The sequence below is a fragment of the Pseudomonas sp. NFACC45 genome (assembly GCF_900113505.1).
Classification (GTDB): domain Bacteria; phylum Pseudomonadota; class Gammaproteobacteria; order Pseudomonadales; family Pseudomonadaceae; genus Aquipseudomonas; species Aquipseudomonas tehranensis.
Genome location: NZ_FOPO01000015.1, coordinates 142,651 through 187,280 on the forward strand (window position 1 = coordinate 142,651; position 44,630 = coordinate 187,280).

Annotated in this window: 53 protein-coding genes, 3 tRNA genes and 1 rRNA gene; 12 read left to right on the forward strand and 45 right to left on the reverse strand. The window is 58.9% G+C overall.

The window, feature by feature from the left end:
* Positions 1–59: 59 nt before the first annotated feature.
* The 5 genes from BM132_RS25275 (at position 60) to BM132_RS25295 (ending at position 4,246) form a co-directional block, all read left to right on the forward strand.
* On the forward strand, positions 60–650 hold the full coding sequence (locus BM132_RS25275) for a DUF2796 domain-containing protein (RefSeq protein WP_092459535.1): 591 nt from the start codon (positions 60–62) through the stop codon (positions 648–650).
* A gap of 133 nt (positions 651–783) precedes the next feature.
* Positions 784–1,494, forward strand: a complete 711-nt coding sequence (locus BM132_RS25280) for an ABC transporter ATP-binding protein (RefSeq protein WP_092394807.1) — start codon at positions 784–786, stop codon at positions 1,492–1,494.
* A 1-nt stretch (position 1,495) separates the two neighbouring features.
* A complete protein-coding gene (locus BM132_RS25285) occupies positions 1,496–2,761 on the forward strand; it encodes an ABC transporter permease (protein ID WP_092394810.1) in 1,266 nt (421 codons plus the stop codon).
* Between the two features lie 11 nt (positions 2,762–2,772).
* Positions 2,773–3,291: a DUF3299 domain-containing protein gene (locus BM132_RS25290; protein WP_092394813.1), complete on the forward strand. Its 519-nt coding sequence runs from the start codon at positions 2,773–2,775 to the stop codon at positions 3,289–3,291.
* A gap of 256 nt (positions 3,292–3,547) precedes the next feature.
* Entirely contained in the window at positions 3,548–4,246 is a 699-nt protein-coding gene (locus BM132_RS25295) for an OmpW/AlkL family protein (protein WP_092394816.1), read from the forward strand.
* A gap of 215 nt (positions 4,247–4,461) precedes the next feature.
* On the opposite strand, the gene BM132_RS25300 is transcribed toward BM132_RS25295, so the two are convergent.
* The gene (locus tag BM132_RS25300; protein ID WP_092459537.1) at positions 4,462–5,391 is read right to left on the reverse strand and encodes an NAD-dependent epimerase/dehydratase family protein; all 930 of its coding nucleotides are present in this window, start codon (positions 5,389–5,391) and stop codon (positions 4,462–4,464) included.
* Positions 5,384–6,268 carry a sugar nucleotide-binding protein gene (locus BM132_RS25305; protein WP_076386543.1) on the reverse strand — a complete coding sequence of 295 codons (885 nt, stop codon included), beginning with the start codon at positions 6,266–6,268 and terminating at the stop codon, positions 5,384–5,386. The genes BM132_RS25300 and BM132_RS25305 overlap by 8 nt, the downstream gene beginning before the upstream one ends.
* A gap of 300 nt (positions 6,269–6,568) precedes the next feature.
* On the opposite strand from BM132_RS25305, the gene BM132_RS25310 reads away from it, so the two are divergent.
* The 5 genes from BM132_RS25310 (at position 6,569) to BM132_RS25330 (ending at position 15,179) form a co-directional block, all read left to right on the forward strand.
* Complete coding sequence (locus tag BM132_RS25310) at positions 6,569–10,882, forward strand: DEAD/DEAH box helicase (protein WP_092459539.1); 4,314 nt, start codon at positions 6,569–6,571, stop codon at positions 10,880–10,882.
* Between the two features lie 278 nt (positions 10,883–11,160).
* Positions 11,161–12,087 carry a DUF72 domain-containing protein gene (locus tag BM132_RS25315; protein ID WP_092459541.1) on the forward strand — a complete coding sequence of 309 codons (927 nt, stop codon included), beginning with the start codon at positions 11,161–11,163 and terminating at the stop codon, positions 12,085–12,087.
* Entirely contained in the window at positions 12,084–12,896 is an 813-nt protein-coding gene (locus tag BM132_RS25320; protein WP_092459543.1) for an endonuclease/exonuclease/phosphatase family protein, read from the forward strand. The genes BM132_RS25315 and BM132_RS25320 overlap by 4 nt, the downstream gene beginning before the upstream one ends.
* On the forward strand, positions 12,893–14,191 hold the full coding sequence (gene clsB / locus BM132_RS25325; RefSeq protein WP_092459545.1) for a cardiolipin synthase ClsB: 1,299 nt from the start codon (positions 12,893–12,895) through the stop codon (positions 14,189–14,191). Before BM132_RS25320 ends, clsB begins: the two co-directional genes overlap by 4 nt.
* Complete coding sequence (locus tag BM132_RS25330) at positions 14,178–15,179, forward strand: lysylphosphatidylglycerol synthase domain-containing protein (RefSeq protein WP_092459547.1); 1,002 nt, start codon at positions 14,178–14,180, stop codon at positions 15,177–15,179. Before clsB ends, BM132_RS25330 begins: the two co-directional genes overlap by 14 nt.
* A gap of 153 nt (positions 15,180–15,332) precedes the next feature.
* Here the strand turns inward: BM132_RS25330 and BM132_RS25335 are convergent, their stop codons facing one another.
* The 3 genes from BM132_RS25335 to BM132_RS25345 form a co-directional block, all read right to left on the reverse strand.
* The gene (locus BM132_RS25335) at positions 15,333–16,091 is read right to left on the reverse strand and encodes an alpha/beta hydrolase family protein (protein WP_092394837.1); all 759 of its coding nucleotides are present in this window, start codon (positions 16,089–16,091) and stop codon (positions 15,333–15,335) included.
* Positions 16,081–17,190 (reverse strand): DUF3182 family protein, encoded by a 1,110-nt coding sequence (locus tag BM132_RS25340; RefSeq protein WP_092459549.1) that lies wholly within the window; start codon positions 17,188–17,190, stop codon positions 16,081–16,083. Before BM132_RS25340 ends, BM132_RS25335 begins: the two co-directional genes overlap by 11 nt.
* A gap of 199 nt (positions 17,191–17,389) precedes the next feature.
* A complete protein-coding gene (locus tag BM132_RS25345) occupies positions 17,390–18,382 on the reverse strand; it encodes a GlxA family transcriptional regulator (RefSeq protein WP_092459551.1) in 993 nt (330 codons plus the stop codon).
* A gap of 96 nt (positions 18,383–18,478) precedes the next feature.
* Here BM132_RS25345 and BM132_RS25350 point away from each other — a divergent pair, with 96 nt between their 5' ends.
* Entirely contained in the window at positions 18,479–19,033 is a 555-nt protein-coding gene (locus tag BM132_RS25350) for a cysteine hydrolase family protein (protein ID WP_092459553.1), read from the forward strand.
* 107 nt (positions 19,034–19,140) lie between these two features.
* Here the strand turns inward: BM132_RS25350 and BM132_RS25355 are convergent, their stop codons facing one another.
* Positions 19,141–19,659, reverse strand: coding sequence for a single-stranded DNA-binding protein (locus BM132_RS25355; protein WP_047229766.1), 519 nt, complete (start codon positions 19,657–19,659; stop codon positions 19,141–19,143).
* A gap of 9 nt (positions 19,660–19,668) precedes the next feature.
* Positions 19,669–21,066 carry an MFS transporter gene (locus BM132_RS25360; RefSeq protein WP_092394849.1) on the reverse strand — a complete coding sequence of 466 codons (1,398 nt, stop codon included), beginning with the start codon at positions 21,064–21,066 and terminating at the stop codon, positions 19,669–19,671.
* A gap of 179 nt (positions 21,067–21,245) precedes the next feature.
* Between BM132_RS25360 and uvrA the strand changes: the two genes are divergently transcribed.
* Positions 21,246–24,080 (forward strand): excinuclease ABC subunit UvrA, encoded by a 2,835-nt coding sequence (gene uvrA / locus BM132_RS25365; RefSeq protein ID WP_092394852.1) that lies wholly within the window; start codon positions 21,246–21,248, stop codon positions 24,078–24,080.
* 102 nt (positions 24,081–24,182) lie between these two features.
* Here uvrA and bfr read toward each other — a convergent pair whose 3' ends face one another.
* The 38 genes from bfr to rrf form a co-directional block, all read right to left on the reverse strand.
* On the reverse strand, positions 24,183–24,647 hold the full coding sequence (bfr, locus tag BM132_RS25370) for a bacterioferritin (RefSeq protein ID WP_025215751.1): 465 nt from the start codon (positions 24,645–24,647) through the stop codon (positions 24,183–24,185).
* Positions 24,648–24,804: 157 nt separating this feature from the next.
* Positions 24,805–26,253, reverse strand: coding sequence for a catalase (locus tag BM132_RS25375; protein ID WP_092459555.1), 1,449 nt, complete (start codon positions 26,251–26,253; stop codon positions 24,805–24,807).
* Between the two features lie 223 nt (positions 26,254–26,476).
* Positions 26,477–26,863, reverse strand: coding sequence for a 50S ribosomal protein L17 (gene rplQ / locus BM132_RS25380; protein ID WP_003186009.1), 387 nt, complete (start codon positions 26,861–26,863; stop codon positions 26,477–26,479).
* A gap of 42 nt (positions 26,864–26,905) precedes the next feature.
* A complete protein-coding gene (gene rpoA, locus BM132_RS25385) occupies positions 26,906–27,907 on the reverse strand; it encodes a DNA-directed RNA polymerase subunit alpha (RefSeq protein WP_003186012.1) in 1,002 nt (333 codons plus the stop codon).
* A gap of 22 nt (positions 27,908–27,929) precedes the next feature.
* Entirely contained in the window at positions 27,930–28,550 is a 621-nt protein-coding gene (gene rpsD / locus BM132_RS25390) for a 30S ribosomal protein S4 (protein ID WP_003176404.1), read from the reverse strand.
* 18 nt (positions 28,551–28,568) lie between these two features.
* A complete protein-coding gene (rpsK, locus tag BM132_RS25395) occupies positions 28,569–28,958 on the reverse strand; it encodes a 30S ribosomal protein S11 (RefSeq protein ID WP_002555466.1) in 390 nt (129 codons plus the stop codon).
* Between the two features lie 30 nt (positions 28,959–28,988).
* Positions 28,989–29,345, reverse strand: coding sequence for a 30S ribosomal protein S13 (gene rpsM, locus BM132_RS25400; RefSeq protein ID WP_047229770.1), 357 nt, complete (start codon positions 29,343–29,345; stop codon positions 28,989–28,991).
* 130 nt (positions 29,346–29,475) lie between these two features.
* The gene (gene rpmJ / locus BM132_RS25405) at positions 29,476–29,592 is read right to left on the reverse strand and encodes a 50S ribosomal protein L36 (protein ID WP_002555468.1); all 117 of its coding nucleotides are present in this window, start codon (positions 29,590–29,592) and stop codon (positions 29,476–29,478) included.
* Between the two features lie 30 nt (positions 29,593–29,622).
* Entirely contained in the window at positions 29,623–30,951 is a 1,329-nt protein-coding gene (gene secY, locus BM132_RS25410; RefSeq protein WP_047229771.1) for a preprotein translocase subunit SecY, read from the reverse strand.
* Entirely contained in the window at positions 30,952–31,389 is a 438-nt protein-coding gene (gene rplO / locus BM132_RS25415) for a 50S ribosomal protein L15 (RefSeq protein WP_003186032.1), read from the reverse strand.
* A gap of 3 nt (positions 31,390–31,392) precedes the next feature.
* The gene (gene rpmD / locus BM132_RS25420) at positions 31,393–31,569 is read right to left on the reverse strand and encodes a 50S ribosomal protein L30 (RefSeq protein WP_003186033.1); all 177 of its coding nucleotides are present in this window, start codon (positions 31,567–31,569) and stop codon (positions 31,393–31,395) included.
* A 2-nt stretch (positions 31,570–31,571) separates the two neighbouring features.
* Positions 31,572–32,072: a 30S ribosomal protein S5 gene (gene rpsE, locus BM132_RS25425; protein WP_003186035.1), complete on the reverse strand. Its 501-nt coding sequence runs from the start codon at positions 32,070–32,072 to the stop codon at positions 31,572–31,574.
* 3 nt (positions 32,073–32,075) lie between these two features.
* A complete protein-coding gene (rplR, locus tag BM132_RS25430; protein ID WP_003186037.1) occupies positions 32,076–32,426 on the reverse strand; it encodes a 50S ribosomal protein L18 in 351 nt (116 codons plus the stop codon).
* A 10-nt stretch (positions 32,427–32,436) separates the two neighbouring features.
* Entirely contained in the window at positions 32,437–32,970 is a 534-nt protein-coding gene (gene rplF / locus BM132_RS25435; protein ID WP_003186039.1) for a 50S ribosomal protein L6, read from the reverse strand.
* 12 nt (positions 32,971–32,982) lie between these two features.
* Positions 32,983–33,375, reverse strand: a complete 393-nt coding sequence (rpsH, locus tag BM132_RS25440; protein WP_017848802.1) for a 30S ribosomal protein S8 — start codon at positions 33,373–33,375, stop codon at positions 32,983–32,985.
* A 210-nt stretch (positions 33,376–33,585) separates the two neighbouring features.
* Positions 33,586–33,891: a 30S ribosomal protein S14 gene (rpsN, locus tag BM132_RS25445; protein ID WP_003186042.1), complete on the reverse strand. Its 306-nt coding sequence runs from the start codon at positions 33,889–33,891 to the stop codon at positions 33,586–33,588.
* Positions 33,892–33,904: 13 nt separating this feature from the next.
* Positions 33,905–34,444: a 50S ribosomal protein L5 gene (gene rplE, locus BM132_RS25450; RefSeq protein WP_003186044.1), complete on the reverse strand. Its 540-nt coding sequence runs from the start codon at positions 34,442–34,444 to the stop codon at positions 33,905–33,907.
* A gap of 20 nt (positions 34,445–34,464) precedes the next feature.
* Positions 34,465–34,779 (reverse strand): 50S ribosomal protein L24, encoded by a 315-nt coding sequence (gene rplX / locus BM132_RS25455; protein ID WP_003186046.1) that lies wholly within the window; start codon positions 34,777–34,779, stop codon positions 34,465–34,467.
* Positions 34,780–34,790: 11 nt separating this feature from the next.
* Positions 34,791–35,159, reverse strand: coding sequence for a 50S ribosomal protein L14 (rplN, locus tag BM132_RS25460; RefSeq protein WP_002555479.1), 369 nt, complete (start codon positions 35,157–35,159; stop codon positions 34,791–34,793).
* Positions 35,160–35,182: 23 nt separating this feature from the next.
* The gene (gene rpsQ / locus BM132_RS25465; RefSeq protein WP_003194644.1) at positions 35,183–35,449 is read right to left on the reverse strand and encodes a 30S ribosomal protein S17; all 267 of its coding nucleotides are present in this window, start codon (positions 35,447–35,449) and stop codon (positions 35,183–35,185) included.
* Positions 35,450–35,451: 2 nt separating this feature from the next.
* A complete protein-coding gene (gene rpmC, locus BM132_RS25470; RefSeq protein WP_002555481.1) occupies positions 35,452–35,643 on the reverse strand; it encodes a 50S ribosomal protein L29 in 192 nt (63 codons plus the stop codon).
* On the reverse strand, positions 35,643–36,056 hold the full coding sequence (gene rplP, locus BM132_RS25475) for a 50S ribosomal protein L16 (protein ID WP_003186052.1): 414 nt from the start codon (positions 36,054–36,056) through the stop codon (positions 35,643–35,645). Before rplP ends, rpmC begins: the two co-directional genes overlap by 1 nt.
* 12 nt (positions 36,057–36,068) lie before the next feature.
* Positions 36,069–36,755, reverse strand: coding sequence for a 30S ribosomal protein S3 (gene rpsC, locus BM132_RS25480; protein WP_003176422.1), 687 nt, complete (start codon positions 36,753–36,755; stop codon positions 36,069–36,071).
* A 13-nt stretch (positions 36,756–36,768) separates the two neighbouring features.
* Positions 36,769–37,101: a 50S ribosomal protein L22 gene (gene rplV, locus BM132_RS25485; RefSeq protein WP_003103908.1), complete on the reverse strand. Its 333-nt coding sequence runs from the start codon at positions 37,099–37,101 to the stop codon at positions 36,769–36,771.
* An 11-nt stretch (positions 37,102–37,112) separates the two neighbouring features.
* On the reverse strand, positions 37,113–37,388 hold the full coding sequence (gene rpsS, locus BM132_RS25490) for a 30S ribosomal protein S19 (protein WP_002555486.1): 276 nt from the start codon (positions 37,386–37,388) through the stop codon (positions 37,113–37,115).
* Between the two features lie 16 nt (positions 37,389–37,404).
* Complete coding sequence (gene rplB / locus BM132_RS25495) at positions 37,405–38,229, reverse strand: 50S ribosomal protein L2 (protein WP_003186055.1); 825 nt, start codon at positions 38,227–38,229, stop codon at positions 37,405–37,407.
* Positions 38,230–38,243: 14 nt separating this feature from the next.
* Positions 38,244–38,543 (reverse strand): 50S ribosomal protein L23, encoded by a 300-nt coding sequence (gene rplW, locus BM132_RS25500; RefSeq protein ID WP_002555488.1) that lies wholly within the window; start codon positions 38,541–38,543, stop codon positions 38,244–38,246.
* A complete protein-coding gene (rplD, locus tag BM132_RS25505) occupies positions 38,540–39,142 on the reverse strand; it encodes a 50S ribosomal protein L4 (RefSeq protein ID WP_003186057.1) in 603 nt (200 codons plus the stop codon). The genes rplW and rplD overlap by 4 nt, the downstream gene beginning before the upstream one ends.
* A 12-nt stretch (positions 39,143–39,154) precedes the next feature.
* On the reverse strand, positions 39,155–39,790 hold the full coding sequence (gene rplC / locus BM132_RS25510; protein ID WP_003186059.1) for a 50S ribosomal protein L3: 636 nt from the start codon (positions 39,788–39,790) through the stop codon (positions 39,155–39,157).
* An 80-nt stretch (positions 39,791–39,870) separates the two neighbouring features.
* Positions 39,871–40,182: a 30S ribosomal protein S10 gene (gene rpsJ, locus BM132_RS25515; RefSeq protein WP_003186070.1), complete on the reverse strand. Its 312-nt coding sequence runs from the start codon at positions 40,180–40,182 to the stop codon at positions 39,871–39,873.
* Positions 40,183–40,337: 155 nt separating this feature from the next.
* Positions 40,338–41,531 (reverse strand): elongation factor Tu, encoded by a 1,194-nt coding sequence (tuf, locus tag BM132_RS25520; RefSeq protein WP_092459557.1) that lies wholly within the window; start codon positions 41,529–41,531, stop codon positions 40,338–40,340.
* Positions 41,532–41,615: 84 nt separating this feature from the next.
* A tRNA-Thr gene (locus tag BM132_RS25525) sits at positions 41,616–41,691 on the reverse strand.
* Positions 41,692–41,717: 26 nt separating this feature from the next.
* Positions 41,718–41,791: transfer RNA gene (locus tag BM132_RS25530), tRNA-Gly, on the reverse strand.
* Between the two features lie 24 nt (positions 41,792–41,815).
* Positions 41,816–41,900: transfer RNA gene (locus BM132_RS25535), tRNA-Tyr, on the reverse strand.
* Between the two features lie 142 nt (positions 41,901–42,042).
* On the reverse strand, positions 42,043–42,495 hold the full coding sequence (locus BM132_RS25540) for a hypothetical protein (RefSeq protein ID WP_092403491.1): 453 nt from the start codon (positions 42,493–42,495) through the stop codon (positions 42,043–42,045).
* A 7-nt stretch (positions 42,496–42,502) separates the two neighbouring features.
* Positions 42,503–43,252 (reverse strand): pantothenate kinase, encoded by a 750-nt coding sequence (locus BM132_RS25545; protein ID WP_092403489.1) that lies wholly within the window; start codon positions 43,250–43,252, stop codon positions 42,503–42,505.
* A complete protein-coding gene (birA, locus tag BM132_RS25550) occupies positions 43,242–44,198 on the reverse strand; it encodes a bifunctional biotin--[acetyl-CoA-carboxylase] ligase/biotin operon repressor BirA (protein ID WP_092459559.1) in 957 nt (318 codons plus the stop codon). The genes BM132_RS25545 and birA overlap by 11 nt, the downstream gene beginning before the upstream one ends.
* Before the next feature lie 132 nt (positions 44,199–44,330).
* A 5S ribosomal RNA gene (gene rrf, locus BM132_RS25555) occupies positions 44,331–44,446 on the reverse strand.
* Positions 44,447–44,630 lie beyond the last annotated feature (184 nt).

Below are 44,630 nucleotides of genomic sequence, written 5' to 3' on the forward strand. Positions count from 1 at the left end.
CTGCGCACTTTCGTTATAAGATTACATAACAGAACACTCATTTTATCTGGAGACTCGTCATGCGCCGTCTGCTTCTCGCCCTGCCGTTCGCCCTGCTGCCCTTGGCTGTCGCCCATGCGGCGGTCGAGCATGACCACGATCATGATCACGAGCACGGCAGCCTCGGCGCCCATGAACACGGTGTCGGCCGGCTGAATGCCGCACTGGATGGCCAAACCCTGGAACTGGAGCTGGAAAGCCCGGCGATGAACCTGGTGGGCTTCGAGCACGCCGCCACCAGCGATGCCGACAAGGCCAAGGTCGCCGCCGTGCGTGCGCAACTGGACAAGCCGCTGGCGCTGTTCAGCCTGCCCGCCGCCGCCAAATGCACCGTGGCCCAGCAGGAGCTGGAAAGCCCGTTGTTTGGCGATGAACCGGACCACGATGACCACGACGAAGATGACCATGGCGACGAACACCACGGCGAACACAGTGAAATCCATGCCCATTACCAGTTCACCTGCGCCACACCAGGGGCACTGAAGAACCTGGACCTGGCGACACTGTTCAAAACCTTCCCGGCCACCCAGAAAATTCAGGTACAACTGATCAGCCCGAGCGGCCAGCAAGGCGTGGAAGTGACGGCCAAGGCACCTGCCCTGAAGTTCTGAATACACTGAATCCCTCATGTGGGAGCGGGCTTGCTCGCGAAGGCGACGGCACATTCAACTTTGAAGTCGACTGACACACCGCTTTCGCGAGCAAGCCCGCTCCCACAGGTATTCATATTTTGAAGCGGTAAACATGACCCAAGCACTCATCGAACTGTCCGACCTGGGCTTCAGCTGGCCCGGGCATCCGCCGTTGCTGGATATTCCGGCCTTTCGCCTGGAAGCGGGTGAAACCTTGTTCCTCAAGGGGCCGAGCGGCAGCGGCAAGACCACGCTGCTGGGGCTTCTGGGCGGCGTCCAGACACCGGACCGTGGCAGCATTCGCCTGCTTGGCCAGGAACTCACTGAACTGGGCGCCGGGGCCCGCGACCGTTTTCGCGTGGACCACACCGGCTACATCTTCCAGCAATTCAACCTGCTGCCGTTTCTCTCGGTGCGCGAGAACGTTGAACTGCCCTGTCACTTCTCGAAACTGCGTGCACAACGGGCGATCCAGCGTCACGGCAGCGTCGATCAAGCCGCTGCCACACTGCTGGCGCACCTGGGTCTGACCGACACAAATCTGCTTGGGCGCCGCGCCGACTCGCTGTCCATCGGCCAACAGCAACGGGTCGCGGCCGCCCGGGCGTTGATCGGCCAACCGGAACTGGTGATCGCCGACGAACCCACCTCGGCCCTGGACTACGATGCCCGGGAAAACTTCCTGCGGCTGTTGTTCGCCGAATGCCGCGCGGCCGGATCGAGCCTGCTGTTCGTCAGCCACGACCAGAGCCTGGCGCCGCTGTTCGACCGCCACCTCTCGCTGGCCGATCTCAATCGCGCCGCCACGCCACTCGAGGTCTGAGATGTATTTGTTCCGTCTTGCCATGGCCAGCCTGGCGAACCGCCGTTTCACCGCGATCCTCACCGCTTTCGCCATCGCCCTTTCGGTGTGCCTGCTGCTGGCGGTAGAGCGGGTACGCACCGAGGCGCGGGCCAGTTTCGCCAGCACCATCAGTGGCACCGACCTGATCGTCGGTGCTCGCTCGGGTTCGGTGAACCTGCTGCTGTATTCGGTGTTTCGCATCGGCAACGCCACCAACAACATTCGCTGGGACAGCTTCGAGCAGTTCGCCAGCAACCCGAAAGTGAAATGGGCGATCCCCATGTCCCTGGGCGATTCCCATCGCGGTTACCGGGTGATGGGCACGACCGAGGCCTACTTCGAGCATTACCAATACGGTCGCCGGCAACACCTGGCGCTGGCCGAGGGTCGGGCCTTCGCCACCGATCCGTTCGAGGTGGTGCTGGGGGCCGAAGTGGCCGAAGCACTGCATTACAAGCTCGGTGACAAACTGGTGCTGGCCCACGGCGTGGCGGTGGTCAGCCTGGTCAAGCACGATGACAAGCCCTTCACCGTGGTCGGCATTCTCAAGCGCACCGGCACCCCGGTGGACCGCACGTTGCACATCAGCCTCGGCGGCATGGAAGCGATCCACATCGACTGGAAAAACGGTGTGCCGGCCCAGGGCAAGGGCCGCATCAGCGCCGACCAGGCCCGCAACATGGACCTGACGCCCAAGGCGATCACCGCGTTCATGCTCGGCCTCAACAGCAAGATTTCCACCTTCGCCTTGCAGCGCGAGATCAACGAGTTCCGCGGCGAGCCGTTGCTGGCGATCCTGCCCGGCGTGGCGCTGCAAGAGTTATGGAGCCTGATGGGCACCGCGGAAAAAGCCCTGTTCGTGATTTCGCTGTTCGTGGTGCTGACCGGCCTGATCGGCATGCTCACAGCGATTCTCACCAGCCTCAACGAGCGGCGTCGGGAGATGGCGATTCTGCGTTCGGTGGGCGCGCGGCCGTGGCACATCGCGACCCTGCTGGTGCTCGAAGCCTTCGCCCTGGCGCTGGCCGGGGTCGCCGCCGGGCTGGCCCTGCTGTACATCGGCATCGCCGCCGCGCAGGGTTACGTGCAGTCGGCCTATGGGTTGTATCTGCCCTTGGCCTGGCCAAGCGAATATGAATGGACGCTGATGGCTGGCATTCTGGTCGCCGCTTTACTGATGGGCAGCGTGCCGGCCTGGCGCGCCTATCGCCAATCGTTGGCCGATGGCCTGTCGATCCGTTTATGAGGACGTTGAAGATGCCCCGCGCTTTACTTGCGCTGTTGATGACGGTCGCCCTGCCGCTGTGGGCGGCCGAACCGAGGGACTTGTCGTGGCAGGAAATGATCCCGCCGGACGCCCCGGCGGAAGTGCCGAACATGACCCCGCTGCACGACCTGTCGCAGATGAGCGATGCCCTGGCCGCCGAAGCGGCCCCGGCGGCCAAGCAGGATTTGCCCAACGCGCCGGTGGTCAAGGAACTCGACGGCCAGCAGATTCGTTTGCCGGGTTATATCGTGCCGCTGGAAGTCAGCGAGGAAGGCCGCACCACGGACTTTTTGCTGGTGCCGTATTTCGGCGCGTGCATCCATGTACCGCCACCGCCGTCGAATCAGATCGTGCATGTGAAAAGTGAAATCGGGGTCAAGCTCGACGAGTTGTACCAGCCGTACTGGGTCGAAGGGCCGATGCAGGTCAAGCCGTCCACCAGTGAACTGGCCGATGCCGGGTATCAGATGGCGGCTGAGAAGATTTATGTGTATGAGCTGCCGGAGTGAGCCTGGTAGCAATGTGTTGTTGATCAGATAGCTATCGCGAGCAGGCTCGCTCCCACATTGGACCGGATTCCTTCTGAAGAAACTCGGTCAACTGTGGGAGCGAGCCTGCTCGCGATGGGGCCCTCAAGATTTCCTCATCATCATTTTATTGAGCTGAGTCAATTAATAGCCCCTGACTCATTGAGCTGAGTCAAAAGACCGGATTAGAGCGCTGCATACCATGGGACATCAATTTTAGATGCCCTCTGGAGCCCCCATGCAAAAGTCTCTGCTCAGCGCTTCCCTCGTCGCCCTCGCGCTCGCGGCCCCGCTCGCCCAGGCGCACACCGCCGGCGATATCATCGTTCGCGCCGGCGCTATCACCGTCAATCCGGAAGCCGACAGTTCCAGCGTCAAGGTCGACCGTGGCCCGCTGGCCGGCGCCGACCTGGGCGGCAAGGCGACCATGAGCAGCGACACTCAGCTGGGTCTGAACTTCGCCTACATGATCACTAACAATCTGGGGATCGAACTGCTGGCCGCATCGCCGTTCGAGCACGATGTGAAGATCAAAGGCACCGCCCTGGGTGCGGCCAACAATAAGCTCGGTACCCTCAAGCACCTGCCGCCGACCCTGAGCCTGGTCTACTACCCGCTCGACGCCAAGTCGGCCTTCCAGCCTTACGTCGGCGCCGGCATCAACTACACCTGGATCTACGATGAACACGTCGGCAGCGAAGCCAGCGCCAACGGCTTCAGCAACTTCCGGGCGAGCAACAGTTGGGGCATGGCGTGGCAAGTGGGCGCCGACTACATGCTGACCGACAACATCATGGTCAACGGCCAGATTCGCTACATCGACATCGACACCACCGCCTATGTGGACAACAACGCCGTGGCCAGTGGCACCCGGGCCAAGGTGAATGTCGATGTGGACCCTTGGATCTACATGGTGGGGTTGGGTTACAAGTTCTAAATGGCAACGCAATGAAAAGCTGACAACACATCCTGTGGCGAGGGGATTTATCCCCGTTGGGCTGCGCAGCAGCCCCAAATAAACACATGAGGTGAACCTGACGCACTGCGGTGGCGATTACAGGGACTGCTGCGCAGTCCAGCGGGGATAAATCCCCTCGCCACAACAGTGTATGCCGTGACAAAAAAGGCGCCTTGCAAGGCGCCTTTTCTCATTCAGCGGCCCAGCAACCGCGCCAACCCCACGCTCATGGGCGTTTGTTGTGGAAAGCTGAAGCGCTCCAACAGCCGGCGATTATCAGCCCGGGAATGGCGGATGTCGCCGGAGCGCGCCGGGGCGTAGCTGATCGGCGGCAGATCGCCCACTACCGTGGCCAGGGCCTGGAGCAATTGCTTGAGGGTCGTGGCCTGGTTCCAGCCGACGTTCACTGCACCCACTTGCACTTCAGGTGTTTCGATGGCCTGCACCAACAGGTCCACCAGGTCTTCGACGTAGACAAAATCCCGGGTCTGCTCGCCATCGCCGAACACCGTGATCGGCAGGCCTTTCTGTGCCCGTTCGCTGAAGATGCTGATGACCCCGGAATAGGGCGACGACGGGTCCTGGCGCGGGCCGTAGATGTTGAAGAAGCGGAACACCACCGGCTCCAGCGCGTGCTGGCGACGGTAGAAGTCCAGGTAGAACTCGCTGGCCAGCTTGTCCGACGCATACGGCGTGAGCGGGGCCTTGGGTGTTTCCTCATCGATGGACTGGCCTTCGCCGTTGTTGCCATAAACCGCTGCGCTGGAGGCGAACAGCACCCGTTTCACCCCGGCCTGACGCATGGCTTCGCAGACATTGAGGGTGCCGATGAAATTGCTCTGGTGCGTACGCACCGGGTCGTCCACCGAGGCCTGCACCGAAGCCACTGCTGCCAGATGCGCCACGGCGCTGCAACCGGCCACGGCCCGGGCTACCAGCGCCGCATTGGCCACGTCGCCTTCGATCAATTCAACCAGAGGGTTGTCCAGCGGCAGGTTGCTGCGCTTGCCGGTGGACAAGTCATCGAGGATGCGTACCGAATGGCCCTTGGCGAGCAAGGCGTCGGTCAGGTGCGAACCAATGAAACCAGCGCCGCCGGTGATTAAAACAGGACCTTCAGCCATGACGATAAAACCTATCCAGTAAGCCCGGGAGTGCGGCGCGCCAGGCGCGGGGCTTGATCCCGAACGTGTGCAGAATTTTCTTGCAGGCCAGCACCGCATGCTGCGGTTCTTCCGCGGCGTCCGGCCGTGCGGCGTGTGCCTGGGGGGTGGGCGATTCGATTGCCAGGGGATGCAGGGCCCGGGCTTCGGTGAGGATCGCCTGCCCCAACGCCAGCGGCGTCGTCGCCTCATGCCCGGCATAGTGGTAGGTGCCCCACAACGGCGCGGCGCAATCGAGTTGCTTGAGCACCGAAATGATCACCCGCGCCGCGTCGTCCACCGGCGTCGGATTGCCCCGACGGTCGTCGGCCAACAGCAGGTCTTCGGGTTGTTCGGCTCGGGCCAGGAAACGTCCCAGGATACCGTCGGCACTGTCGTCCAGCAGCCAGCCGAAACGCAGCAGCACATGTTGCGGACAGGTGGCGCGCACGCTCTGCTCGATTCGCCACAACGCCTGGCCGCGCAGGCCCAAGGGTACCGGTTCGTCCTTTTCGCTGTATGCCGTGGCGCGGGAACCGTCAAACACGCGATAGCTCGACGGTTGCAGCAAAATGATGTTGTGATGCTGGCACAACTCGGCCAGGCGCTCGACGGCGCGCTCCTGGCTGGCCAGGCGCTGCTCGCTGACGGTTTCGGCCTGGAACCAGTCGAAGTAGTACGCCAGGTTGATCAAGGCGTCCGGTCGAGTGTCGTCCAGCAGCTGCGTCAGGCTCGCGGCATCCCAGCCGTCTTCGGGGGGGCGGGGGGCAAGAAAACCGATGTCTTCTTCCGCACCGAGGCGAATCAGCGCCTGCCCAAGGGCATTTCCGCCGCCCAGTAACATAAGGCGCATTCGCATAAAGTCAGCAGGCCCGGTCTGTTGGCAAAAGAATTGGGGTCGACAACGCCCGCAGGCGTTGTCGGAATCGTTGCATTTTGCGGGTTTAGTGCGCAACCGTCATCCGTAAAGTGCAGATCCGGTATTTTGTACTGTTCTTTAGGGCCCCTTCGCGAGCAAGCCCGCTCCCACATGGGAATGCATTCCAAATGTGGGAGCGGCGGTGCGGCGATCCGACTTGCTTGCGAAGGACCCCTACCTGGCGATAGAGATCCCGGACGGTACTTGCATCTTCCCCAACCCACCCGCATAACTGCCCACATGAATCTGCCCTTCCCAGCCGACCACGCCATGGCAGGCTTTCACCCCGCCGTTCGCGCCTGGTTCAGCCAGACCTTCCCGGCGGTCACGGCCGCCCAGGCCCGGGCGTGGCCGTTGATCGGGCAGCGCCGTTCGACCCTGGTGGCCGCGCCCACGGGATCGGGCAAGACCCTCACAGCATTTCTTGCCGTACTGGATGACCTGGTACACCGAGGCCTGGAACAGGGCGGGCTGCCGGACCAGACCCTGGTGGTCTACGTCTCGCCGCTCAAGGCACTGAGCAACGACATCCAGATCAACCTGCAAAACCCACTGGCCGGCATTACCGAACAATTGCGGCAGATGGGCTTGCCGCCCTTGCACATCACCACCGCCGTGCGCACCGGCGACACGCCACAAAAAGACCGCACTGCGATGCGCAAGAGCGCGCCGCATGTTCTGGTGACCACGCCCGAATCGCTTTACGTGCTGCTTGGCTCCGATTCCGGCCGGCGAATGCTCGCCAGCACCCGCACCGTCATTGTCGACGAGATCCACGCCATTGCTGCCAGCAAGCGCGGCAGTCACCTGGCCTTGAGCCTGGAGCGTCTGCAAGCGCTGTGCGCCGAACCGCTGATGCGCATCGGTCTGTCCGCCACGCAAAAACCCATCGAAGCGGTGTCGCGCTTTCTCGTCGGCCAGGGGCGCAGCTGTGAAATCGTCGATATCGGCCACGCCCGCCCCCGGGACCTCGATATCGAGGTGCCTGCAGTGCCGCTCTCGGCGGTGATGGCCAATGACGTCTGGGAACTGGTCTACAACCGCCTCGCCGACCTGGCCCGCGAACACCGCACCACGCTGGTGTTCGTCAACACTCGGCGACTGGCCGAACGCCTGAGTCGTCATTTGAGCGAACGCCTGGGCAAGCACGCCGTGGCCGCCCATCACGGCAGCCTCGCCAAGGAGTTTCGCCTCGACGCCGAACAACGGCTCAAACGCGGCGAGTTGCAGGTGCTGATCGCCACCGCGTCCCTGGAGCTGGGCATCGATATCGGCGACGTCGATCTGGTGTGTCAGATCGCCTCGCCGCGGTCGATTTCGGCGTTTTTGCAACGGGTCGGCCGCTCGGCCCATCAGGTTGGCGGCACGCCCAAGGGGCGCCTGTTCGCCACCACCCGCGACGACTTGATCGAATGCGTCGCCCTGCTCGATTGCGTGCGCCGTGGCGAGCTGGACATTCTGCATATTCCCAAGGCGCCACTGGATGTGCTGGCCCAGCAGATCGTCGCCGAGGTCAGTTGCCAGGAATGGCAGGAACAGGCGCTGCTGGAAACCTTTCGCCGCGCCGCGCCCTATGCCGAGCTGGATGACGAACACTATCAGGCATTGCTGCAAATGCTCGCCGAGGGCCTCAATGGTCGTCAGGGCGTGCGCAGTGCGTACCTGCATCGCGACGCCGTCACCCGCACCCTGCGCGGGCGTCGGGGCAGCAAGCTGACCGCCGTGACCAGCGGCGGCACCATCCCGGACAACGCCGACTACAGCGTGCTGCTCGAACCCCAGGGATTGAACATCGGCAGCGTCAACGAAGACTTCGCCGTAGAGAGCATCGCCGGCGACGTGTTCCAGTTGGGCAATACCTCTTACCGCATCATTCGCGTGGAAACCGGTCGGGTGCGGGTCGAGGATGCCCAGGGCCAGCCGCCGACCATTCCGTTCTGGCTTGGCGAAGCCCCCGGGCGCAGCGCCGAGTTGTCCCTGGCGGTAGCCCGTCTGCAAGCCCAACTGGACCACCTGCTCGGTGCCACGCCGGGCAACTTGCAACCGGCCCTCGACTGGCTGACCGGCACCTTGCAACTGAACCTGGCCAGTGCCGAACAACTGGTGGACTACCTGGCCCCGGCACGTCTGGCCTTCGGCGCCCTGCCCTCCCAGGACACGCTGGTGATGGAGCGGTTTTTCGACGAATCCGGCGGAACGCAACTGATCATCCACACGCCCTTCGGCAGCCGCATCAACCGCGCCTGGGGCCTGGCCTTGCGCAAGCGCTTCTGCCGCACCTTCAATTTCGAGTTGCAGGCCGCCGCCAGCGAAGACGCTATCGTGCTGTCGCTGTCCACCAGCCACAGCTTCGAGCTGGACGAGGTCTGGCGCTATCTCAATAGCCAGAGTGCCGAACAGATACTGATCCAAGCGGTGTTGGATGCGCCGCTGTTCGGCGTGCGCTGGCGCTGGAATGCCAGTGTCGCCCTGGCCTTGCCGCGCTACACGGGCGGACGCAAAGTCGCTCCGCAGATCCAGCGCATGAAAAGCGAAGACCTGATCGCCAGCGTATTCCCGGACCAGATCGCCTGCCTGGAAAACCTCGCCGGCGAGCGGGAAATCCCCAATCACCCACTGGTGGAACAGACCCTCGACGACTGCCTGCACGAAGCCATGGACAGCGAAGGCTGGCTGACGCTGTTGCGGCGCATGGAAGCGGGGGAAGTTCGCCTGATCAGCCGCGATCTGCCGGCGCCCTCGCCCCTGGCGGCGGAGATTCTCAGTGCCCGGCCCTACACCTTTCTCGACGACGCACCGCTGGAAGAACGCCGCACTCAAGCGGTGATCAACCGGCGCTGGAGCGACCCGCAGTCTACCGACGACCTCGGCGCACTGGACGCCGACGCCATCCAGGCGGTACGGGACGAAGCCTGGCCAGCCCCCACCCACCTCGATGAAATGCACGAAGCCCTGATGAGCCTGGCCTGCATCGCCGATAGCGAGGCAAGTGCTCAGCCGTCGTGGCTGGACTGGCTGCAGGCCCTGGCCGAGCGCGGCCGCGCCAGTCATGTACAGATCAGCGCCGAACACGGCCTGTGGGTGGCGCTGGAACGGCTGACGTGTCTGCAAGCCATTTATCCACAGGCTCAATGGCGACCGCCGCTGACGCCGCTGGCGGGTTTCGATGAACCCTGGGACCGCGATGAAGCCATGGTGGAGGTACTGCGCGCGCGGCTCAGCGCCTTTGGTCCACTGCCGTTGGAGGCCATCGCCTATCCCCTCGGTTTATCGTCCCCGTCAATCAGTCAGGCCCTGGCGCAGCTGGAACAGCAAGGCTATGTGTTGCGCGGCCGGTTCACCCCGGGCACCGGCCAGGAGGAGTGGTGCGAGCGGCATTTGCTGGCGCGCATCCACCGCTACACCGTCAAGCGCCTGCGCCGGGAAATCGAGCCGGTGATGTTGCAGGACTTCATGCGGTTCCTGTTCGACTGGCAGCATCTGTCGCCGGCCACTCAGGGCCGGGGCAGCGCGGTGCTGCCGTCGATCATCAGTCAGTTCGAAGGCTACCCGGCTGCCGCTTCGGCGTGGGACAGCGACCTGTTGCCGGCACGGATCAAGGACTATTCCCCGAGCTGGCTCGATGAACTGTGCCGCAGTGGCAAGCTGGTGTGGACTCGCCTGAGTGCACGTCAGAAGCAATCTTCCAGCGCCTTGCGCAGCACGCCGATTGTGTTACTGGCGCGCAATCAGGTCACCCTCTGGAGCAGCCTGACTGAACAGACCCCACCCAGCGAGCTGTCACCCAAGACGCAAAAAGTCCATAAGGCCCTCAGCGAACACGGCGCGCTGTTTTTCGATGAGTTGTTGCACGAGGCGCACTTGCTGCGCAGCGAACTGGAGATCGCGCTACAGGAACTGGTCGGCGCCGGGCTGGTGAATGCCGACAGCTTCGCCGGGTTACGCGCGCTGATCACCCCTGCCAGTAAGCGCCAGGCGCGCAGCAGTCGGCGTGGGCGCGGAGCGTTCGTGGGCGGCATGGACGATGCCGGGCGCTGGGCCTTGTTACGCCGTAGCGCCCCAGTGCCCGAGGTAGGAAACCGGCCAGCGACCCTGCCGCCCGACACCCTGGAACACATCGCCATGACCTTGCTGCGCCGTTATGGCGTGGTGTTCTGGCGCCTGTTGGAGCGGGAGGCGGATTGGTTGCCGAGCTGGCGTGAGTTGCTGCGCACATTTCATCGCCTGGAGGCGCGGGGCGAGATTCGCGGCGGACGTTTTGTCAGCGGCCTGGCGGGCGAGCAATTCGCCCTGCCCGAAGCCATCCCGCTGCTGCGTGAAGTGCGTCGCCGCCCCACGGATGGCAGCCTGGTGGCGGTGTGCGGCGTCGACCCGCTGAACCTCGCCGGGACCTTGTTGCCGGGCGCAAAAGTGCCGGCCCTGGCGAACAATCGGTTGGTGTATCGCGATGGTTTGCCGGCGGCGGCGCAGATCGCCGGCAAGCAACATCTGTGGCTGGATCTGGATGCGCAGGAGATGGCTGATGTGAGGAATAAGCTGATCCAGCGAGGTTGAACGTGTCTGGACCTCATCGCGAGCAGGCTCGCTCCCACAGTGGATCTTCAGTGCATAGAAGACCAGTGCTCACCGCGGCTCACATGTGGGAGCGAGCCTGCTCGCGATGAGGCCATCAGCACCACAGCACACTTTATCGACCATAAAGGCTGGCAGGCAACGCCACAAGGAACCGCCCCCCGCCACCCACCGCCGGTAACCCCATCGAAACTTTCTACCCCGCGCGACAGTCATCAAAAGACACAGGCGGTACGAGGTCATTGGCACGGGAGGGACACATGACGGCGATCCACATTGGCATTTCCGGCTGGCGTTACACGCCTTGGCGGGGGGATTTCTACCCCAAAGGGTTGACCCAGAAACGGGAACTGCAATTCGCCTCGCGAGCGGTCAATAGCATCGAAATCAATGGATCGTTCTACGCCCTGCAACGCCCCGAACGGTATGCCCAGTGGTACGCCGAGACACCGCCCGGCTTCGTCTTCAGCGTCAAGGCGCCGCGTTTCATCACCCACATCAGACGTCTTCGGGACATTCACAAGCCGTTGGCCAATTTCTTCGCCTCCGGCGTGCTGGAGCTCAAGGAAAAACTCGGCGCAATCCTCTGGCAGTTTCCTCCCAGTTTCAAATTCGAGCCCGAGCTGTTCGAAGACTTTCTCAAGCAACTGCCCCACAACACCGAAGATGCCGCCGCCCTGGCCCGGGAGCACGAACCGCGCCTTAACGGTCACGCCAGCACCCACACCGATAAAAAACGGCCGCTGCGCCACGCCGTGGAGATCCGTCATGAAAGTTTTATCGACCCACACTTCATCACCTTGCTCAAACGCTATGACGTGGCACTGGTGATCGCTGACACTGCGGGTAAATGGCCTTATCGCGAAGACGTGACCAGCGACTTCGTGTACTTGCGCCTGCACGGAGCCGAGGAGTTGTACGCCAGCGGCTACACCGACGCGGCCTTGAAACGCTGGGGCGAGCGGATCGAGGCCTGGAGCCACGGCACACAACCGCGCGATGCCCATTTGATCGACCCGAAAAAGAAACCCCGCGCCCGCAAGAGCCGGGAGGTGTTCTGCTATTTCGACAATGACATCAAAGTCCGTGCGCCCTATGACGCGCGTCATTTGCTGGAGCACTTCGACCTGGACAAGGACCTGGCCACCACGCCCGGCGAGCGCCCGGCCGAGGGGGTATTGCCATGAGCATCCCGGAGTTCACCGAAACGACCCGTGATCCAACCCAGGAACGGACGCAAGACCTCGACCGGATCAATCGCTTCACCGTCCTGACGGTCAACACCCATAAAGGTTTCACCGCCCTGAATCGGCGCTTCATCCTGCCGGAACTGCGCGAGGCGGTGCGCAGTGTGTCCGCCGACGTGGTGTTCTTGCAGGAAGTGCACGGCACCCACGAGCACCACCCGCAGCGCTATTCCAACTGGCCAAGCATGCCGCAGTACGAATTCCTCGCCGATAGTCTCTGGCCACAGTTCGCCTACGGACGCAACGCGGTGTACCCGGCGGGCGACCATGGCAACGCATTGCTGTCCAAATTCCAGATCATTCGCCACGACAACCTGGACGTTTCCATCAGCGGCCATGAAAGCCGCGGCATGCTCCACAGCGTGCTGCGTCTGCCAGGCGGCGATGAGCGGGAAATCCACGCCATCTGCGTGCACCTGGGGTTGCGCGAGGGGCATCGTGTCGAGCAATTGAAACTGCTTTGCCAGCGTTTGAGCGAACTGCCGCCCGAGGCGCCGGTCATCGTCGCCGGCGACTTCAATGACTGGCGCGGCAAAGCCAGCGAGCTGCTCGAACCCAGCGGGCTGCGGGAGGTGTTCGCCGAACAATGGGGCAAGCCGGCCCGCAGTTTTCCGGCGCGCCTGCCGGTCCTGCGTCTGGACCGCATCTACGTGCGCAACCTCAAGGCCCGTCATCCCAAGGTATTGCACGTACGCCCCTGGTCGCACCTTTCCGACCATGCACCGCTTTCGGTGGAGATCGAACTATGAGCGCGACTATGAACAAGGCGACGGTGGAACAGGTGGAGGCTCCGCCGACCGAGCGCAATCCGGCGCTGGTGGACATCGAATACGGCTGGCACGGCAATAACCGGGTCACGCTTTTGGAGAACGGCGAGGAATACTTCCCCAGGGTCTTCGAGGCGATACGCCGGGCCGAAAAGGAAATACTCCTTGAGACCTTCATTCTGTTCGAGGACAAAGTCGGTATCGAGCTACGGGACCTGTTGGTGGACGCGGCCGGACGCGGCGTACGCATCACCGTGAGCCTGGACGGTTTTGGTTGCGGCGAGCTGACCCCGGAATTTCTCGCGACATTGAGCGATGCCGGGGTGCGTTTGCAGATGTTCGACCCCGCCCCACGGCACCTGGGGATCCGCACCAACTGGTTCCGACGCCTGCATCGCAAAATCGTCGTGGTGGACGGTGTGATCGCGTTTATCGGCGGGATCAATTTTTCCGCCGACCATCTCGGCGACTTCGGCCCCGAGGCCAAGCAGGATTATTCCGTGGAGGTCAAAGGACCGGCGGTGGTGGATATCCACCACTTCGCGCTGTTGCAGAGCGGTCGGCCCAGCCGGGCAAAATATTGGTGGCAACGCCGCCGAAGCCGGCGCAACGAGTTGGCCTTCAACGATCACGACGGTCAGGTGCGACTGGTCTATCGCGACAACCATGAGCATCAGACCGACATCGAAGAGGTGTACCTGCAAGTGTTACGCAGTGCCCAGCGACGCGTGGTCATTGCCAATGCCTATTTCTTCCCCGGTTACCGGCTGCTGCGCGAGATCCGCAATGCCGCGCGGCGTGGCGTGCAAGTACGCCTGATCCTGCAGGGCCAGCCGGACATGATGATCGCCAAGCTCGCCGCGCGGATGTTGTACAACTATCTGCTCAAGGCTGGTGTGGTGATCTACGAGTATTGCGAACGGCCGTTGCACGGCAAAGTCGCACTGGTGGATGAGGACTGGAGCACCGTGGGCTCAAGCAACCTCGACCCCCTGAGCCTGTCCCTGAACCTGGAAGCCAATGTGCTGATCCGCGACCGGGCCTTCAACCGTGAATTGTTCGAGCGCCTCGATCACCTGAGCCGCAACCATTGCACCGCCATGCCGGCCAACCCTGCCCCACGGGGCCTGCTGTGGCGCATGACCATCGGCTTCATGGTGTTTCACTTCCTGCGTCACTTTCCGGCCTGGGCCGGCTGGCTGCCGGCCCATAAGCCGCGTCTGAAACCTTTTTCGCCGCCCACCGCGGTTCGGAGCGAACCCCATGAACCACTCTGACGCGCACACGGCGCCAAGTGATGCCCACGCGGGCGAACAAAGCAAAGCCAAATCACGCTGGAGCCGCTGGAAACGCCCACTGACCCTGGCCTTCTTCCTGCTGCTGATCGTGTTGTTCACGGCCCTGGCCCGGCGCATCGACTGGGCGGAAGTGTTCGCCACTCTGGCGGACTTCAAACTGCGCACATTGCTCATTGCCGGTGCGCTGACCGTGACCAGTTTCATCACTTACGCTTGCTTCGACCTGATCGGCCGCACCTACATACGGCAGAAACTGGGCTGGCGGCAGATCCTCCCGGTGGGCGTGATCAGCTACGCCTTCAATCTGAACCTCAGCGCCTGGGTCGGCGGCATCGCCATGCGCTACCGGCTGTATTCGCGGCTGGGGGTGAGCAACGGGAACATCGCCAAGATCCTCGGCCTGAGCCTGGCCACGAACTGGTTCGGCTACATGACGTTGGCCGGGGTGGTGTTCAGCAGCGGCTTGGTCACGATGCCGCCGGGCTGGAAACTGAGCAGCACTGCGCTGCAAGGTGTGGGCGTGCTGTTGCTGTGTATCAGTGCCGGTTACCTGGTGGCCTGCCGGTTTTCCAAACGCCGGGCCTGGACGATCCGCGGCATGGAAATCAACCTGCCGTCGCTGCGCATGGCAGGGCTGCAACTGGCGCTGGGGGCGTTGAACTGGTCGCTGATGGCGGCGGTGATCTTTACCCTGCTGCCGGGCAAACTGGATTATCCGGTGGTACTCGGGGTGCTGATGATCAGCAGCATCGCCGGGGTCATCACGCACATTCCGGCGGGATTGGGGGTGTTGGAGGCGGTGTTCATTGCCCTGCTGCAGCATGAGGTTTCTCGCGGCAGCCTGCTGGCGGGGTTGATTGCCTATCGGGCGATCTATTTCATCTTGCCGTTGTTGATCACGGTGGTGATGTACCTGGTGATCGAGGCGAAGGCCAAGGCGTTGCGGGTCAAGCCGGGGCCTAAGTGACGGGGTTCTGAGTTATGGGTTGTCTGAGCGGGCCTCATCGCGAGCAGGCTCGCTCCCACAGGAGATTTTTGGTGGGCCGCAATTCTGTGTTCGCCGCAGATCAATTGTGGGAGCGAGCCTGCTCGCGATAAGGGCCGCATGAACACAGCACAATCAGCGCGACTGAATGATGCTCAACCGCTCGCCCACCACCATCTCGGTGATCCAATCCACCAGGATTGAGGTGTAGGCCTGTTGTGACACCGGGTCGCTCAAGGCATGGTCGGCGCCGTCGATGATCCGGTGCGTCAGCGAATGGGTCTGCTGGCACGCTGCTCGGTAGCTCATGATCGTCGCGTGGGGCACATGGTCGTCGGTCTCCGACTCCACCAGCAACACATCACCTGTGAACTGCGAGCACGCGTGCAAGGCGCGGTTGGTGTCGGCGTGCACCAGGGTACTGCGGTAATCCAGCAGGTCAGTCTTGTCCAGGTCACGCTTGGGCGTGTGCCATTGCTCGTCGCGGTACAACGCCGGCACCCGCAATGCCAGCCAGCGCACCGGCCGCAGCAACGTCAGGATCGCCGCCAGGTAACCGCCGTAGCTAGTACCGACCACGGCGATCGCCGAAGTGTCCAGGGCTGGATGAGCGAGCAGCCGGTCGTAGGCGGTGAGCAAATCCCGCAGGTTGTCTTCCCGGGTCACCCGGGACAACGGAATGCCCGCCCCGCCGGTATGCCCGCGCAAGTCGAAGGTCAGGCAGACGCAGCCCAGGCCGGCGATGCCTTTGGCGCGCTCCAGGTCACGCTCCTGGCTACCGCCCCAACCGTGGACGAACAACACGCCCGGAACCTTCGATTTAGGGCTCAGAAAGGTGCCGTTCATGTATTCGTCGTCGATCTCGATCTGAATGGTTTCGCTTCTAGCCGTCATAGGAATGAACCGTTACGTATTTAAGAAGAAAGTCACCATTGTGCGCCGGGCCGCGATACACCTCCCTGGCCCCAGGGGGCAGAGGCTGGTCAGTGTAGGTCTCCACCGAGGACACACGAACCGCGCTGGACGAAGGGTCCTCAATGAACGCCTGCAACGCCGCGAGCTCAGCACTGCTGGCGCCACCCATGCGCCATGACTGTTCCAGCACACCACCGCGAGGCTGACCGCTGACATCAATACCTTGGGCGATGTCGTAATTGCGCCGCGAGGCAAAGAAACTTGGAAAGGCCTGATTGGCAGCATCGTCAAACACCTGCGCCAACCGCACCGCCTCACGCACATCGTCGGGCAGCTCAAGTTTGAGCAACTCAATATAGCCGCCCCGCACCGCCAACAGGTCCGAGCCGCCGTAAACCTCCAGCCCTTCACTGTCGCGCGTCAGATGTTGCACACCGCAGTAGCTCAAGACCTGGCCGTTGATGAAGCTCTGGCCGACGCTCTGGGTCTTGACCTGTTCGAGGTTCTGCTCAAGCACCACACCGTCGCGAAACAGCGTCTGGGCCTCGGGGTCGGCGGCGATTTCATCGAATTGCGCCAGACTCTTGATCACCCGCTGATCGCGGCCGGCACAGGCATGGATAGGCTTGAAGCGGATCGCTCCGGTGTACAGCAGATGCTCGGCCGCCTGGCGCGCATCCTTGAGCGCAAACACCGTCACACCATCGAGCACCGCCCCCCGGGTCAACTTGGCAAACAACGGCGACCAGCCCAAAGGCGCGACCGCATGCCGGTTCAGCAGACCGTGGGTAATGGCCTTGGTGCAGATAAAATCATGCTCGACGTAACCGCCCCAGAGATCCTCTGGCCCTTTGACGCCCAGGCGCAACGCCGCCTCGGGACCTATTACGGTTTGCGTGGGCAGTAAGTAGAGATCATGGCCGGCATGCTGCTGCGCGTTGTAACTGCCGCCGTATTCAAGCCCAAGAATCTGCGCCAACCAGCGGGCCAGCGCCCGATTGGTTTCGACTTCATGAAGCGGCGCGTGGGGGTTGATCGAATGGTCCACGACCCGTTTGTTGCGATTGACCGTCGTCATGCGGTGCCCTTTTAACTGCGCTCGATGGCTTTAGGTAAAGGGGTGCAGAGATCAGGCCAACGGTGTTACGAGCCAGGACGAGCAACGAAACGGGCGCCTGAGGGGGAATTGATAGCACCGGGCCTGTTTCATTCTGCACGACACCCTGAGGACATCCGGCAAATTGCACGACGGCTGCGACGGTGGCGAGGATCAATGACTACTTTTGAGCGTTCATCGGACTCACCCCAAACCTCGCCCGATAATCACTGGGCGCCAACCCGGTAATTTTCTTGAACGTCGCGCGAAAAGCCCCCGGGTCCTGATAACCCACCGTCCAGGCAATGTGGTCGATGGTGCCATTGGTGAACTCCAGCATTTCCCGGGCCTTGCCGACGCGCAAGTGCTGGCAGTATTCGGTGGGCTTTAGCCCGCTGGCGGCGCGAAACCTGCGCAGGAAGGTGCGTTCCTCCAGCCCGGCCTGTTCGGCCATAGCACCGAGGGAAACGTCCACTGCGCCGCTGCCTTGCAACCAGTGCTGGACCTTGAGAATGGCCGCGTCACCGTGTCCGAGGATGGGCGCAAAGTTACTGCCGCATTGGCTAGCGCTGTCGCTGTGTTCGATCACCAGAAACTGCGCCGTGCGCGTGGCGATGCTGGGTCCGAGCAGGCGGTCCACCAGTCGTAGCCCCAGCTCTGACCAGGCCATCAGCCCGGCCGTGGTAATCAGGTCGCCATCGTCGACGATGGGCTTGTCAGCGTCGAGTTTGATCTTTGGATAACGTGCGGCAAAGGTCTTGGCCGAGGTCCAGTGGGTCGTGGCACTGCGTCCATCGAGCAGACCGCTTTCGGCCAACAGAATCGAACCGACACACACACCACCCAGCACGGTGCCGTCGGCATGCCGCGCTCGCAACCAGGTCATCAGCGCCGGCGACACCAGCCCGTCATCGAAACCGGCGATGGACGGTGGAATCAGCAGCGCAACCAGTCTGCCCTGGGGAGCGGCGAAACTGTCGAACACCCGGGTCGGCACTTCACCCTCCTGCGCTCGCCAATGACTGACCCGCAGGCGCGGCAACTGAGCGCTGGCTTGCTCGTCGGCAATACGCTCCGCCACGGCGAACAGATCGGTCAAGCCATGCACCGCCGCCAGTTGCGCGCCGGGGTAGATGAGCACCCCGAGTTCAGCGACTGCCCTTTGCTGCGCCATTGTCAGTTTTCCCTCGCTTATTGTCGTTACGGCCAATTCTGAAACCGCTGGCATGAGCCAATACTGGCTCCAGACCCCACTGATCGAGGAAGCCTTATGTCCAAGCAAGCGCTCATCGTAGTCGATATCCAGAACGACTACTTCCCCCAGGGAAAATGGCCATTAGTCGATGCCGAAGCGGCCGCCGATAACGCCGCCAGACTGATCGAAGCCTTTCGCCAAGCCGCGGATCAGGTGGTGCACATTCGTCACGAATTCACCTCCGATTCCGCGCCGTTCTTCACCCCAGGCTCTGAAGGTGCTCAGTTGCATCCCAAAGTGCTCAACCGCGCCGACGAACCGGTGGTGCTCAAGCACTTCGTCAACTCGTTTCGCGAAACCCAATTGCAAGCCATCCTTGACCGCCACGACATTAAGCATCTGGTGATCGTCGGCAGCATGAGCCACATGTGCATCGACGGAGTCGCCCGGGCGGCGGCGGACATGGGCTATGAGGTCACGGTGATTCACGATGCCTGTGCCAGCCGCGATCTGGAATTCAATGGGCTCGTCGTCCCGGCGGCTCAAGTGCACGCGGCCTTCATGTCGGCCCTGGGGTTTGCCTATGCGGAGGTGGTGAGCACCGAACAGTTTTTGGCTGCCCGCCACTGAGTCATGCCTCAAGCGGCAAATTCAAGGCTAAAAAAAACCGCGCCTCGTAAACCGAAGCGCGGTTTTGTCTTTAGCTTGAAGCTCGCGGCTTGAAGCTTCCGGCTGCTTTAGAACGGAATATCGTCATCAAAGCTGTCGAAATCCGGAGCCGGTTGCGGCGCGGCCTGTTGTGGGGCCGCTGGGCGCTCACGCTGTGGCTGAGGCGCCGACTGCGGGCGAGGCGCCTGCTGGCGCGGAGCAGCCTGCTGGTAGTTGTTGCCACCTTGCTGCTGGTCACCCTGTGGACGACCGCCCAGCAGTTGCATGGTGCCTTGCATGTCGACCACGATTTCGGTGGTGTAGCGCTTGATGCCGTCTTTTTCCCACTCGCGGGTCTGTAGCTTGCCTTCGATGTACACCTGCGAACCCTTGCGCAGGTATTCGCCGGCGATTTCGGCCACCTTGCCGAACATCGACACGCGGTGCCATTCGGTCTTCTCGACCTTCTGGCCAGTCTGCTTGTCGGTCCACTGTTCGCTGGTCGCCAGACTCAGGTTGGTCACAGCGTTGCCATTGGGCAGGTAGCGAACTTCGGGATCCTGGCCGCAAGTACCGACCAATATGACTTTGTTAACCCCACGGGCCATAACGTTCTCCTAGGCTTCGCACGTGGTCGGGGCCGGGTTGTTCACCAGGCGCTCGAGCGTCGCGCGATCCAATAATTCGGTGTCCAGTTTGATATAAACGGCCGCTTCGTCGGCGACCACCACTGCATCGGTTACTCCAACGACGGCCTTAAGGCGCTCGGTCAGGCCTGCTTCGCGGATGGCTTCGGGCGACAACGGCAAGCGCAGGCTCGTCACATACGGAGGTTCGCGCATGGTAACAGCAAAGGCCAGCCAAAGTGCAGCCAGCGCGGCGCATCCCAGGAACACAACCGACAAACCGCCATGCTGGAACAGCCAGCCGCCGAGGATCCCGCCCAACGCCGAACCGAGGAACTGGCTGGTGGAGTACACCCCCATCGCCGTGCCTTTGCCGCCCGCCGGTGAAACCTTGCTGATCAGCGACGGCAGCGACGCCTCCAGCAGATTGAACGCGGTGAAGAACACCACTGTTCCGATCACCAGGGCCCGCAGGCTGTCGCCGAACTGCCAGAAGAATAGCTCAGTGAGCATCAGCGTCACGACGGCGCCGAGCAAAACTCGTTTCATTTTGCGTCGTTTCTCGCCGTAGATGATGAACGGGATCATGGCGAAAAACGAAATCAGCAGCGCAGTCAGGTAAACCCACCAATGCTGCTCCTTGGGCAAGCCGGCCTTCTCCACCAGCGCCAGCGGCAAGGCCACGAAGCTGGACATCAACATGGCGTGAAGCACGAAGATGCCCAGGTCCAGGCGCAGCAGATCCGGGTGCTTGAGCGTCGGAATCAGCGCTTGGCGAGCCACCCCGGATTCGCGGTGCTGCAACGGCCCGGTCGAGCGCGGCACCATGAACGCCACGATCAGGATGCCCACCAGCGCCATGCCTCCCGTGACCAGGAACAGGCCCGACAAGCCAAAGGCGCGGGTCAGCAACGGCCCAACGACCATCGCGACGGCGAACGACAGCCCGATCGTCATGCCGATCATGGCCATGGCCTTGGTCCGATGCTGTTCGCGGGTCAGGTCCGAGAGCAAAGCCATGACGGCCGCGGAAATTGCCCCGGCACCTTGCAGGATGCGTCCGGCGATCACGCCCCAGATCGAATCGGCATTGGCCGCCAGCACACTGCCCAGGGCAAAGATAATCAAGCCCAGGTAGATGACCGGACGCCGGCCGATGCGGTCGGAAATGACCCCGAACGGGATCTGGAAAATCGCCTGGGTCAGGCCGTACGCGCCAATCGCCAACCCGATGAGGGCCGGGGTCGCGCCAGCCAGATCCATGCCATAGGTCGCCAGCACCGGCAACACCATGAACATGCCCAGCATACGGAAGGCGAACACAAGGGCCAGACCGCTTGCCGCGCGGGTCTCGCCGCTGCTCATGCGTTCGCTGTGGGGATCGTGCATGGAAAAACCTCGTGTGAACCGGCGGCGATTCTACCAGTCCCATCGATTGAGGGGGTATATGGCGACCGTTTGCCGCGCAGTCTTCATGTATGACTGCAAACGCACTTTCAATAGTGTGCATCCATCCAGTATTTGCCCGTATACTCCTACGTTTTCGACGCCCGCCGAGCGAGGCCACTTTGGACAAGATCCTGATTCGTGGGGCCCGTACCCACAACCTGAAGAACATCGACCTGACCCTGCCACGGGACAAGCTGATCGTCATCACCGGCCTGTCCGGATCCGGCAAATCATCCCTGGCCTTCGACACCCTGTACGCTGAAGGCCAGCGCCGCTATGTCGAATCGCTGTCGGCCTACGCCCGGCAGTTCCTGTCGATGATGGAAAAACCCGACGTCGACACCATCGAAGGCCTGTCGCCGGCGATTTCCATCGAACAGAAGTCGACTTCCCACAACCCGCGATCCACCGTCGGCACCATCACCGAGATCTACGACTACCTGCGTCTGCTGTATGCGCGGGTCGGTATTCCCCGGTGTCCCGACCACGACATCCCGCTGGAAGCCCAGACCGTCAGCCAGATGGTCGACCTGGTGCTGGCGCAGCCCGAAGGCAGCAAGTTGATGCTGCTGGCGCCGGTCATCCGCGAGCGCAAGGGCGAGCACCTGATGGTCTTCGAAGAACTGCGCGCCCAAGGCTTCGTTCGGGCACGGGTCAACGGCAAGCTGTGTGAGCTGGACGAACTGCCGAAGCTGGATAAACAGAAAAAGCATTCGATCGATGTGGTGGTTGACCGCTTCAAGGTCCGGGCCGACCTGCAGCAGCGCCTGGCCGAATCCTTCGAGACGGCGCTGAAACTGGCCGACGGCATCGCCCTGGTAGCGCCGATGGACGACGAGCCCGGCGAGGAAATCATCTTCTCGGCGCGCTTCGCCTGCCCGATCTGCGGCCACGCCATCAGCGAGCTGGAACCCAAGCTGTTCTCCTTCAACAACCCGGCCGGCGCGTGCCCGACCTGCGATGGCCTGGGGGTCAAGCAGTTCTTCGACACCAAGCGCCTGGTCAATGGCGAACTGACCCTGGCCGAGGGTGCAATTCGCGGCTGGGACCGGCGTAACGTCTACTACTTCCAGATGCTCGGGTCGCTGGCGGCCCATTACAAGTTCAGCCTGGACAAACCCTTCAACGAACTGCCCGCCGACCAGCAGAAATTCATCCTGCACGGCAGCGGTTCACAAAGTGTCGACTTCAAATACCTGAACGACCGTGGCGATATCGTCAAACGCTCCCACCCGTTCGAAGGCATCGTGCCGAACCTGGAGCGGCGTTATCGTGAGACCGAATCGGCCAGCGTGCGCGAAGAACTGGCCAAGTTCCTCAGCACCCAGCCTTGCCCCGATTGCCGCGGTACCCGTTTGCGTCGGGAGGCGCGGCATGTGTGGGTCGGTGAGAAAACCCTGCCAGCAGTCACCAATCTGCCGATTGGCGACGCCACCGACTACTTCGGCGGCTTGAAGCTCACTGGCCGCCGGGGCGAAATTGCCGACAAGATCCTCAAGGAAATTCGCGAGCGCTTGCAATTTCTGGTGAACGTCGGCCTGGACTACCTGACCCTCGATCGCAGCGCAGATACCCTGTCTGGCGGCGAAGCCCAGCGTATCCGCCTGGCCAGCCAGATCGGTGCCGGCCTGGTGGGGGTGATGTACATCCTCGACGAACCGTCCATTGGCCTGCACCAGCGGGACAATGATCGGTTGCTGGGAACCTTGAAGCACCTGCGGGACATCGGCAACACGGTGATCGTGGTCGAGCATGACGAAGACGCGATCCGCCTGGCCGATTACGTGGTGGACATCGGCCCGGGTGCGGGCGTGCATGGCGGGCATATCGTCGCCCAAGGCACGGCCGCCGAAGTCATGGCGCATCCTGACTCCCTGACCGGCAAATACCTGTCGGGCCGGGTAAAGATCAAGGTGCCGGCCAAGCGTACGCCGCGCAACAAGAAGCTGTCGCTGAGTCTCAAGGGCGCCCGTGGCAACAACTTGCGCAACGTCGACCTGGACATCCCGATTGGCCTGCTGACCTGCGTGACCGGCGTGTCCGGTTCCGGCAAATCGACGCTGATCAACAACACCCTGTTCCCCCTCAGCGCCACCGCCCTGAACGGCGCTACGACCCTGGAAGCCGCCGCCCACGACAGCATCAAGGGCCTGGAGCATCTGGACAAGGTTGTCGATATCGACCAGAGCCCTATCGGCCGCACACCGCGCTCCAACCCGGCGACTTATACCGGGCTGTTCACGCCTATCCGCGAACTGTTCGCCGGCGTGCCGGAGTCCCGTTCGCGCGGCTATGGCCCGGGGCGTTTCTCGTTCAACGTCAAGGGCGGGCGCTGCGAAGCCTGCCAGGGCGACGGCCTGATCAAGGTCGAAATGCACTTCTTGCCGGACATCTATGTGCCGTGCGATGTGTGCAAGAGCAAGCGCTACAACCGCGAAACCCTGGAGATCAAGTACAAGGGCAAGAATATCCACGAAACCCTCGAGATGACCATCGAAGAGGCCCGGGTGTTCTTCGACGCGGTGCCGGCACTGGCGCGCAAGCTCCAGACGCTGATGGATGTGGGGCTGTCGTACATCAAGCTTGGCCAATCGGCGACGACGTTGTCCGGCGGCGAGGCCCAGCGGGTCAAGCTGTCTCGCGAGCTGTCCAAGCGTGATACCGGCAAGACCCTGTACATCCTCGACGAGCCGACCACGGGTTTGCATTTCGCGGATATCCAGCAATTGCTCGACGTCCTGCATCGCCTTCGCGACCATGGCAACACCGTGGTGGTGATCGAGCACAACCTGGATGTGATCAAGACGGCGGACTGGCTGGTGGACCTGGGCCCGGAAGGCGGCTCCAAGGGTGGTCAGATCATCGCGGTGGGTACGCCCGAGGAAGTGGCCGAGATGAAGCAATCGCACACTGGCTACTACCTCAAGCCGTTGCTGGAGCGTGACCGGGACTGATTCCTGCCCGGACACGAAAAAGCCCCTGTCATCTCATCGATGGCAGGGGCTTTTGCTTTTCTTCTGTGGGAGCGAGCAAGCTCGCTCCCACAATTATCGCGATTAGAACTGCGACTGCAGGTAATTCTCCAACCCGATCAACTTGATCAAACCCAGCTGCTTCTCGAGCCAGTAGGTATGGTCTTCTTCGGTGTCGTTGAGCTGGATGCGCAGGATCTCACGGGTCACGTAATCGTTGTGCTGTTCGCAGAGCTCAATGCCCTTGCACAGCGCGGCACGGACTTTGTATTCCAGGCGCAGGTCGGCAGCGAGCATGTCTGGCACCGTGGTGCCGATGTCCAGATCATCCGGGCGCATGCGTGGCGTACCTTCGAGCATCAGGATCCGGCGCATCAACGCATCGGCGTGCTGTGCCTCTTCTTCCATCTCATGATTGATACGTTCGTAGAGCTCGGTAAAACCCCAGTCCTCGTACATCCGCGAGTGGATGAAATATTGATCACGGGCTGCCAGTTCGCCTGTCAGCAGCGTGTTGAGGTAATCGATTACGTCTGGGTGACCTTGCATCGCCCTACATCTCCACAAGCTTTGAAGGCTCTAGTTTGAACCAAGCTGACCGCAAGGTCACTCGCCTATCGCAATAAAAGCGAAGAAAATCTGAGAAAAGCCGGTTAAATAACGCAAAAACCGCCCAATTGAGGGCGGTTCTGCTTCTCGTTTAGACTTAGTTAAGCTGTACGCCCAACGCTTTGGCGATGCCTTCACCATAAGCGACATCCGCTTTGAAGAAGTGCTGCAGCTGACGATCGACAACATCCGCCGATACACCGGCCATCGCACCCGCGATGTTGCTGATCAGCAGCGCTTTCTGGGCATCATTCATCAAGCGGAACAGCGCACCGGCGTGACTGTAGTAGTCGGTATCTTCGCGGTGATCGTAACGGTCTGCCGAACCACCGAGCGCCAGGGCCGGTTCAGCATAACGCGGAGCCTGCTTGGGCGCCTCGACGTAGCTGTTGGGCTCGTAGTTCGGTGCCGCACCGCCATTGCTGCCGAACGCCATGGCTCCGTCGCGCTGGTAAGTGTTGACCGGGCTGCGCGGGGCGTTGACTGGCAATTGCTGGTGATTGGTGCCCACACGGTAGCGGTGCGCATCAGCGTAGGCGAATACACGACCTTGCAGCATGCGATCTGGTGAAAGGCCAACCCCTGGAACCATATTGCTCGGGCCGAACGTAGCCTGCTCAACCTCAGCGAAGTAGTTCAGCGGGTTACGGTTGAGCTCCAGTTCGCCAACCTCGATCAACGGAAACTCTTTCTGCGACCAGGTTTTGGTCACATCGAACGGGTTCTCGTAGTGGGCCGCGGCTTGAGCCTCGGTCATGATCTGGATGCAGACGCTCCACTTCGGGAAATCACCACGCTCGATCGCATTGAACAGATCACGCTGAGCGTAATCCGGGTCGGTGCCCGCCAGGCGCGCAGCTTCAGCCGGCGTCAGGTTCTTGACCCCTTGCTTGGTCTTGTAGTGCCATTTCACCCAGTGACGCTCACCCTGGGCGCTGATCAGACTATAGGTGTGACTGCCAAAGCCGTGCATGTGACGGTAGCCATCGGGAATGCCACGATCAGAGAACAGAATGGTGACCTGGTGCAAAGCCTCCGGCGAATGCGACCAGAAATCCCACATCATTTGGGCACTTTTCAGATTGCTTTGGGGCAGGCGCTTCTGGGTATGGATGAAGTCGGGGAATTTCAGCGGATCGCGAATGAAAAACACAGGGGTGTTATTACCCACGATGTCCCAGTTCCCTTCCTCGGTGTAGAACTTCAGGGCGAAACCACGTGGGTCGCGCTCAGTATCCGCAGAGCCACGCTCGCCACCCACGGTGGAAAAACGCAGGAACGTTGGGGTCTGCTTGCCGACCGACTCAAACAGCTTGGCGCTGGTGTACTGGGTGATATCCCGGGTTACGGTAAATGTGCCGTAAGCGCCTGATCCCTTGGCGTGTACACGGCGCTCGGGAATGTTCTCGCGATTGAAGTGAGCGAGCTTCTCGATAAGGTGGAAGTCGTCGAGCAACAGCGGGCCACGCGGGCCAGCGGAGCGAGAGTTCTGGTTATCGGCGACAGGAGCGCCACTGGCGGTCGTAAGCGTTTTGGTCTGGCTCATGCTCAATCTTCCTAGGTCGGTCTTCAAACTGCCGGCTAATCGGCTGGAAAGGAGTATTGATCATGTTAATGACAGTATCCAAATTCATTAAATCATGGGCATCGATAGTCATTATCTAACGATGCCTTATTGCATGCGCGACGCCAGACAAAGAGGTGACTGATACTTTTTGACCGGGCACAAAAAACCGGGCACAAGGCCCGGTTTTTTGTATGTTGCCGACTTACTCAGCGGATACAGCTTCACCGCTGGTAGCACGATCAACCAACTCGACGTACGCCATAGGCGCGTTGTCGCCAGCGCGGAAACCGCACTTGAGGATGCGCAGGTAGCCACCCTCACGGGTAGCATAACGCTTGCCCAGGTCGTTGAAGAGCTTACCAACGATAGCTTTCGAACGAGTACGGTCGAAAGCCAGACGGCGGTTAGCCAGGCTGTCTGTCTTGGCCAAAGTGATCAGCGGCTCAGCAACGCGGCGCAGTTCTTTGGCTTTCGGCAGTGTAGTTTTGATCAGCTCGTGCTCGAACAGCGACACCGCCATGTTTTGGAACATGGCCTTGCGGTGCGAGCTGGTGCGGCTCAGGTGACGACCACTTTTACGATGACGCATGGTTCATTCCTTACCAAACACAACGTTCGGTGATTACGACGATCAGGCAGTCGCCTTGTCGTCCTTCTTAAGACTTGCAGGCGGCCAGTTGTCGAGGCGCATGCCGAGGGACAGACCGCGGGAGGCCAGAACGTCCTTGATTTCAGTCAAGGATTTCTTGCCAAGGTTCGGAGTCTTCAACAGCTCTACTTCGGTGCGCTGAATCAGGTCGCCGATGTAGTAGATGTTTTCCGCCTTAAGGCAGTTAGCCGAACGTACAGTCAGTTCCAGATCGTCAACCGGGCGAAGCAGGATCGGATCAATCTCGTCTTCCTGCTCGACAACCACTGGCTCACTGTCACCTTTGAGGTCGACGAACGCAGCCAACTGCTGTTGCAGAATGGTTGCAGCGCGGCGAATGGCCTCTTCAGGATCCAGGGTACCGTTGGTTTCCAGATCAATAACCAGCTTGTCCAGGTTGGTACGCTGTTCGACACGGGCGTTTTCCACCACGTATGCGATACGGCGAACCGGGCTGAACGAAGAGTCGAGCTGCAAGCGACCGATGCTGCGGCTTTCGTCTTCATCGCTCTGACGCGAGTCTGCCGGTTCATAACCACGACCACGAGCTACGGTGAGCTTCATGTTCAGGGCGCCGTTAGACGCCAGGTTAGCGATTACGTGATCGGGGTTAACGATCTCGACATCATGATCCAGCTGAATATCGGCAGCGGTAACCACCCCCGAACCCTTCTTCGACAAGGTCAGCGTAACTTCGTCACGACCGTGCAGCTTGATAGCCAGACCTTTAAGGTTCAACAGGATTTCAATTACATCTTCCTGTACACCTTCGATGGCGCTGTACTCATGGAGTACACCGTCAATCTCGGCCTCGACTACTGCACAGCCGGGCATTGAGGACAACAGGATGCGGCGCAGCGCGTTGCCCAGGGTGTGGCCAAAACCACGCTCGAGAGGCTCGAGTGTGATCTTGGCGCGGGTTGGACTGACAACCTGCACATCAATATGGCGGGGTGTCAGGAACTCATTTACCGAAATCTGCATGGATGCACCTATTTTCTAGCCCTTACTTGGAGTAGAGCTCGACAATCAGGCTTTCGTTGATGTCGGCGGACAGATCACTGCGAGCAGGAACGTTCTTGAAAACGCCCGACTTCTTCTCAGTGTCTACTTCTACCCATTCTACGCGGCCACGTTGGGCACACAGATCGAGAGCTTGGACAATGCGAAGTTGGTTCTTTGCTTTCTCGCGAACAGCAACCACGTCACCAGCACGAACCTGGTAGGACGGAACGTTTACGGTCTGACCGTTAACGCTGATCGACTTGTGCGATACCAGCTGACGGGATTCGGCACGAGTAGAACCGAAACCCATACGGTATACAACGTTGTCCAGACGGCATTCGAGCAGTTGCAACAGGTTTTCGCCGGTTGCGCCCTTCTTGCCAGCTGCTTCTTTGTAGTAGCCGCTGAATTGACGCTCGAGAACGCCGTAGATACGACGGACCTTCTGCTTTTCACGCAGTTGGGTGCCGTAATCGGACTGGCGACCGCGGCGTTGGCCGTGGATACCAGGTGCTGCTTCAATGTTGCACTTCGATTCGATCGCGCGCACGCCGCTCTTCAGAAAGAGATCGGTGCCTTCGCGACGAGCGAGTTTGCATTTTGGACCAATGTAACGAGCCATTCTTTACAATCTCCTGGATTACACGCGGCGCTTCTTCGGCGGACGGCACCCGTTGTGCGGGATTGGCGTCACGTCGGTGATGCTGGCGATCTTGTAGCCACAGCCGTTCAAAGCGCGGACTGCGGATTCACGACCCGGACCTGGACCCTTGACGTTGACGTCGAGGTTTTTCAGGCCGTATTCCAGCGCAGCTTGACCAGCACGCTCAGCAGCTACTTGAGCAGCGAACGGGGTGGACTTGCGGGAACCGCGGAAACCCGAACCACCGGAGGTTGCCCAGGAAAGAGCGTTACCTTGACGGTCGGTAATGGTCACGATGGTGTTGTTAAAAGAAGCATGGATGTGGGCGATGCCATCAACCACTGTCTTTTTAACTTTTTTACGAGGACGAGCAGCAGGTTTTGCCATGATTAAATTCCTGTCGATTCGCTGGGGCGATTACTTGCGGATCGGCTTACGCGGACCTTTACGGGTACGCGCGTTGGTCTTGGTACGCTGACCGCGTACTGGAAGACCACGACGATGACGCAGACCGCGATAGCAACCGAGGTCCATCAAGCGCTTGATTTTCATGTTGATTTCGCGACGCAGGTCACCTTCAGTGGTGAACTTCGCCACTTCGCCACGCAGCTGTTCAATCTGCTCGTCGCTCAGATCTTTGATCTTTGCCGCTGGGTTGACCCCAGACACTGCACAAATTTTCTGTGCAGTAGTGCGACCAACACCATAGATGTAGGTCAGCGAGATAACAGTATGCTTGTTATCTGGAATGTTAACGCCTGCAATACGGGCCATTCAGTGGGACTCCAATTGACAGCTACCTACGCCCCGGAAGCCAAGAAATAGGGCGCGAGATAATATCGCTGTAATAACAAATAATCAACCCGGCAGCGCACTAGCTGCCGGGCTTAAAGCACAATCACACTCAGCCTTGGCGCTGTTTGTGACGCGGTTCCGCGCTGCAAATTACCCGAACAACGCCTTCGCGGCGAATAATCTTGCAGTTACGGCACAGCTTTTTCACCGATGCACGAACTTTCATCACCAACTCCTCGAACCTTATGGACGCTACTCAGCGCAACATACCGCTGCCGTAGCCCTTCAGGTTGGCTTTCTTCATCAGGGATTCGTACTGGTGCGAAACGAGGTGCGATTGTACTTGGGACATGAAGTCCATCACAACCACGACCACGATCAGCAACGAGGTCCCGCCAAGGTAGAACGGAACATTTGCCGCAACCACCAGGAACTGGGGAAGCAAGCAAACGGCCGTCATATAGAGAGCACCGAACAAGGTCAAACGAGTCAAAACGCCATCAATGTAGCGCGCCGACTGCTCGCCTGGACGGATACCCGGAATAAAGGCACCGGACTTCTTCAGGTTTTCCGCTACGTCTTTCGGATTGAACATCAACGCCGTATAGAAGAAGCAGAAGAAAATAATCCCTGCACTAAACAGCAGAATATTCAACGGCTGACCAGGAGCGATCGACTGCGAGATGTCCTGCAGCCAGCCCATACCTTCAGACTGACCAAACCAGGCACCCAGCGAAGCCGGGAACAGCAAAATGCTGCTCGCAAAAATAGCCGGGATAACACCGGCCATATTCACCTTCAGCGGCAAGTGGCTAGTCTGCGCAGCAAATACCTTGCGGCCCTGCTGACGCTTGGCGTAGTGAACAGCTATACGACGCTGACCACGCTCAATGAACACCACGAAACCGATAATCGCTACTGCCAGCAAACCGATCGCAACCAGGGCAAAAATGTTGATGTCACCCTGACGCGCAGACTCGAAAGACTGCCCGATCGCTCTCGGAAGACCGGCGACGATACCTGCGAAAATCAACATCGAGATACCGTTGCCAACACCACGCTCAGTAATCTGCTCACCCAGCCACATCATGAACATCGCACCCGCCACAAACGTGGTTACCGCGACGAAATGGAAGCCAAAGTCACCAGTGAACGCTACGCCTTGCCCTGCCAGACCGATGGACATGCCAACAGCCTGGACAAGAGCAAGGACGACGGTGAGGTAGCGGGTGTACTGGCTGATCTTGCGACGGCCAGCTTCACCTTCCTTCTTCAACTGTTCCAGCTGTGGGCTGACGGCGGTCATCAGTTGCATGATGATCGATGCCGAGATGTACGGCATGATCCCCAGAGCAAAGATACTCATCCGTTCCAGCGCACCGCCGGAAAACATGTTGAACAAGCTAAGAATGGTCCCCTCATTCTGTCGAAACAGGTCCGCGAGTCGGTCCGGGTTGATACCTGGAACCGGGATGTGTGCGCCTATTCGGTAGACGATAATCGCCAGGAACAGAAAACGCAGACGAGCCCAGAGTTCAGACATACCGCCTTTGCCGAGCGCAGAGAGAGCACCTTGCTTAGCCATTTATTCCTCGAACTTGCCGCCAGCTGCTTCGATAGCCGCACGCGCACCTTTGGTGGCGCCGATTCCCTTTCCGATGGTGACAGCGCGAGCAACTTCGCCCGACAGCATGATTTTCACACGCTGTACGTTCTGGTTGATCACGTTGGCATCCTTCAGGGACTGCACGGTGACGATGTCGCCATCCACTTTAGCCAGCTCGGACAGACGCACTTCTGCGCGATCCATGGCCTTCAGGGAAACGAAACCGAACTTCGGCAGGCGACGATGCAGCGGCTGTTGACCGCCTTCAAAGCCTGGAGCAATGGTGCCACCGGAGCGGGAGGTCTGACCTTTGTGGCCACGGCCACCGGTCTTGCCCAAACCACTACCGATACCACGGCCCGGACGATGCTTTTCGCGACGGGAACCCGGCGCTGGACTCAGATCATTGAGTTTCATCGATTAACCCTCTACACGCAGCATGTAGTAGGCCTTGTTGATCATCCCGCGATTCTCGGGAGTATCCAGGACCTCTACAGTGTGACCGATGCGACGCAGACCCAGACCCTTAACGCACAGTTTGTGGTTAGGGATGCGGCCGGTCATGCTTTTGATCAGCGTAACTTTTACGGTAGCCATGATCAGAAGATCTCCTTGACGCTTTTGCCACGCTTGGCGGCAATGGATTCAGGAGACTGCATTGCTTTCAAACCCTTGAAAGTGGCGTGAACCACGTTTACCGGGTTAGTCGAGCCGTAGCACTTGGCCAGAACGTTCTGAACGCCAGCAACTTCGAGGACAGCACGCATAGCGCCGCCAGCGATGATACCGGTACCTTCAGAAGCAGGCTGCATGTACACCTTCGAAGCGCCATGGGCAGACTTCATTGCGTACTGCAGAGTGGTGCCGTTCAGATCAACCTGGATCATGTTGCGGCGAGCAGCTTCCATTGCCTTCTGGATCGCAGCAGGCACTTCACGCGACTTGCCACGGCCGAAGCCAACACGCCCTTTACCATCACCTACCACGGTCAACGCGGTGAAAGTGAAGATACGGCCGCCTTTAACGGTTTTGGCTACGCGGTTAACTTGAACCAGCTTCTCGATGTAGCCTTCGTCGCGCTTTTGGTCGTTATTTGACATAACTTAGAACTCCAGCCCAGCTTCACGAGCAGCATCAGCCAGCGCCTTGACGCGGCCGTGGTACTTGAAGCCAGAGCGGTCGAAAGCCACCTGCGAGACGCCAGCGGCTTTAGCACGCGTAGCGACCAGCTGGCCAACCTTAGTGGCCGCGTCGATGTTGCCAGTGGCGCCATCACGCAGTTCTTTATCCAAAGTCGAGGCACTTGCCAGGACTTTGTTGCCGTCGGCCGAAATGACCTGGGCGTAGATGTGCTGCGACGAGCGGAACACGCAGAGACGCACGACTTCGAGTTCGTGCATTTTCAGGCGTGCTTTGCGAGCGCGACGCAGTCGAGTAACTTTTTTGTCGGTCATTTGCTATGCCCTACTTCTTCTTGGCTTCTTTACGACGGACGACTTCGTCCGCGTAGCGCACACCTTTGCCTTTATACGGCTCTGGTGGACGGAAGTCGCGGATCTCGGCGGCCACTTGACCTACCAGCTGCTTGTCGATGCCCTTGATCAGGATATCGGTCTGGCTAGGAGTCTCAGCGGTGATGCCTTCCGGCAGTTCATAATCCACTGGGTGCGAGAAGCCAAGAGCCAGGTTCAGCACTGTGCCTTTTGCTTGCGCCTTGTAACCAACACCGACCAGCTGGAGCTTGCGCTCGAAGCCTTGGCTTACGCCTTGGACCATGTTGTTTACCAACGCACGAGTGGTACCAGCCATTGCGCGAGTCTGTTGATCGCCATTGCGAGCAGCGAAACGCAGCTCACCAGCTTCTTCAACGATCTCAACGGACGAATGGATGTTCAGTTGCAGAGTGCCTTTGGCACCCTTCACCGAAAGCTGTTGGCCTGCGAATTTGACTTCGACACCGGCTGGCAGCTTAACGGGGTTCTTAGCGACGCGTGACATGCTTATCCCCCCTTAGAACACAGTGCAAAGAACTTCGCCGCCGACACCGGCAGCGCGCGCAGCACGATCCGTCATCACACCCTTGTTGGTGGAGACGATAGACACACCGAGACCGCCACGAACTTTTGGCAGATCCTCGACGGACTTGTACTGACGCAGGCCTGGACGGCTAACGCGCTTCACTTCCTCGATGACCGGACGGCCTTCGAAGTACTTCAGCTCGATGGACAGCAGTGGCTTGATTTCGCTGCTGATCTGATAACCCGCAATGTAACCTTCGTCCTTCAGGACTTTGGCAACAGCTACCTTCAAAGTAGAAGATGGCATGCTTACGACGGACTTTTCAGCCATCTGGGCATTACGGATACGAGTTAGCATGTCCGCTAACGGGTCCTGCATACTCATGGGCTAGACGCTCCTAATACACAAAAAATTAGCCTTTCGGCTACTACGTGTCGCCGAGTACATCCGCGCGATAAAAGCACGGGCTCAGGCGAGCCGGGTATTCTAGACACACCCCACAAATGAATCAAGCCCCAAAAGGGGCTTGATTCAAGTTCAAGGTCACCGGCGGTCAGGATCTTGCGACCCCGAACACCGAGACATTGACAGTGCTTACCAGCTGGCTTTAACCAGACCTGGAACGTCACCACGCATTGCAGCTTGACGCAGCATGTTACGGCCGAGGCCGAACTTGCGGTACACGCCGTGCGGACGACCAGTCAGGCGGCAGCGGTTACGCATGCGCGAAGCGCTTGCGTCACGTGGCTGCTTCTGCAGTGCTACGGTAGCTTCCCAACGCGCTTCTGGACTTGCGTTCAGATCAACGATGATAGCTTTCAGCGCTGCACGCTTGGTGGCGTACTTGGCAACGGTGAGCTGACGCTTCAGCTCACGGTTTTTCATGCTCTTCTTGGCCATTTTCCTACTCCAATCAGTTGCGGAACGGGAATTTGAAAGCGCGCAGCAGTGCGCGACCTTCGTCATCCGTCCGAGCAGTGGTGGTCAGGGTAATGTCCAGACCGCGGAGAGCGTCGATCTTGTCGTAATCGATTTCCGGGAAAATAATCTGCTCTTTAACGCCCATGCTGTAGTTACCACGACCATCGAAGGACTTGGCATTCAGGCCGCGGAAGTCGCGAACCCGAGGCAGGGAGATCGACAGCAGACGATCCAGGAACTCGTACATACGCTCACGGCGCAGGGTCACTTTGACGCCGATCGGCCAACCTTCACGGACTTTAAAGCCAGCGATGGATTTCCGAGCGTAAGTCACAACGACTTTCTGACCGGTGATCTTTTCCAGGTCAGCAACAGCGTGCTCGATGACTTTTTTGTCGCCGATCGCTTCGCCCAGACCCATGTTCAGGGTGATTTTGGTAACGCGCGGAACTTCCATCACGTTCGAAAGCTTAAGTTCTTCCTTAAGCTTCGGTGCGATTTCCTTCCGGTAAATCTCTTTTAGTCGTGCCATGGTCTTCTACCTAGCAGTGTTCAAGCATCAACCGCTTTTTGGGTCGACTTGAAGACACGAATTTTCTTACCGTCTTCTACTTTGAAACCAACGCGGTCAGCCTTGTTGGTTTCGCCGTTGAAAATGGCGACGTTGGAAGCGTGCAGTGGCGCTTCTTTCTCGACGATACCGCCCTGTACGCCCGACATCGGGTTAGGCTTGGTATGACGCTTGACCAGGTTCAGACCACCAACAACCAGACGGTTGTCAGCAAGAACCTTCAGCACCTTACCGCGCTTACCCTTGTCTTTGCCGGCGATCACGATGATCTCGTCGTCACGACGAATCTTTTGCATGTCGGATCTCCTTACAGCACTTCTGGGGCGAGCGAGACGATCTTCATGAACTTCTCAGTACGAAGCTCACGGGTCACTGGCCCAAAGATACGGGTGCCGATTGGCTCTTGCTTGTTGTTCAACAGAACAGCAGCGTTGCCATCAAAGCGGATGATGGAGCCGTCAGCGCGACGAACACCGTGGCGAGTGCGGACTACAACAGCAGTCATCACTTGGCCTTTTTTCACCTTACCGCGGGGAATTGCTTCCTTGACGGTAACTTTGATGATGTCACCAATACCAGCGTAACGACGATGGGAGCCACCCAGCACCTTGATGCACATAACACGGCGAGCGCCGCTGTTATCGGCCACATCGAGCATGGATTGAGTCTGAATCATATAATTTCTCCGACCCCTAGCCCTTAGACTTCCACAGCGCGTTCGAGAACATCAACCAGCGCCCAAGACTTGGTCTTGGCCATCGGACGAGTTTCACGAATAGTGACTTTGTCGCCGATGTGGCACTGATTGGTTTCGTCGTGCGCGTGCAGCTTAGTCGAACGCTTAACGTATTTACCGTAGATCGGGTGCTTAACGCGACGCTCGATCAGAACGGTGATGGTTTTGTCCATCTTGTCGCTGACAACACGGCCAGTCAGCGTACGGACAGTTTTTTCGGCTTCAGCCATGATCACTTACCTGCCTGCTGGTTGAGCACAGTTTTCACGCGAGCGATGTCACGCTTAACTTGCGAGAGCAGATGAGACTGCCCCAACTGGCCAGTTGCTTTCTGCATACGCAGATTGAACTGGTCGCGCAGCAGGCCGAGCAGTTGCTCGTTCAGCTGCTGTGCTGATTTTTCACGAAGTTCATTCGCTTTCATCACATCACCGTCCGTTTAACAAAGGAGGTGGCGAGCGGCAGCTTTGCAGCAGCCAGGGCGAAAGCCTCACGCGCCAGCTCTTCAGAAACACCCTCGATTTCATACAGGACTTTGCCTGGCTGAATCTGGGCAACCCAGTACTCCACGTTACCCTTACCTTTACCCATCCGAACTTCGAGTGGCTTCTTGGTGACAGGCTTGTCCGGGAATACACGGATCCAGATCTTGCCGCCACGTTTTACGTGACGGGTCAGAGCACGACGCGCTGACTCGATCTGACGAGCGGTGAGACGACCACGAGCAACAGACTTCAGCGCGAACTCGCCGAAGCTGACTTTGCTACCGCGCAATGCCAGGCCACGGTTGTGACCGGTCATCTGCTTGCGGAACTTCGTACGCTTTGGTTGCAACATTTGGCGTACCCCTTACTTAGCAGCTTTTTTACGAGGCGCTGGTGCTTGTGGCTTCAGCTCTTCTTGGCGACCACCAATTACTTCGCCTTTGAAGATCCAAACCTTTACACCGATCACACCGTAAGTGGTGTGAGCTTCGTAGTTGGCATAGTCGATGTCGGCACGCAGGGTGTGCAGTGGCACACGACCTTCGCGATACCATTCAGTACGTGCGATTTCAGCACCGCCGAGACGACCGCTCACTTGGATTTTGATGCCTTTGGCACCAATGCGCATTGCGTTTTGTACAGCGCGCTTCATAGCGCGACGGAACATTACACGACGCTCCAGCTGCTGAGCTACGCTCTGCGCAACCAGCATACCGTCGAGCTCCGGCTTGCGGATCTCTTCGATATTGATGTGCACAGGCACACCCATTTGCTTGGTCAGGTCCTGACGCAGCTTCTCAACATCTTCACCTTTCTTCCCGATAACGATACCTGGACGAGCAGTGTGGATGGTGATGCGTGCAGTCTGCGCCGGACGATGGATATCGATACGGCTTACGGACGCGCTTTTTAGTTTGTCTTGGAGATACTCACGCACCTTCAGATCAGCGAACAAGTAGTCCGCATAAGTCCGACCGTCTGCGTACCAGACGGAGGTGTGCTCCTTGACGATTCCCAGGCGAATGCCAATGGGATGTACTTTCTGACCCATCTCTTCGACTCCGTTACTTGTCAGCAACCTTGACAGTGATATGGCAAGACCGCTTGACGATGCGATCAGCACGGCCTTTGGCACGTGGCATGATGCGCTTCAGCGAACGCCCTTCGTTGACGAAAACGGTGCTGACCTTCAGGTCATCAACGTCTGCGCCTTCGTTATGCTCGGCGTTGGCTACGGCCGACTCCAGCACTTTCTTCATGATCTCGGCGGCTTTCTTACTGCTGAAAGCCAACAGGTTGAGCGCTTCGCCCACCTTCTTCCCGCGGATCTGGTCGGCGACCAAGCGGGCTTTCTGGGCGGAGATTCGAGCGCCCGACAACTTAGCGGCTACTTCCATTTCCTTACCCCTTAACGCTTGGCTTTCTTGTCAGCCACGTGCCCACGGTATGTGCGGGTACCGGCAAACTCGCCCAGTTTGTGGCCGACCATGTCTTCGTTAACGAGAACTGGGACGTGTTGGCGACCGTTGTGTACTGCGATGGTCAGACCGACCATTTGTGGCAGGATCATCGAACGGCGCGACCAGGTTTTAACTGGTTTGCGATCGTTCTTTTCCGCCGCCACTTCGATCTTCTTCAGTAGGTGAAGATCAATAAAAGGACCTTTTTTCAGAGAACGTGGCACTGTCGTATCCCTCTATTTACTTGCGACGACGGACGATCATTTTGTCGGTACGCTTATTACCACGAGTCTTCGCGCCCTTAGTCGGGAAGCCCCATGGCGATACCGGATGACGACCACCAGAGGTACGACCTTCACCACCACCATGTGGGTGGTCAACCGGGTTCATGGCAACACCACGAACGGTTGGGCGAACGCCACGCCAGCGCTTGGCACCAGCTTTACCCAACGAACGCAGGCTGTGCTCGGAGTTCGAGACTTCGCCCAGGGTCGCACGGCACTCAGCCAGTACTTTACGCATCTCACCAGAACGCAGACGCAGGGTCACGTAGACACCTTCACGAGCGATCAGCTGAGCCGAAGCACCAGCGGAACGAGCGATCTGTGCGCCTTTACCTGGCTTCAATTCGATGCCGTGTACGGTGCTACCAACTGGAATGTTACGCAGTTGCAGAGCGTTGCCCGGCTTGATCGGCGCCAAGGCACCTGCGATCAGCTGGTCGCCAGCACTCACGCCTTTAGGGGCAATGATGTAGCGACGCTCGCCATCTGCGTACAGCAGCAGAGCGATGTGAGCAGTACGGTTTGGATCGTATTCGATACGCTCGACGGTGGCAGCGATGCCATCCTTGTCGTTGCGACGGAAGTCGACCAGACGATAATGCTGCTTATGACCACCACCGATGTGACGAGTGGTAATACGGCCATTGTTGTTACGACCACCAGACTTCGATTTTTTCTCGAGCAGCGGTGCGTGAGGAGCGCCTTTATGCAGCTCCTGGTTGACCACCTTGACCACAAAACGGCGGCCAGGGGAAGTCGGTTTGCATTTAACGATTGCCATGATGCACCCCTTCCTTACTCAGCACTGCTGCTGAAATCGAGATCTTGGCCTGGCTGAAGGGAGATAACTGCCTTCTTCCAGTCATTACGCTTGCCCAGACCGCGAGCAGTGCGCTTGCTCTTACCCAGAACGTTCAGGGTAGTAACGCGCTCTACTTTCACGCTGAACAGGCTTTCGACGGCCTTCTTGATTTCCAGCTTGGTTGCATCGGTAGCAACCTTGAAAACGAACTGGCCTTTCTTGTCTGCCAGAACCGTAGCCTTCTCGGAAACGTGCGGGCCAAGCAGAACTTTAAATACGCGTTCCTGGTTCATCCCAGCAGCTCCTCGAATTTCTTCACGGCCGACACGGTGATCAACACCTTGTCGTATGCGATCAGACTGACCGGATCGGAACCTTGCACGTCACGAACATCAACGTGTGGCAGGTTGCGAGCAGCCAGGTACAGGTTCTGATCAACAGCGTCAGACACGATCAGGACGTCAGTCAGGCCCATGCCATTCAGCTTGTTCAGCAGATCTTTGGTTTTCGGTGCTTCAACAGCGAAGTCCTGAACCACGACCAGACGATCAGTACGCACCAGCTCAGCAAGGATGGAACGCATTGCTGCGCGATACATCTTCTTGTTCAGCTTCTGGGAGTGATCCTGAGGACGAGCTGCAAAAGTGGTACCGCCGCCGCGCCAGATTGGGCTACGGATAGTACCGGCACGAGCACGGCCAGTACCTTTCTGACGCCATGGGCGCTTACCGCCACCAGAAACGTCGGAACGGGTCTTTTGCTGCTTGCTACCTTGACGGCCGCCAGCCATGTAGGCCACGACTGCTTGGTGAACCAGCGTCTCGTTGAATTCGCCGCCAAATGTCAGTTCGGAAACTTCGATCGCTTGAGCGTCATTTACATTTAATTGCATGTCAGCTTCCCCTTAACCGCGAGCCTTGGCTGCTGGACGTACAACCAAGTTGCCGCCAGTAGCGCCAGGAACAGCGCCCTTGACCAACAACAGATTGCGTTCAGCGTCCACGCGCACTACTTCGAGGGACTGCACGGTCACGCGCTCAGCGCCCATATGACCGGACATTTTTTTGCCCTTGAATACACGACCAGGAGTCTGGCACTGGCCGATAGAGCCTGGAACGCGGTGGGATACGGAGTTACCGTGGGTGTTATCTTGCCCGCGGAAGTTCCAACGCTTGATCGTACCCTGGAAGCCTTTACCCTTGGACTGACCGGTTACATCAACCAGTTGACCAGCAGCGAAGATTTCAGCGTTGATCAGATCGCCGGCCTGGTACTCGCCTTCTTCAAGGCGGAATTCCATTACGGTACGACCAGCGGCAACGTTCGCCTTGGCGAAGTGGCCAGCTTGAGCAGCTGTTACACGCGAAGCACGACGCTCGCCGACAGTGACTTGCACTGCACGATAGCCATCGGTCTCTTCAGTTTTGAACTGGGTGACGCGATTCGGCTCGATCTCAATGACCGTGACCGGAATGGAGACACCTTCTTCGGTGAAAATACGGGTCATACCGCATTTACGACCGACTACACCAATAGTCATGTTGTAAACCTCATGAGTGTACGGGGCTTTCACCCGCTATGGCCGCCCATTTCAGAGCGTTACACGACCAAGACCGAGTCTTAGCCGAGGCTGATCTGCACTTCCACACCGGCCGCAAGATCAAGCTTCATAAGTGCATCAACGGTTTTATCCGTTGGCTGGACGATGTCCAGAACGCGCTTATGAGTACGGATCTCGTACTGGTCACGCGCGTCTTTGTTGACGTGCGGGGAGACCAGAACGGTGAACCGCTCTTTACGGGTAGGCAGTGGAATTGGACCACGCACTTGAGCACCAGTACGTTTCGCGGTTTCCACGATTTCCTGGGTGGATTGGTCGATCAGGCGATGGTCAAAAGCCTTCAACCTGATACGGATTTGCTGATTTTGCATTGGATTTCAGACTCCGGCTGCTATTCCCACCGAGCGCAATACGCCCGTTAAAAGGAGGCGCAATTCTATAGACGCCCCTGATAGGTGTCAACCCAATAAAAAAGCCCCCGCTAGGCGGGGGCTCTTCAACTCATCGAGCTGACTCTACAAGAGACTTACTCGATGACTTTGGCTACGACGCCAGCGCCGACGGTACGACCGCCTTCACGGATAGCGAAACGCAGACCGTCTTCCATCGCGATGGTCTTGATCAGAGTGACAGTCATCTGGATGTTGTCACCTGGCATTACCATCTCAACGCCTTCTGGCAGCTCGCAGTTACCGGTCACGTCAGTTGTACGGAAGTAGAACTGTGGACGGTAGCCTTTGAAGAACGGAGTATGACGGCCGCCTTCTTCCTTGCTCAGAACGTAAACTTCTGCAGTGAACTTGGTGTGCGGCTTGACGGTGCCTGGCTTGACCAGAACCTGGCCACGCTCAACGTCGTCACGCTTGGTGCCGCGCAGCAGTACGCCACAGTTCTCGCCAGCACGACCTTCGTCGAGCAGCTTGCGGAACATTTCAACGCCGGTGCAGGTAGTTTTCTGAGTGTCGCGCAGACCGACGATCTCAACTTCTTCCTGGATGCGGACGATGCCACGCTCAACACGACCAGTCACAACAGTACCGCGACCGGAGATCGAGAATACGTCTTCGATTGGCATCAGGAACGGCTTGTCGATAGCACGCTCTGGCTCTGGGATGTAGCTGTCCAGAGTTTCCACCAGCTTCTTGACAGCACTGGTACCCATTTCGTTGTCGTCTTGACCGTTCAGAGCCATCAGAGCCGAACCGATGATGATTGGAGTGTCATCACCTGGGAAGTCGTAAGTGCTCAGCAGATCGCGCACTTCCATCTCAACCAGTTCCAGCAGCTCAGCATCGTCAACCATGTCAGCCTTGTTCAGGAAGACAACGATGTACGGAACGCCTACCTGACGGGACAGCAGGATGTGCTCACGGGTTTGCGGCATCGGACCATCAGCGGCCGAGCAAACCAGGATCGCGCCGTCCATCTGGGCAGCACCAGTGATCATGTTTTTTACGTAGTCGGCGTGACCTGGGCAGTCAACGTGTGCGTAGTGACGCACGGCCGAATCGTATTCAACGTGAGCGGTGTTGATGGTGATACCGCGAGCTTTCTCTTCCGGGGCGCTGTCGATCTTGTCGAAGTCAACCTTGGCCGAACCGAAAACTTCGGAGCAGACACGGGTCAGAGCAGCGGTCAGCGTGGTTTTACCGTGGTCGACGTGACCGATGGTGCCAACGTTGACGTGCGGCTTATTACGTTCGAACTTTTCCTTAGCCATCGAAATCACCCCTAGGAGAAGAATTTAGCAAGTCACACAAACCATTAAAACAAAGGCAGATATTTTCATATCTGCCTTGTTATATGGAGCTCTTGAGCGGATTTGAACCGCCGACCTCACCCTTACCAAGGGTGTGCTCTACCAACTGAGCTACAAGAGCGAAACACTATGCACAACCTGCAAACTTGGAGCGGGTAGCGGGAATCGAACCCGCATCATCAGCTTGGAAGGCTGAGGTTCTACCACTAAACTATACCCGCGGAGCTTGCAGCTCACGCTAAAACTGGTGGAGGGGGAAGGATTCGAACCTTCGAAGTCGTAGACGTCAGATTTACAGTCTGATCCCTTTGGCCGCTCGGGAACCCCTCCTAAGCGAGCCGGCATTCTATATCATGCCAGCCTTCTGTCAAGCATTTTCTCATAAAAAACCTGAGGTTAGCTGCGTTGACACCGCTTCGTGGCGCTAGCTGTTAAAGGCCTTCGCTGCGAAGCGGGCGCCATTCTATGCAAACTACCCTGTGGGTGCAACCCCCTCACAGGGCATTATTTTATGTTTTAACTCATTGAATTCTTTAGAAAGGTTTTGAAGCAGCATTTCATTCACCTTCAGCCCGCTATCTGGCGAAATCAGAACCCAAAATCCTTCTCCCTCAGGCAGATTCGGCGAGCCCTGCGCAATGGAGCGAGCCGCGATCCCGGATGCCGCGAGCCGCTGTTCCAGCTGGCGCGCCATTTCAATTCGGATGAAGCCACCAAGATAGACACACGTGCCTCGGCCCGCAGATTTGCTTGAATCCCGCCTTACAAGCGCATCAGCCGTTTCGCTCAAGAGATGAATATCCTGCTGCGAGCCCCGGTACAAACTCAACGGAGTCACATCTTTTGCCCGAAGGGGTGCCTCCTGTTGATGCCAGACGTAATAAAAGACATTCAAAACCACCAACAGCAGAAAAAGCCACCGCATAGGAACCTCAAGACAAAGGACAGGCCATCGCCAAACCAACAAAAACCAGATCAGGCACTACCTTGGCATCAGGTACAACACCGGATACCAAATTGGCATCTCCCCCCGTGAGAAATACTACGAAGTCTTTCCCCCAATATTCTTTAGCCAGTTCAAGCTGAGTCAGGACAAACCCTCTGAGCATGAGCATGCAGCCGCGCTCCACCGCCTCAACAGTCGCACGACCAGGGGCGAGACTCTCGTGAGCCCGCTCGGCAGCCGTATCGTCATAGCGAATCCGTCGGGTATGGGTGCGCAACTGATTACGCATCAAAGGCATACCAGGACAAATGAACCCCCCAAGATGCTCACCGTCCGCGGCCACGAAATCCGCTGTAACGGCCGTACCGAAATCGAGCACCAGACAGGCTCCCGAGGCAAGATGAAAGCCCCCAAGCAAAGCCAACCATCGATCGAGCCCTAGCCGCTCGTAATCGTTGTAACCGTTCTTAACACCGGCCAACTCCCGAACAGGTACAGCGCGCGAGACAGACACCCCAAAAACATCAATTAGCAGAGCAACCAGCGAATCCGTCTCTTGCGGAGTCCTCACGCTAACGAGACGACATTTCTTGAGCTGAAATTTATCGGCGTCACTCAAGCTCGCCAGCAGAGCACTATCGGTACCAGCCACCCCTCCTTCGACCGGTGTTACGCCATCGAAGTCAAGGACACGCCATTTGATAAAGCTATTGCCGCAATCGAGCTCAAGAATCATCACGCAACCTCAAACTGAGCTCACCACCGCTAAAGATTTTTTCCACGCCATCTACCTTCAAACGTAGCGCGCCCTGACGATCAATGCCCATTACAACCCCGTCAACCTGGTTGATACCGGCAATCAGGGAAACATTGCGCCCCTGCCACAGATGGTATCGCTCCCATTCCTCTTGGATCGCGGAGAAACCTGACACCTGGTGGAGCCTGAGGTAATGCTGAAACTTCGCAGCCAGCCGTCCAACCAACTCGTTTCGATCAAAATCCCTGCCCGTCTCAAGGCACATGGACGTCCATTGCTGGTCAACCTCATCGGTCGACCGCATATTCACATTAATCCCTACGCCGAGGACAACATGGCAAACGTCTGCTGGATCCCCCACCAACTCAAGCAAGATGCCAGCGATTTTCTTATCACCTACCAGGACATCGTTAGGCCACTTCAGCCCAGCCCCCTCGATCCCCATATCATGCAAGGCGCGCATAACTGCAAGCCCTACAACCAGGCTGAGCCCCTCAATTTGGCGCATGCCACCATCAATTCGCAGCACCAGACTGTGGTAAAGATTGTCAGCAAACGGACTCACCCACTTGCGACCACGACGACCACGACCGGCTGTCTGTCGCTCGGTCAAAATCCTAAATGGAGCGTCCATTCCACGCTCTATGGCGCGAAGCGCCTCAGCGTTGGTCGAATCAATGGAGTCAAATATATGGATGGGCCACTCACAAGACTCTTTGGCGCTAATCTCAGCTGAGTCCAAAAGCAGCAGCGGCTTAGCCAGCTGATAACCTCTACCTCGAACCTTATGAACAGATAACCCTAACTCCGCCTCCAGGTGCTGCAACTGCTTCCATACAGCACTACGACTGATACCCAGAGCAGTACCCAGCGCCTGACCCGAGTGGAAGCGGCCATCTTTCAGAAGTTTAAGCAACGTGAGCATGCAAACGGCACCTGATAATGAGGCCCGCATGATAGCGATGCGCAAGACTGTTGCATAGAAACACACCAGGTCTTTCCTGCGGGCAAAACAAAACCCCTACCTGCGTCAGCAGATAGGGGTTTCGGAATTTAATCTTGACGATGACCTACTCTCACATGGGGAAACCCCACACTACCATCGGCGATGCATCGTTTCACTGCTGAGTTCGGGATGGGATCAGGTGGTTCCAATGCTCTATGGTCGTCAAGAAATTCGGTAGCCAGCGCGTGCCTTACGGTCACGTTCCAGCGAATGGGTATGCGATAGGTTTGTGTGTTGTGCGAACTTTCGGTTCATAGCGTCTTCACACACCGCAATCTGGTGCCCTGTGTATCGGGTCAGCAAATTGCTTGGGTGTTATATGGTCAAGCCTCACGGGCAATTAGTATGGGT

Excerpts from the sequence above, each read along its gene's own strand:
- BM132_RS25275 (WP_092459535.1), top strand. The coding sequence starts at position 60 with ATGCGCCGTCTGCTTCTCGCCCTGCCGTTCGCCCTGCTGCCCTTGGCT.
- BM132_RS25280 (WP_092394807.1), top strand. The coding sequence starts at position 784 with ATGACCCAAGCACTCATCGAACTGTCCGACCTGGGCTTCAGCTGGCCC.
- BM132_RS25285 (WP_092394810.1), top strand. The coding sequence starts at position 1,496 with ATGTATTTGTTCCGTCTTGCCATGGCCAGCCTGGCGAACCGCCGTTTC.
- BM132_RS25290 (WP_092394813.1), top strand. The coding sequence starts at position 2,773 with ATGCCCCGCGCTTTACTTGCGCTGTTGATGACGGTCGCCCTGCCGCTG.
- BM132_RS25295 (WP_092394816.1), top strand. The coding sequence starts at position 3,548 with ATGCAAAAGTCTCTGCTCAGCGCTTCCCTCGTCGCCCTCGCGCTCGCG.
- BM132_RS25300 (WP_092459537.1), bottom strand. The coding sequence starts at position 5,391 with ATGGCTGAAGGTCCTGTTTTAATCACCGGCGGCGCTGGTTTCATTGGT.
- BM132_RS25305 (WP_076386543.1), bottom strand. The coding sequence starts at position 6,268 with ATGCGAATGCGCCTTATGTTACTGGGCGGCGGAAATGCCCTTGGGCAG.
- BM132_RS25310 (WP_092459539.1), top strand. The coding sequence starts at position 6,569 with ATGAATCTGCCCTTCCCAGCCGACCACGCCATGGCAGGCTTTCACCCC.
- BM132_RS25315 (WP_092459541.1), top strand. The coding sequence starts at position 11,161 with ATGACGGCGATCCACATTGGCATTTCCGGCTGGCGTTACACGCCTTGG.
- BM132_RS25320 (WP_092459543.1), top strand. The coding sequence starts at position 12,084 with ATGAGCATCCCGGAGTTCACCGAAACGACCCGTGATCCAACCCAGGAA.
- clsB (WP_092459545.1), top strand. The coding sequence starts at position 12,893 with ATGAGCGCGACTATGAACAAGGCGACGGTGGAACAGGTGGAGGCTCCG.
- BM132_RS25330 (WP_092459547.1), top strand. The coding sequence starts at position 14,178 with ATGAACCACTCTGACGCGCACACGGCGCCAAGTGATGCCCACGCGGGC.
- BM132_RS25335 (WP_092394837.1), bottom strand. The coding sequence starts at position 16,091 with ATGACGGCTAGAAGCGAAACCATTCAGATCGAGATCGACGACGAATAC.
- BM132_RS25340 (WP_092459549.1), bottom strand. The coding sequence starts at position 17,190 with ATGACGACGGTCAATCGCAACAAACGGGTCGTGGACCATTCGATCAAC.
- BM132_RS25345 (WP_092459551.1), bottom strand. The coding sequence starts at position 18,382 with ATGGCGCAGCAAAGGGCAGTCGCTGAACTCGGGGTGCTCATCTACCCC.
- BM132_RS25350 (WP_092459553.1), top strand. The coding sequence starts at position 18,479 with ATGTCCAAGCAAGCGCTCATCGTAGTCGATATCCAGAACGACTACTTC.
- BM132_RS25355 (WP_047229766.1), bottom strand. The coding sequence starts at position 19,659 with ATGGCCCGTGGGGTTAACAAAGTCATATTGGTCGGTACTTGCGGCCAG.
- BM132_RS25360 (WP_092394849.1), bottom strand. The coding sequence starts at position 21,066 with ATGCACGATCCCCACAGCGAACGCATGAGCAGCGGCGAGACCCGCGCG.
- bfr (WP_025215751.1), bottom strand. The coding sequence starts at position 24,647 with ATGCAAGGTCACCCAGACGTAATCGATTACCTCAACACGCTGCTGACA.
- BM132_RS25375 (WP_092459555.1), bottom strand. The coding sequence starts at position 26,253 with ATGAGCCAGACCAAAACGCTTACGACCGCCAGTGGCGCTCCTGTCGCC.
- rplQ (WP_003186009.1), bottom strand. The coding sequence starts at position 26,863 with ATGCGTCATCGTAAAAGTGGTCGTCACCTGAGCCGCACCAGCTCGCAC.
- rpoA (WP_003186012.1), bottom strand. The coding sequence starts at position 27,907 with ATGCAGATTTCGGTAAATGAGTTCCTGACACCCCGCCATATTGATGTG.
- rpsD (WP_003176404.1), bottom strand. The coding sequence starts at position 28,550 with ATGGCTCGTTACATTGGTCCAAAATGCAAACTCGCTCGTCGCGAAGGC.
- rpsK (WP_002555466.1), bottom strand. The coding sequence starts at position 28,958 with ATGGCAAAACCTGCTGCTCGTCCTCGTAAAAAAGTTAAAAAGACAGTG.
- rpsM (WP_047229770.1), bottom strand. The coding sequence starts at position 29,345 with ATGGCCCGTATTGCAGGCGTTAACATTCCAGATAACAAGCATACTGTT.
- rpmJ (WP_002555468.1), bottom strand. The coding sequence starts at position 29,592 with ATGAAAGTTCGTGCATCGGTGAAAAAGCTGTGCCGTAACTGCAAGATT.
- secY (WP_047229771.1), bottom strand. The coding sequence starts at position 30,951 with ATGGCTAAGCAAGGTGCTCTCTCTGCGCTCGGCAAAGGCGGTATGTCT.
- rplO (WP_003186032.1), bottom strand. The coding sequence starts at position 31,389 with ATGAAACTCAATGATCTGAGTCCAGCGCCGGGTTCCCGTCGCGAAAAG.
- rpmD (WP_003186033.1), bottom strand. The coding sequence starts at position 31,569 with ATGGCTACCGTAAAAGTTACGCTGATCAAAAGCATGACCGGCCGCATC.
- rpsE (WP_003186035.1), bottom strand. The coding sequence starts at position 32,072 with ATGTCAAATAACGACCAAAAGCGCGACGAAGGCTACATCGAGAAGCTG.
- rplR (WP_003186037.1), bottom strand. The coding sequence starts at position 32,426 with ATGACCGACAAAAAAGTTACTCGACTGCGTCGCGCTCGCAAAGCACGC.
- rplF (WP_003186039.1), bottom strand. The coding sequence starts at position 32,970 with ATGTCACGCGTCGCTAAGAACCCCGTTAAGCTGCCAGCCGGTGTCGAA.
- rpsH (WP_017848802.1), bottom strand. The coding sequence starts at position 33,375 with ATGAGTATGCAGGACCCGTTAGCGGACATGCTAACTCGTATCCGTAAT.
- rpsN (WP_003186042.1), bottom strand. The coding sequence starts at position 33,891 with ATGGCCAAGAAGAGCATGAAAAACCGTGAGCTGAAGCGTCAGCTCACC.
- rplE (WP_003186044.1), bottom strand. The coding sequence starts at position 34,444 with ATGGCACGACTAAAAGAGATTTACCGGAAGGAAATCGCACCGAAGCTT.
- rplX (WP_003186046.1), bottom strand. The coding sequence starts at position 34,779 with ATGCAAAAGATTCGTCGTGACGACGAGATCATCGTGATCGCCGGCAAA.
- rplN (WP_002555479.1), bottom strand. The coding sequence starts at position 35,159 with ATGATTCAGACTCAATCCATGCTCGATGTGGCCGATAACAGCGGCGCT.
- rpsQ (WP_003194644.1), bottom strand. The coding sequence starts at position 35,449 with ATGGCTGAAGCCGAAAAAACTGTCCGTACGCTGACTGGCCGTGTTGTC.
- rpmC (WP_002555481.1), bottom strand. The coding sequence starts at position 35,643 with ATGAAAGCGAATGAACTTCGTGAAAAATCAGCACAGCAGCTGAACGAG.
- rplP (WP_003186052.1), bottom strand. The coding sequence starts at position 36,056 with ATGTTGCAACCAAAGCGTACGAAGTTCCGCAAGCAGATGACCGGTCAC.
- rpsC (WP_003176422.1), bottom strand. The coding sequence starts at position 36,755 with ATGGGTCAGAAAGTACATCCCATTGGCATTCGCCTGGGAATCGTCAAG.
- rplV (WP_003103908.1), bottom strand. The coding sequence starts at position 37,101 with ATGGAAGTAGCCGCTAAGTTGTCGGGCGCTCGAATCTCCGCCCAGAAA.
- rplB (WP_003186055.1), bottom strand. The coding sequence starts at position 38,229 with ATGGCAATCGTTAAATGCAAACCGACTTCCCCTGGCCGCCGTTTTGTG.
- rplW (WP_002555488.1), bottom strand. The coding sequence starts at position 38,543 with ATGAACCAGGAACGCGTATTTAAAGTTCTGCTTGGCCCGCACGTTTCC.
- rplD (WP_003186057.1), bottom strand. The coding sequence starts at position 39,142 with ATGCAATTAAATGTAAATGACGCTCAAGCGATCGAAGTTTCCGAACTG.
- rplC (WP_003186059.1), bottom strand. The coding sequence starts at position 39,790 with ATGACTATTGGTGTAGTCGGTCGTAAATGCGGTATGACCCGTATTTTC.
- rpsJ (WP_003186070.1), bottom strand. The coding sequence starts at position 40,182 with ATGCAAAATCAGCAAATCCGTATCAGGTTGAAGGCTTTTGACCATCGC.
- tuf (WP_092459557.1), bottom strand. The coding sequence starts at position 41,531 with ATGGCTAAGGAAAAGTTCGAACGTAATAAGCCGCACGTCAACGTTGGC.
- BM132_RS25540 (WP_092403491.1), bottom strand. The coding sequence starts at position 42,495 with ATGCGGTGGCTTTTTCTGCTGTTGGTGGTTTTGAATGTCTTTTATTAC.
- BM132_RS25545 (WP_092403489.1), bottom strand. The coding sequence starts at position 43,252 with ATGATTCTTGAGCTCGATTGCGGCAATAGCTTTATCAAATGGCGTGTC.
- birA (WP_092459559.1), bottom strand. The coding sequence starts at position 44,198 with ATGCTCACGTTGCTTAAACTTCTGAAAGATGGCCGCTTCCACTCGGGT.